Origin of the sequence: Allobosea thiooxidans (genome assembly GCF_900168195.1) — a bacterium.
Lineage (GTDB): Bacteria > Pseudomonadota > Alphaproteobacteria > Rhizobiales > Beijerinckiaceae > Allobosea > Allobosea thiooxidans.
In genome coordinates this window covers 448,227-496,245 of record NZ_FUYX01000003.1, presented here as the reverse complement: position 1 = coordinate 496,245, position 48,019 = coordinate 448,227, and the positions used below count along the sequence as shown (strand labels likewise).

The 48,019-nt window shown below is 67.4% G+C and carries 54 protein-coding genes (1 of these 54 running past the window's edge); 29 read left to right on the top strand and 25 right to left on the bottom strand.

The annotated features are described in order from the left end of the window. Nucleotides 1–28 precede the first annotated feature (28 nt). Nucleotides 29–805 carry an amino acid ABC transporter ATP-binding protein gene (locus B5Y19_RS08235; RefSeq protein WP_079591317.1) on the top strand — a complete coding sequence of 259 codons (777 nt, stop codon included), beginning with the start codon at nucleotides 29–31 and terminating at the stop codon, nucleotides 803–805. A 167-nt stretch (nucleotides 806–972) separates the two neighbouring features. Then, nucleotides 973–1,248, top strand: coding sequence for a hypothetical protein (locus B5Y19_RS08230; protein ID WP_055729978.1), 276 nt, complete (start codon nucleotides 973–975; stop codon nucleotides 1,246–1,248). A 90-nt stretch (nucleotides 1,249–1,338) separates the two neighbouring features. Here B5Y19_RS08230 and B5Y19_RS08225 read toward each other — a convergent pair whose 3' ends face one another. Then, complete coding sequence (locus B5Y19_RS08225; RefSeq protein ID WP_079591316.1) at nucleotides 1,339–2,499, bottom strand: glycerophosphodiester phosphodiesterase; 1,161 nt, start codon at nucleotides 2,497–2,499, stop codon at nucleotides 1,339–1,341. A 137-nt stretch (nucleotides 2,500–2,636) separates the two neighbouring features. Between B5Y19_RS08225 and B5Y19_RS08220 the strand changes: the two genes are divergently transcribed. After that, nucleotides 2,637–3,251, top strand: a complete 615-nt coding sequence (locus B5Y19_RS08220) for a nucleoside/nucleotide kinase family protein (protein WP_055729986.1) — start codon at nucleotides 2,637–2,639, stop codon at nucleotides 3,249–3,251. A gap of 38 nt (nucleotides 3,252–3,289) precedes the next feature. Here the strand turns inward: B5Y19_RS08220 and B5Y19_RS08215 are convergent, their stop codons facing one another. Then, nucleotides 3,290–3,478, bottom strand: a complete 189-nt coding sequence (locus B5Y19_RS08215) for a hypothetical protein (RefSeq protein ID WP_055729976.1) — start codon at nucleotides 3,476–3,478, stop codon at nucleotides 3,290–3,292. A 395-nt stretch (nucleotides 3,479–3,873) separates the two neighbouring features. Beyond that, complete coding sequence (locus B5Y19_RS26045; RefSeq protein WP_176168588.1) at nucleotides 3,874–4,014, bottom strand: hypothetical protein; 141 nt, start codon at nucleotides 4,012–4,014, stop codon at nucleotides 3,874–3,876. Between the two features lie 178 nt (nucleotides 4,015–4,192). Here B5Y19_RS26045 and B5Y19_RS08210 point away from each other — a divergent pair, with 178 nt between their 5' ends. The 6 genes from B5Y19_RS08210 (at nucleotide 4,193) to B5Y19_RS08190 (ending at nucleotide 9,291) form a co-directional block, all read left to right on the top strand. After that, nucleotides 4,193–5,491 carry an RsmB/NOP family class I SAM-dependent RNA methyltransferase gene (locus B5Y19_RS08210; protein ID WP_055729975.1) on the top strand — a complete coding sequence of 433 codons (1,299 nt, stop codon included), beginning with the start codon at nucleotides 4,193–4,195 and terminating at the stop codon, nucleotides 5,489–5,491. Between the two features lie 99 nt (nucleotides 5,492–5,590). Next, the gene (locus B5Y19_RS08205) at nucleotides 5,591–6,277 is read left to right on the top strand and encodes an alpha/beta hydrolase (RefSeq protein WP_055729974.1); all 687 of its coding nucleotides are present in this window, start codon (nucleotides 5,591–5,593) and stop codon (nucleotides 6,275–6,277) included. Between the two features lie 69 nt (nucleotides 6,278–6,346). After that, nucleotides 6,347–7,915, top strand: a complete 1,569-nt coding sequence (gene guaA / locus B5Y19_RS08200) for a glutamine-hydrolyzing GMP synthase (RefSeq protein ID WP_055729973.1) — start codon at nucleotides 6,347–6,349, stop codon at nucleotides 7,913–7,915. Between the two features lie 523 nt (nucleotides 7,916–8,438). Continuing rightward, a complete protein-coding gene (locus B5Y19_RS08195) occupies nucleotides 8,439–8,783 on the top strand; it encodes a hypothetical protein (protein ID WP_139384303.1) in 345 nt (114 codons plus the stop codon). Beyond that, nucleotides 8,780–9,061 carry an XkdD/Y8K6 family phage-associated protein gene (locus B5Y19_RS25630; protein WP_139384302.1) on the top strand — a complete coding sequence of 94 codons (282 nt, stop codon included), beginning with the start codon at nucleotides 8,780–8,782 and terminating at the stop codon, nucleotides 9,059–9,061. The genes B5Y19_RS08195 and B5Y19_RS25630 overlap by 4 nt, the downstream gene beginning before the upstream one ends. Before the next feature lie 2 nt (nucleotides 9,062–9,063). After that, entirely contained in the window at nucleotides 9,064–9,291 is a 228-nt protein-coding gene (locus B5Y19_RS08190) for a hypothetical protein (protein ID WP_079591315.1), read from the top strand. A gap of 649 nt (nucleotides 9,292–9,940) precedes the next feature. On the opposite strand, the gene B5Y19_RS08185 is transcribed toward B5Y19_RS08190, so the two are convergent. Continuing rightward, the gene (locus B5Y19_RS08185) at nucleotides 9,941–10,858 is read right to left on the bottom strand and encodes an arginase family protein (protein ID WP_055729972.1); all 918 of its coding nucleotides are present in this window, start codon (nucleotides 10,856–10,858) and stop codon (nucleotides 9,941–9,943) included. Between the two features lie 357 nt (nucleotides 10,859–11,215). On the opposite strand from B5Y19_RS08185, the gene B5Y19_RS08180 reads away from it, so the two are divergent. After that, the gene (locus B5Y19_RS08180; RefSeq protein ID WP_139384301.1) at nucleotides 11,216–11,515 is read left to right on the top strand and encodes a hypothetical protein; all 300 of its coding nucleotides are present in this window, start codon (nucleotides 11,216–11,218) and stop codon (nucleotides 11,513–11,515) included. A 47-nt stretch (nucleotides 11,516–11,562) separates the two neighbouring features. Here the strand turns inward: B5Y19_RS08180 and B5Y19_RS08175 are convergent, their stop codons facing one another. Next, nucleotides 11,563–12,153, bottom strand: a complete 591-nt coding sequence (locus B5Y19_RS08175) for a TetR/AcrR family transcriptional regulator (RefSeq protein ID WP_055729970.1) — start codon at nucleotides 12,151–12,153, stop codon at nucleotides 11,563–11,565. Between the two features lie 173 nt (nucleotides 12,154–12,326). On the opposite strand from B5Y19_RS08175, the gene B5Y19_RS08170 reads away from it, so the two are divergent. From B5Y19_RS08170 to B5Y19_RS08160, 3 genes are all read left to right on the top strand, one after another. Beyond that, nucleotides 12,327–13,277, top strand: a complete 951-nt coding sequence (locus tag B5Y19_RS08170) for an AraC family transcriptional regulator (RefSeq protein ID WP_055729969.1) — start codon at nucleotides 12,327–12,329, stop codon at nucleotides 13,275–13,277. 465 nt (nucleotides 13,278–13,742) lie between these two features. Further along, the gene (locus tag B5Y19_RS08165; protein WP_176168587.1) at nucleotides 13,743–18,386 is read left to right on the top strand and encodes an autotransporter domain-containing protein; all 4,644 of its coding nucleotides are present in this window, start codon (nucleotides 13,743–13,745) and stop codon (nucleotides 18,384–18,386) included. A gap of 109 nt (nucleotides 18,387–18,495) precedes the next feature. After that, on the top strand, nucleotides 18,496–19,038 hold the full coding sequence (locus tag B5Y19_RS08160) for an invasion associated locus B family protein (RefSeq protein WP_244555522.1): 543 nt from the start codon (nucleotides 18,496–18,498) through the stop codon (nucleotides 19,036–19,038). An 18-nt stretch (nucleotides 19,039–19,056) separates the two neighbouring features. On the opposite strand, the gene B5Y19_RS08155 is transcribed toward B5Y19_RS08160, so the two are convergent. After that, on the bottom strand, nucleotides 19,057–19,992 hold the full coding sequence (locus tag B5Y19_RS08155; RefSeq protein WP_055729968.1) for a LysR family transcriptional regulator: 936 nt from the start codon (nucleotides 19,990–19,992) through the stop codon (nucleotides 19,057–19,059). A gap of 129 nt (nucleotides 19,993–20,121) precedes the next feature. Between B5Y19_RS08155 and gstA the strand changes: the two genes are divergently transcribed. The 7 genes from gstA (at nucleotide 20,122) to B5Y19_RS08120 (ending at nucleotide 25,125) form a co-directional block, all read left to right on the top strand. Then, a complete protein-coding gene (gene gstA / locus B5Y19_RS08150) occupies nucleotides 20,122–20,748 on the top strand; it encodes a glutathione transferase GstA (RefSeq protein WP_055729967.1) in 627 nt (208 codons plus the stop codon). Between the two features lie 7 nt (nucleotides 20,749–20,755). After that, nucleotides 20,756–21,085, top strand: coding sequence for a DMT family transporter (locus B5Y19_RS08145; protein WP_055729966.1), 330 nt, complete (start codon nucleotides 20,756–20,758; stop codon nucleotides 21,083–21,085). Between the two features lie 107 nt (nucleotides 21,086–21,192). Beyond that, complete coding sequence (locus tag B5Y19_RS08140; protein WP_055729965.1) at nucleotides 21,193–21,753, top strand: 2'-5' RNA ligase family protein; 561 nt, start codon at nucleotides 21,193–21,195, stop codon at nucleotides 21,751–21,753. A 113-nt stretch (nucleotides 21,754–21,866) separates the two neighbouring features. Further along, nucleotides 21,867–22,574, top strand: coding sequence for a glutathione S-transferase N-terminal domain-containing protein (locus B5Y19_RS08135; RefSeq protein WP_055729964.1), 708 nt, complete (start codon nucleotides 21,867–21,869; stop codon nucleotides 22,572–22,574). 10 nt (nucleotides 22,575–22,584) lie between these two features. Beyond that, nucleotides 22,585–22,941, top strand: a complete 357-nt coding sequence (locus B5Y19_RS08130) for an ArsC family reductase (RefSeq protein WP_139384299.1) — start codon at nucleotides 22,585–22,587, stop codon at nucleotides 22,939–22,941. 241 nt (nucleotides 22,942–23,182) lie between these two features. Continuing rightward, nucleotides 23,183–24,346 carry a tRNA guanosine(34) transglycosylase Tgt gene (tgt, locus tag B5Y19_RS08125; RefSeq protein WP_079591311.1) on the top strand — a complete coding sequence of 388 codons (1,164 nt, stop codon included), beginning with the start codon at nucleotides 23,183–23,185 and terminating at the stop codon, nucleotides 24,344–24,346. Continuing rightward, nucleotides 24,343–25,125, top strand: a complete 783-nt coding sequence (locus tag B5Y19_RS08120) for a hypothetical protein (RefSeq protein ID WP_079591310.1) — start codon at nucleotides 24,343–24,345, stop codon at nucleotides 25,123–25,125. The genes tgt and B5Y19_RS08120 overlap by 4 nt, the downstream gene beginning before the upstream one ends. On the opposite strand, the gene B5Y19_RS08115 is transcribed toward B5Y19_RS08120, so the two are convergent. The 3 genes from B5Y19_RS08115 to B5Y19_RS08105 all read right to left on the bottom strand — a co-directional run bounded on the left by B5Y19_RS08115 (nucleotide 25,072) and on the right by B5Y19_RS08105 (nucleotide 27,849). After that, nucleotides 25,072–26,025 (bottom strand): DMT family transporter, encoded by a 954-nt coding sequence (locus B5Y19_RS08115; RefSeq protein WP_055729961.1) that lies wholly within the window; start codon nucleotides 26,023–26,025, stop codon nucleotides 25,072–25,074. The two genes, B5Y19_RS08120 and B5Y19_RS08115, sit on opposite strands and share 54 nt — an antisense overlap. A 92-nt stretch (nucleotides 26,026–26,117) precedes the next feature. Then, nucleotides 26,118–27,401 (bottom strand): phosphopyruvate hydratase, encoded by a 1,284-nt coding sequence (gene eno / locus B5Y19_RS08110; protein WP_055729960.1) that lies wholly within the window; start codon nucleotides 27,399–27,401, stop codon nucleotides 26,118–26,120. A gap of 187 nt (nucleotides 27,402–27,588) precedes the next feature. Further along, entirely contained in the window at nucleotides 27,589–27,849 is a 261-nt protein-coding gene (locus tag B5Y19_RS08105) for a hypothetical protein (RefSeq protein ID WP_055729959.1), read from the bottom strand. A 211-nt stretch (nucleotides 27,850–28,060) separates the two neighbouring features. On the opposite strand from B5Y19_RS08105, the gene queF reads away from it, so the two are divergent. Continuing rightward, nucleotides 28,061–28,516: a preQ(1) synthase gene (gene queF / locus B5Y19_RS08100; RefSeq protein ID WP_055729958.1), complete on the top strand. Its 456-nt coding sequence runs from the start codon at nucleotides 28,061–28,063 to the stop codon at nucleotides 28,514–28,516. On the opposite strand, the gene B5Y19_RS08095 is transcribed toward queF, so the two are convergent. Both B5Y19_RS08095 and kdsA read right to left on the bottom strand, forming a co-directional pair. Then, nucleotides 28,517–29,713, bottom strand: coding sequence for an MFS transporter (locus B5Y19_RS08095; RefSeq protein WP_055729957.1), 1,197 nt, complete (start codon nucleotides 29,711–29,713; stop codon nucleotides 28,517–28,519). It abuts the gene before it with no gap. Then, a complete protein-coding gene (kdsA, locus tag B5Y19_RS08090; protein ID WP_055729982.1) occupies nucleotides 29,706–30,575 on the bottom strand; it encodes a 3-deoxy-8-phosphooctulonate synthase in 870 nt (289 codons plus the stop codon). The genes B5Y19_RS08095 and kdsA overlap by 8 nt, the downstream gene beginning before the upstream one ends. A gap of 300 nt (nucleotides 30,576–30,875) precedes the next feature. Here kdsA and clpS point away from each other — a divergent pair, with 300 nt between their 5' ends. The 5 genes from clpS to B5Y19_RS08065 all read left to right on the top strand — a co-directional run bounded on the left by clpS (nucleotide 30,876) and on the right by B5Y19_RS08065 (nucleotide 35,421). Continuing rightward, nucleotides 30,876–31,217 carry an ATP-dependent Clp protease adapter ClpS gene (gene clpS, locus B5Y19_RS08085; RefSeq protein ID WP_079591309.1) on the top strand — a complete coding sequence of 114 codons (342 nt, stop codon included), beginning with the start codon at nucleotides 30,876–30,878 and terminating at the stop codon, nucleotides 31,215–31,217. Nucleotides 31,218–31,263: 46 nt separating this feature from the next. Continuing rightward, complete coding sequence (gene clpA / locus B5Y19_RS08080; RefSeq protein WP_055729955.1) at nucleotides 31,264–33,792, top strand: ATP-dependent Clp protease ATP-binding subunit ClpA; 2,529 nt, start codon at nucleotides 31,264–31,266, stop codon at nucleotides 33,790–33,792. 4 nt (nucleotides 33,793–33,796) lie between these two features. Further along, complete coding sequence (locus B5Y19_RS08075; RefSeq protein WP_139384298.1) at nucleotides 33,797–34,090, top strand: hypothetical protein; 294 nt, start codon at nucleotides 33,797–33,799, stop codon at nucleotides 34,088–34,090. A 249-nt stretch (nucleotides 34,091–34,339) separates the two neighbouring features. After that, the gene (locus B5Y19_RS08070; RefSeq protein ID WP_055729953.1) at nucleotides 34,340–35,062 is read left to right on the top strand and encodes an AzlC family ABC transporter permease; all 723 of its coding nucleotides are present in this window, start codon (nucleotides 34,340–34,342) and stop codon (nucleotides 35,060–35,062) included. Beyond that, on the top strand, nucleotides 35,059–35,421 hold the full coding sequence (locus B5Y19_RS08065) for an AzlD domain-containing protein (protein ID WP_055729952.1): 363 nt from the start codon (nucleotides 35,059–35,061) through the stop codon (nucleotides 35,419–35,421). Before B5Y19_RS08070 ends, B5Y19_RS08065 begins: the two co-directional genes overlap by 4 nt. 141 nt (nucleotides 35,422–35,562) lie before the next feature. Here the strand turns inward: B5Y19_RS08065 and B5Y19_RS08060 are convergent, their stop codons facing one another. From B5Y19_RS08060 to B5Y19_RS08025, 8 genes are all read right to left on the bottom strand, one after another. Further along, a complete protein-coding gene (locus tag B5Y19_RS08060) occupies nucleotides 35,563–36,453 on the bottom strand; it encodes a sigma-70 family RNA polymerase sigma factor (RefSeq protein ID WP_055729951.1) in 891 nt (296 codons plus the stop codon). Between the two features lie 21 nt (nucleotides 36,454–36,474). Continuing rightward, on the bottom strand, nucleotides 36,475–36,942 hold the full coding sequence (locus B5Y19_RS08055; protein WP_055729950.1) for a carboxymuconolactone decarboxylase family protein: 468 nt from the start codon (nucleotides 36,940–36,942) through the stop codon (nucleotides 36,475–36,477). Nucleotides 36,943–37,013: 71 nt separating this feature from the next. Continuing rightward, complete coding sequence (locus B5Y19_RS08050; protein WP_055729949.1) at nucleotides 37,014–37,484, bottom strand: carboxymuconolactone decarboxylase family protein; 471 nt, start codon at nucleotides 37,482–37,484, stop codon at nucleotides 37,014–37,016. Between the two features lie 61 nt (nucleotides 37,485–37,545). Further along, nucleotides 37,546–37,974, bottom strand: coding sequence for an HIT family protein (locus B5Y19_RS08045; protein WP_055729948.1), 429 nt, complete (start codon nucleotides 37,972–37,974; stop codon nucleotides 37,546–37,548). 59 nt (nucleotides 37,975–38,033) lie between these two features. Next, complete coding sequence (locus B5Y19_RS08040; RefSeq protein WP_244555521.1) at nucleotides 38,034–38,960, bottom strand: 2'-5' RNA ligase family protein; 927 nt, start codon at nucleotides 38,958–38,960, stop codon at nucleotides 38,034–38,036. Next, nucleotides 38,953–40,191: a GNAT family N-acetyltransferase gene (locus tag B5Y19_RS08035; RefSeq protein ID WP_079591308.1), complete on the bottom strand. Its 1,239-nt coding sequence runs from the start codon at nucleotides 40,189–40,191 to the stop codon at nucleotides 38,953–38,955. Before B5Y19_RS08035 ends, B5Y19_RS08040 begins: the two co-directional genes overlap by 8 nt. After that, nucleotides 40,188–40,967: a glycerophosphodiester phosphodiesterase family protein gene (locus tag B5Y19_RS08030; RefSeq protein ID WP_055729946.1), complete on the bottom strand. Its 780-nt coding sequence runs from the start codon at nucleotides 40,965–40,967 to the stop codon at nucleotides 40,188–40,190. The genes B5Y19_RS08035 and B5Y19_RS08030 overlap by 4 nt, the downstream gene beginning before the upstream one ends. Beyond that, on the bottom strand, nucleotides 40,967–41,440 hold the full coding sequence (locus tag B5Y19_RS08025) for a RidA family protein (RefSeq protein WP_079591307.1): 474 nt from the start codon (nucleotides 41,438–41,440) through the stop codon (nucleotides 40,967–40,969). The genes B5Y19_RS08030 and B5Y19_RS08025 overlap by 1 nt, the downstream gene beginning before the upstream one ends. A 195-nt stretch (nucleotides 41,441–41,635) precedes the next feature. Between B5Y19_RS08025 and B5Y19_RS08020 the strand changes: the two genes are divergently transcribed. Then, on the top strand, nucleotides 41,636–42,496 hold the full coding sequence (locus tag B5Y19_RS08020; RefSeq protein ID WP_079591306.1) for a cell envelope integrity EipB family protein: 861 nt from the start codon (nucleotides 41,636–41,638) through the stop codon (nucleotides 42,494–42,496). Here B5Y19_RS08020 and B5Y19_RS08015 read toward each other — a convergent pair. After that, the gene (locus B5Y19_RS08015; protein WP_079591305.1) at nucleotides 42,453–43,799 is read right to left on the bottom strand and encodes a DNA polymerase IV; all 1,347 of its coding nucleotides are present in this window, start codon (nucleotides 43,797–43,799) and stop codon (nucleotides 42,453–42,455) included. The genes B5Y19_RS08020 and B5Y19_RS08015 overlap by 44 nt on opposite strands. After that, complete coding sequence (locus tag B5Y19_RS26315; protein ID WP_055727445.1) at nucleotides 43,796–44,086, bottom strand: DUF3572 domain-containing protein; 291 nt, start codon at nucleotides 44,084–44,086, stop codon at nucleotides 43,796–43,798. Before B5Y19_RS26315 ends, B5Y19_RS08015 begins: the two co-directional genes overlap by 4 nt. 131 nt (nucleotides 44,087–44,217) lie before the next feature. On the opposite strand from B5Y19_RS26315, the gene B5Y19_RS08005 reads away from it, so the two are divergent. Both B5Y19_RS08005 and B5Y19_RS08000 read left to right on the top strand, forming a co-directional pair. After that, nucleotides 44,218–44,589 (top strand): response regulator, encoded by a 372-nt coding sequence (locus B5Y19_RS08005; RefSeq protein WP_055727542.1) that lies wholly within the window; start codon nucleotides 44,218–44,220, stop codon nucleotides 44,587–44,589. 18 nt (nucleotides 44,590–44,607) lie between these two features. Further along, nucleotides 44,608–45,984: a PleD family two-component system response regulator gene (locus B5Y19_RS08000; RefSeq protein ID WP_055727446.1), complete on the top strand. Its 1,377-nt coding sequence runs from the start codon at nucleotides 44,608–44,610 to the stop codon at nucleotides 45,982–45,984. 450 nt (nucleotides 45,985–46,434) lie between these two features. On the opposite strand, the gene B5Y19_RS26040 is transcribed toward B5Y19_RS08000, so the two are convergent. The 4 genes from B5Y19_RS26040 to B5Y19_RS07985 form a co-directional block, all read right to left on the bottom strand. Then, nucleotides 46,435–46,593, bottom strand: a complete 159-nt coding sequence (locus tag B5Y19_RS26040; protein WP_156367035.1) for a hypothetical protein — start codon at nucleotides 46,591–46,593, stop codon at nucleotides 46,435–46,437. Between the two features lie 246 nt (nucleotides 46,594–46,839). After that, the gene (rpmG, locus tag B5Y19_RS07995; RefSeq protein WP_038367996.1) at nucleotides 46,840–47,007 is read right to left on the bottom strand and encodes a 50S ribosomal protein L33; all 168 of its coding nucleotides are present in this window, start codon (nucleotides 47,005–47,007) and stop codon (nucleotides 46,840–46,842) included. A 164-nt stretch (nucleotides 47,008–47,171) separates the two neighbouring features. Further along, nucleotides 47,172–47,906, bottom strand: coding sequence for an NUDIX hydrolase (locus B5Y19_RS07990; RefSeq protein ID WP_055727447.1), 735 nt, complete (start codon nucleotides 47,904–47,906; stop codon nucleotides 47,172–47,174). After that, nucleotides 47,903–48,019: the 3' end of a DUF983 domain-containing protein gene (locus B5Y19_RS07985; protein WP_055727448.1), read on the bottom strand. 333 nt of this gene lie beyond the right edge of the window; the window shows 117 of its 450 coding nt (coding positions 334–450); the start codon falls outside the window, past its right edge; the stop codon is at nucleotides 47,903–47,905. The genes B5Y19_RS07990 and B5Y19_RS07985 overlap by 4 nt, the downstream gene beginning before the upstream one ends.

The window sequence follows — 48,019 nt, the reverse complement described above, 5'->3', positions numbered from 1 at the left end:
GACCATGGCAATGGCAGAAACGAAGATGATGGACACGCGGCCCGCGGCGCTGAAGCCGACCTCGCTGAACACGGCGACGGCGGTCGAGATGACGGGCGTCAACAAGTGGTATGGCGAGTTCCACGTGCTGCGCGACATCAACCTGAAGGTCAGCCGGGGCGAGAAGCTGGTGATCTGCGGTCCGTCTGGCTCGGGCAAGTCGACGATGATCCGCTGCATCAACCGTCTGGAGGAGCACCAGAAGGGCCAGATCGTCGTCGACGGGACGGAGCTGACGAACGACTTGAAGAAGATCGACGAGATCCGCCGCGACGTCGGCATGGTGTTCCAGCACTTCAACCTGTTCCCGCATCTGACGATCCTGGAGAACCTGACGCTGGCGCCGATCTGGGTGAAGAAGATGCCCAAGAAGGACGCCGAGGAGATCGCGATGCACTATCTCAAGCGCGTCAAGATCCCGGAGCAGGCGGCGAAGTATCCGGGCCAGCTTTCGGGCGGGCAGCAGCAGCGCGTGGCGATCGCGCGTTCGCTGTGCATGAGCCCGAAGATCATGCTGTTCGACGAGCCGACCTCGGCGCTCGACCCGGAGATGGTGAAGGAGGTGCTCGACACCATGGTGTCGCTGGCGGAGGAGGGCATGACCATGCTCTGCGTCACCCATGAGATGGGCTTCGCCCGCCAGGTCGCCGACCGGGTGATCTTCATGGACGCCGGCCAGATCGTCGAGATGAACACCCCGGACGAGTTCTTCAGGAACCCGCAGCACGAGCGCACCAAGCTCTTCCTCAGCCAGATCCTGCACTGACAAAGATCTGTTGGTGGACGAACAAGGGCGCGCCGGCCTCGCCGGCGCGCCCTTTCGTTTCAGGGGGGCTGCCGCAAGCATCGTCCAGGACGTTTCGGACGTAAAAGCGATGGCGGCCGGAACGTCTCCTTGCCCGATGCGTTGATGGCGGGAACGGAGGACACGTCATGAAACGCTTTGTTCCTGCCTTGATCGCCGCTCTACTGGCGAGTGGCGGAGCCTATGCCCAGTCCATCAATATCGGCCCCGGTGGCGTCAGCGTCGATCCGCGCTCGCCGCGCGAGCGGGCGATCGATCGCGAGATTCGCCAGGAGCGCTACGAGCGCATGCGCGAACGGGAGTGGCGGCGCGCGCGTTATCGCGACGACGATTGCCGCACCGTGATTTCCGAGAGGGAGACGCCGCGCGGCGTGGTGCGGCGCACGACGCGCGTCTGCGACTGATCCCCGCCGACCCGGCCGCAAGCCGCATCTGATCGAAGGAAAGCCCGCAGCGCCCGGCGCGGCGGGCTTTCGCTTGTCGGCCGGAGCCGTCTACTTGCCGTCGCGCGCTTTCACGGCCTGGTCGGGGAAGTCCGAGAACAGCCCGTCGAGGCCGAGCGCGAAGAACGCCTTGTACTCGGCTCCCGCATCGCCCTTGAAGTCCGAGGCCAGCCGCTTCGGCTCGCTGCGGAAGGTCCAGCTATGGACGAGGAGGCCGGCAGCATGGGCGTCCTTCACCACATTCGTCGGTGCGGTCAGCGTGCGGTCGCGCTCGTCGATGGTCCCGTCGCCGTTGAGGTCCTGCGGCTTGCCGTCGGCGCCGATCGTCTGCTTGGCGCCGATCAGATAGGGCTTCCACGGGCCGACGCCGTCGGCATAGGTCGCGATCTCCTTCAGCCCTTCAGCCGACAGCATGTCCTGGAAGGTCCGCTTGTCGCCGAGCACCGCGAAGTCGTAGGGCCGGTCGAAGGGCGCGGCGAGCGAGACCTTGCCGTCCTGGTCGACGCCGTCGCCGTCGACCAGCTGGACGAGGCGCAGCTGCGTCTTCGGGCGCAGATACTTCAGATTCGCGGTCTCGAAGCTCTGGATGAAGACCGGCGCGGTCTTCTCGGTCCAGCCGGCGGCCTTGAGCATGTCGAGGAGCTTGTCCTCGAAGGCGAGGCCGAGCGCGGCATGGTAGGTCGGGTGCTTGGTCTCGGGATAGATGCCGATGGTGCGGCCGGTGCGGGCGCTCTCCGACTTGGCGAGGTCGATCACCTCCTGGAAGGTCGGGATCTGGTACTTGCCGTTATGCGACTGGTCGCGGTCGGCGAAGGCCTGCTTGGCCTTGAGCGTCTTGATCTCGGCGGCGGTGAAGTCGTTGGCGAACCAGTCGGTGGTGTCGACGCCGTCGACCTTGCGCGTGGTCTTGCGGTTGGCGAATTCCGGCCGGCTGGCGACATCGGTGGTGCCGCTCAGCATCGGCTCGTGCCGCACGACCAGGACGCCGTCCTTGGTCGAGACGAGGTCGGGCTCGATGAAATCCGCGCCCTGCGCGATGGCCAGCTTGTAGCCCTCGATCGTGTGCTCGGGCAGATAGCCGCTGGCGCCGCGATGGGCGATGATCAGCGGCTTGCCGGCGCTGGCGGTGGATCCCTGCTGGGCGAGGGCCGCGAGCGGCTGGAAGGCCAGCGCGGCGAGAAGCGTCGTCGAGAGAAGGAGTTTCTTTGTCATGATCTGGCCCAGCTCACGGAAATGCGGGCGACCTTAAGAGGGCGGATATGACACGGCCATGAAGGCGGGCGCTTGGATTTGAGGGAGTATCCAGCCTCGTTGCAGACTGATCTGTTCGGCATGTAATGACGTGGGACATGTCTTCGCGTCTTCTGCAGATGGAGCACCTCGCTGAGCGCCTCGCCGGGTTGCCGGCCAGGGCGCTCGTTGCGATCGATGGCGTGGATGGGGCCGGGAAGAGCACGTTTCGCGACGCATTGGCACCGATGATGGAGCGCCGCGGAGCGTCGGTCGTTCGGGCAAGTGTCGACGGTTTCCACAATCCCCGTGCGATCCGCTATGCGCGCGGAAAGGCTGACCCCGGCGGCTTCTTCCAGGATTCCTATGATTACCGGGCTTTGCGGCAATATCTGCTTGAGCCATTTCGAAACGGCGCGACCAAGGTGCAGACGGCTCGTTTCGACCATCGGGCAGATTGCGAGGCGATCGCGAGCCAGCAGGTCGCTCCCTCGGCGATCTTGCTGATCGATGGAATTTTCCTCCATCGCGATGAGTTGTATGCCCTGTGGGACTTCAGTGTTTTTCTGAACGTCCCGTTCGAGGTCTCATATCGGAGGATGTCGCAGAGGGACGGATGCAGCGCAGACCCGCTCGCGATTGAAAACCGCCGCTACTATGAGGGCCAACGACTCTACCTCGGTTCTTGCCAGCCGCAGTTGAGGGCAACGGTTTCAATCGACAATTTCGATTAGCCTGTAAGCTCTTGGGACGCTTACCGCGAATGCCTTCGTCATCCGGAACGAGCCTGTCGATCCGGAACTTGCATGGTCTGGCCGGCGAGCCATTGCCAGCGACCCGACGAATGGCGGAATACCGCCAGGGATTTGAAGCGTCCGCTGACGATCTGTCCATTGAAGCGGAACGTGTCCGCAAGGGACATGGTGGCGACCGCCAAGCCGTCCAGTTGCTTGATCGCCAACGCGGATATCCATTGCTCCTCGAAACAGAGGGCACCCGATCGGCAATATAGCCAAGCTTGTCGAAAAGTTTGCCGCCGGCGTTCAGATAGGTGAACTCCGCGTCGATCAGGTCATCCAGGGCGCGATGGTCTCGACTGATGAGAGCCTCTGCCTTGGCCCCCAGGGCCTGACGGATATGCTCAGCGACGGTCGGCATCGGCACACTCCCGCTAGCGATGGCGAAGCTATCACCCCAACGCCGTCGATCCACGCGCTCATTGCCCGCTCAACCAAGGATGCTCCAAGAAAAAACCCGCCCCCGGCGAAGGCCGGCGCGGGTTCGCATGATCGCTGGAGCGGGCTGGATCGACCGGCCGCGGTGAAACCGCAGCCCGTCCCGCCCCGCTCAATCTCATCAGCGACGATTCTCCAGGGTCGTCTTGGCGTCTTTGCCCTTTGCAGGGGGCGGCGTGAAGTCCGGCTGCGGCTGGGTCGCGCAGGCGGCGAGGCCGAAGGCGACGAAGCTCAGGATGATCAGGCGGCTGGCGCTTTTCATGTGCGGGGACCCCGGTGGCTGCGACATGCTGTTGCATCGTCTTGCCGCTTGTGAAACGACCGCGTCAAGAGCGTGCCGCCGAAGCCATCCTGCCTCGGCGCCATGGTCGACCGGTTGAGACAGACCCATAATTGCGTTGCGGCGCCCGCCCGAGCGGTCTCGCCAGGATTGAAGAGACATGACCCCAGCCGCCCGGATCAGCGCCGCCATCGAGGTGCTGCAGGACATCATCGAGCGCCGCCGCCCGGCCGCGGATGCCCTGAAGGATTGGGGCCTGTCGCGGCGTTTCGCCGGTTCGAAGGATCGCGCCGCGATCGCCTCGCTCGTCTATGACGCGCTGCGTCGCAAGGCATCCTCCGGCTATGCGATGGCCTCCGAAGAGCCGCGCGGGCTGGTGCTCGGGATGCTGGCGGGCCTGCGTGCCCTGCCGCTGGACGAGATCGCCGCGCTGTTCTCCGGCGAGAATCATGCGCCGGCGCCGCTGACCGCCGACGAGACGGCGCTGCTCTCCGCCTTCTCCGACGAGGGCGCGCCGGACTGGGTGCGGGCGGACGTGCCCGAATGGCTCTGGCCTTCGTTCCAGGGCGGTTTCGGCGAGATGGCGATCGCGGAAGGGCAGGCGCTGGCTGCGCGCGCGCCGATCGACCTGCGCGTCAACCGGCTCAAGGCCGGGCGCGACGCCGTGCTCGCGGATCTCGCCCATCACCAGCCCGAGCCCGGCGCCTGGTCGCCCGATGCGCTGCGTTTCCAGCCTGGCCATGACGGGCGCGGCCCCTCGCTGCAGACCGAGCCCGGCTTCTTCGCCGGCGCCTTCGAGATCCAGGACGAGGGCTCGCAGCTGGTGACGCTGCTCGCCGGCGCCCGGCCGGGCCAGACCGTGATCGATCTCTGCGCCGGGGCAGGGGGCAAGACGCTGGCGCTCGCGGCGCTGATGGCGAACCGCGGCAGCCTCTACGCCACCGACCTCGACAGCCGGCGGCTGGCGCCGCTGCACGACCGGGTGGCGCGCTCGGGGGCGAGCATCGTCGAGGTTCGCATTCCGCGCTCGCGCGGCCACGAGCCGCTGGCCGATGTCGCCGGCCAGGCCGATCTCGTGCTGGTCGATGCGCCCTGCACCGGCTCCGGCACCTGGCGGCGCAACCCCGATGCCAAATGGCGCGTGCGCCCGGGCGCGCTCGCCGAGCGGATCAAGGACCAGGCCGAGGTGCTGGTGCGCGCCGCCAAGCTGGTGAAGCCGGGCGGGCGCATCGCCTATATCACCTGCTCGATGCTGCCGGAGGAGAATGACGAGGCGATCCGCGCCTTCCTCGGCCGGCAGGCCGGCTGCACGCCGGTGGCGCCGATCGACGTCCTGAAAGGCGCCGAGAGCGATTTCTCCCTGCTCGCCCGCTTCGCCACCGAATTCGGCCTGCAGCTCTCGCCGCGGCGTACCGGCACGGACGGCTTCTTTCTGGCCTGCCTGAAGCGCGGCGATTGAAGGCGCCGCGCGTCGACAGCCCGGATCATCTCTGCCAAGCTGCCCTTGGGGGATGTGTTCCGCCGGCATCGCAGGGCGGATGTGACGGGAGGTCGAAGCATGCCCGACAAACCTGCCATCGTTCTGGTTCACGGTTTTTGGGGCGGGGCCGCTCACTGGTCCAAGGTCATCCTGGAGCTGTCCCGGCGTGGCTATGCCGATCTCCATGCCGTCGAGAACCCGCTGACATCGCTGGCCGACGACGCCGAACGCACGCGCAAGATGGTGCGCCAGATCAGCGGATCGGTCGTGCTCGTCGGCCACTCCTATGGCGGTGCCGTCATCACCGAGATGGGCGACCTGCCGAACGTCAAGGCACTGGTCTACATCGCTGCCTTCGCTCCCGATGCTGGGGAAAGCCCCGGCGGCATCAGCCAGGCCAAACCACCACAGGCCTTCCCGAATATCGCGCCGGACAGCGACGGCTATCTCTGGATCAAGCCGGACAAGTTCCGGGAGAGCTTCTGCCAGGACCTGCCGGTAGAGGAGGCCCTGGTGATGGCGATCACGCAGAAGGCGCCGCTCGGCTCGACCTTCGGCGACAACGTGACCGCGCCGGCCTGGAGGAAGAAGCCGAGCTGGTACCAGATCTCGACGGCCGACCGGATGATTGCGCCCGAAAACCAGGTGATGATGGCGGAGCGCATGCGTCCGCAGAAGACCTTGAAGCTCGATGCCAGCCACGCCTCGCTGGCGTCGCGTCCGGTCGAAGTATCGGACCTGATCGAGGACGCCGCCAAGGCCTAGAGGCGTAACCGACATGCGTTCAGGCGCGGCCCCGTTGCGCGCGCCTGCGCGATCCATTAACGGGACGCGATGACGAGCGCTCAGCCCCATCACGACTCCATCCTCATCATCGATTTCGGCTCGCAGGTGACGCAGCTGATCGCGCGGCGCATCCGCGAGATCGGCGTCTATTGCGAGATCGCCCCGTTCCAGTCGGCGGGCGAGGCGTTCGCGCGCATGAAGCCGAAGGGCGTGATCTTCTCTGGCGGCCCGGCCTCGGTGCCGGACGAGGGCAGCCCCCGCGCGCCGGAAGCCGTCTTCACCGCCAATATTCCGCTGATGGGCATCTGCTATGGCCAGCAGACCATGGCGCATCAGCTCGGCGGCAAGGTCGAAGGCGGCCACGCCGCCGAGTTCGGCCGCGCCGATGTCGAGATCGTCGCCCCCTCCAGGCTGTTCGAGGGCGTCTGGGAGAAGGGGGGGCGCTACCCGGTCTGGATGAGCCATGGCGACCGTGTCACCGAGCTGCCGCAGGGCTTCTCGGTCAAGGCGACCTCGGAGAACGCCCCCTTCGCCGTGGCGAGCGACGAGACCAGGCGCTTCTACACCACGATGTTCCATCCCGAGGTGGTCCATACGCCTGATGGCGGCAAGCTGCTGCGCAACTTCGTCGTCGAGATCTGCGGCTGCAAGCCGGACTGGAGCATGTCGGCCTATCGCGCCGAGATGCAGAAGAAGATCCGCGAGCAGGTCGGTACCGGCCGCGTCATCTGCGGGTTGTCCGGCGGCGTCGACTCGGCCGTCGCGGCCGTGCTGATCCACGAGGCGATCGGCGACCAGCTCACCTGCGTCTTCGTCGACCATGGCCTGATGCGCCTGGGCGAAGCCGAGCAGGTCGTGACCCTGTTCAGGGATCACTACAACATCCCGCTCGTCCATGTTGACGCCGAAGAGCTTTTCCTCTCCGAGCTTGCCAAGTGCGGTTCCGATCCGGAGGCCAAGCGCAAGACCATCGGCCGGCTCTTCATCGACGTCTTCGATGCCGAGGCCGCCAAGCTCGGCGGCGCCGATTTCCTGGCCCAGGGCACGCTCTATCCGGACGTGATCGAGAGCGTCTCCTTCTCCGGCGGCCCCTCGGTGACGATCAAGAGCCACCACAATGTCGGCGGCCTGCCCGAGCGCATGAAGATGAAGCTCGTCGAGCCGCTGCGCGAGCTGTTCAAGGACGAAGTCCGCGTGCTCGGCCGCGAGCTCGGCCTGCCCGAGGCCTTCGTCGGCCGCCATCCCTTCCCGGGGCCTGGCCTCGCCATCCGCTGCCCCGGCGAGATCACCAAGGAGAAGCTCGACATCCTGCGCAAGGCGGATGCGATCTATCTCGACGAGATCCGCAAGGCCGGCCTCTACGACGTGATCTGGCAGGCCTTCGCCGTGCTGCTGCCGGTGCGCACCGTCGGCGTGATGGGCGACTACCGCACCTATGATCATGTCTGCGCGCTGCGCGCCGTGACCTCGGTCGATGGCATGACGGCGGATTTCTACCCCTTCGACATGAACTTCCTCGGCCGCGCCGCGACGAGAATCATTAATGAAGTCAAAGGCATCAACCGCGTCGTCTATGACGTGACGTCGAAGCCCCCCGGCACGATCGAGTGGGAGTGAGGGTTATTTTCCTATTCTTGTAAGAATAGATTCAGTAATCCAAAAGATGATATGGACTAAGCCCGCGTGATTGCGGGCTTTTTTATGCTTGAAGCGGAGTTTTGCGCGAGAAGTATTCGCCGCGCAGTGAGGCCAGTTCTTGGTGCTGCGCATGGTATGGCGCGCGATGCTTGCCCGAAGGTGCTTCGATGCCATATGGCATCGAAGTTCTCGATCATGGTACTGGCGCTAGTCAACTCGTTGCTGCGCCAGGAAAATTCGCATCGCCCCATTTCATGGTATCGGATATAGCGCCGATACCATGTCGCTCCGGCGTTACTGCAGCAATTTCAACGGCTTGGCTGCGGCCCAGCTCCGGCACCTTGTTTATGACGTGGCCGCGTCATCAATGAGTCGCCCAGGGTGGTGGCTCTCAAACCACACCACACAACTGGCAAAGTATGTGCTAAAGTAATGACACGCCATTACTTTGAAATCACGCCAGCGTCTGTGCGTATAGTTGTGACGATAGACAAGGAGATGTATGAACGACCGAGAACTGCTGGAGCTGGCTGCCAAGGCCTACGGTCCAGAGGTAGAGTGGGATGGTGACGGATGGGTCATCACATCGAAATTTAGAGGCCACCTCACCAACTATGAAGCTTGGAACCCTCTGGCCGACGACGGCGACGCGCTTCGGCTGGCAGCGAAGCTAGAGATGAACGTAGGTAATGGTATTCGTCGAAGCATCGAGGCTTGGACTGTGAGCGAAGACGACGGTGGAGTCTATCGAGGGGTCGAGCCCAAAGGTGATGATGTGTGCGCGGCCACCCGCCGCGCCATCGTCCGGGCTGCCGCTGCCGTCCAGCAGGCCAAGGAGGCAGCATGAGCGAAGCAAAGCACACGCCTGGGCCTTGGAGGGCTGAGCTTCAAACAACAAACTACCGAAGTGGAGCAAAAACTCTATGCATAACAAAGGATTGCGATACAGGAGTAGCGCAAACTATTGCGCAAATAGTTGGCATAGATGCACGACAAGCCAACGCCCGCCTGATAGCTGCCGCGCCTGAGCTGCTGGAGGCGCTTGAAGACATTTGCGACACGCTAGGAGAGTGCGGCATGACCGTTAAAGCACGAGCCGCCATCGCCAAGGCCACAGGGAGCTAAGCATGACCACCGACGACGTTCTCCGCGTCAGCTCCGACGACATCCTCTACCGACTGCAGAAGGAGGAGCAGGAGAGGGCAGAGGCTCTTCGGCGGTGGCGGGCGAATGCTCATGGTGGCGACGCCAGCGAGGACGACCACATCCACACGCTGGTCAGGGATGCCGCCCAGGAGATCGCGCGGCTCCGAATCGCGCTGAGCGAGTCAACTAGGCCCAAGCGTACTCCCTGAACATTTTGCAAGAGGCGCTTATTGCCTTGACGATCCACACGCTGTGGACAAGGGTGGATTGTCGCCTGCTGGCGGCACAAGTTCTCCGCCTTGGGAAGGGCGAAGAAAAAAAGAGGGAGCCCGAAGGCTCCCCAAGGCTCACTGAAGAATCCGGGGTTCTACCGTGCGCTCGGTAGGCCTCGGCAGTGTGCTCGGACAAACTCAACCCGTCCGAAACGAACCCGCAGATAGTCGCGCACGGCGACGGGCTGCGAGAGTGGGCAGAAGTGCTTCATGGCGTTTAGGTCCATGCCGGGATCGGGCCCGGGCCCTGGGGCGACATGCCCCGGGCGTGAGGGCATGCTGATCCAAGGCGCACTGCGTACTGCCGGGAATCGATTTACCGCTTCCGTATCGGCAATACCAGCACCGCCACCGGGGTTGTCCCCGGGATTCGTTCACCTATCGTTCCGCGCGGCGGCCGCTATCCCGCAAGAAAGACGACATTTCAGAGCGCTTTTTCGCTGCCTTTTTGGCGTTTCCGAACATGGCATTTCGCATGGTATTGCGAAAATCGAACCACTCTAACGCGCTGAAAACGCTGCTCTTTTTCGGCTCGTTGACAAGTGAGTGGGAGTAGGCGGGAGCCGCTTCCCGGGCCGCGAGCGCGTCAGGGCCGCGGCCACCGTCTTGCGCTCATCGCGAGGATGCCGGCGCCGAGCATCGCGAGCCTGCAGACCGTGCGCGTGCCGATGTCGCCCTGATCCCGTTCCGGGACGAACTCGACGATGTTGAAGCCGATGATCGGTGCCTTGGCGACGACGCCATGGACGAGATCGACGATGTCGCCATAGCCGAGCCCTCCCGGCGCGATCCCCAGGACGCCGGGCACCGCCGCGGGATCCAGCCCGTCGACGTCCAGGCAGATCACGACCGGCCTGTTCGGCGGAATCGCGTCCAGCGCGTGCGAGACGCCCTTGGCGCGCAAGGTCCGCATGTCGACCAGGCGGGCGCCGAAGGCGAGCGCATCCTCGACATCGGAAAGCCGGGCGCTGCCGATGCCGCGTGCACCGATCTGGACGATCGTCGCAATGCCGGGCATCTCTGAGGCCCGCCGCATCGTGCTCGAGAGGCCGTAGCGCTCGCCCTCGACCTCGTCGCGCCAGTCGATATGCGCGTCGATCTGCACCAGCGTGATGCCGCGGAGCTCGGCAAAGGCCTTGAGGGCCGGGATCTGGACGCTGTCGTCCCCGCCCAGCAGCAGCGGCCGCGCGCCGCGCGCCAGCAGGGTCCGGAACGCCGCCTCGATGCGGCTCCGGTTGGACGCAAGATCCCGCGCGTCGAAGGGCAGGTCGCCGCAATCGACCAGATCCGTATCCGCCTGGATCAGCGGTTCGCCGAGATCGAAATCGTAATGGCCCCGCCGCGGGGCGAGCCTCAGGCTTGCCGCACGGATCGCGGCAGGGGCCGACGCGCTGTGAGGAGCGCTCTTCGGGTAGGGAGTCGCACCGCCGATCCCGATGACGGCCACCGCATCCTCCGGAACCTCATCGAGAGAAGCTGCCCTGCAGTCGAGAAACGTCGTCATCGAGCACTACCTCGTCGAGCGGCCGGCCAGGGCGCATTCCACGGCGGCATTCGGCGGCCGAAGTTCGTTTGAGGCGCAGATCGTTCGCCGGCGCCCGAGACGGGAGGGCGGCAGCCGCATACCGAATCGGGCGTTCGTCGCGGCGGGCGAGCGTTGGGCTCAAGCGAATCGCGTCTTCCTCTTCCATGTCATCACAACCATCTGGCTTCTCCAATGCGCCCGGGACCGACGATTCAAGCCGAGGGCGGGCAATCCGGCCCCGCCGGACGCCGCCATGGCCGGAGCTTCCGCCGACGCCCCCTCGCAATCCGGGCGACCATCGCGCGCTTTGCGCTGGTCGGCCTTTCGGCGGCTTTCATGGCGAGCTGCCAGACGACGGAATCGGCCTTCGAAGGGCCGGACTATTCCGACGAAACCAGGCAGCTCGAGAGACAGCTCATGGCGGAAGCGACCGCGCTTGGCGCTGCCCAGGGGGCGGCCGGAATCGCCTCCTCCTTCGATCGGTCGGGCGTCTCCAGCCTGGTCACCATGGGGGCCGGCCGCGCCGCCCGCGACGCGATGCTGATCAGCGCCGAAAAGCGGCTTCGGGAGCAGCTCGCGAAGGACGAGGCCGCGTTCTATCGGCGCCACGGGATATCCGCCGACGAGCCGGACTAGGAAGCCGGCGCTCCACCGAGGGCGCCATGACTGAGCGCGGATGGCGCCTACGCCGGATTCCGGTCGCGGTTCGGGGCTGGCGCGAGCGACAGCAGCCAGACCTCCACGCTGTCCAGAAGGGGCTGCTTCGATTGCCGGACCCGCGCCATGATCCAGGCTCCTTCGACGAGCAGCAGCAGCCGGTCGGCATCGGTTTCCGCAAGGGCGACGTCGAAGCGGCGGGCGTGGCCCAGGATGCGGTCCCGCCAGAGGTCGAAGACCTCCTGCACGGCGCTGGCGTGGGCGCCGATCTTGGGCACCGTCGCCAGGGCAATGGAGGTGATCGGGCATCCCTCCCGGAAGCCCGACTGCTCGAAGCCGTCCGCCAGCACCTTTGCGAACATCCGCGGCCCGTCGGCGAAGCTTTTCGCCGCGGCGGACGAGCCCTCGATCAGCTTCGCCACTTCCGCGCCGGCATAGCGGATGGCGGCCTCGCCGAGCTCCTCCTTCCCGCCCGGGAAGTGGTAGTAGAACGAGCCTTTGGGAGCCTTGCTCGCTTCCAGGATCTCGGTCAGGCCGACGCCGTCATAGCCCCGCTGGCGAAAAAGAGCTGAGGCGACCCTGATGAGCCGACCGCGGGTATCGGATTGCGAGGACAAATTTGCTCCTTGTAGGGTGACCGGTCTAATGCTATCGGTAGTAGACCGATCGCCATAATTATAGGGTGTGGCACCAGGATGGCAATCGACTTCTGCCTTTCGCCTCATGGTCCGAGCCCTGTCGCACGGGGCCCGCGTCCGGGGGAAGACCGTTCATCGCGGAGCCGTCCTCCATGCAGCGCCTGACGACCGAAGACATCCCGCGTGGCGAGAGGATGGCCTTCGTGCATGATTTCATCGGCCGGCACATCGGCGGGCTGCAGTTCGCGCCGCGCGATCACGATCAGGTCCGGATCGACCTCGAGGCGCTGTTGCTGCCTGGCGGGCTGACCGTCGGCCGCGGTCGCTTCTCGCCGCTTCACGGGGCCCGTACGCGCGATCTGCTTCGCGACGGCCGCGAGCACTATCTCTTGACGATCCATCACGAGGACTACGAGGTCTCCGCCGACGGCCGGGCGCCGATCAAGGTGGCCGCCGGCGACGTCACGCTGATGAACGAGGCGGTCTGCTCCGAGTTCTGGTTCGGCCGGCCCATGTTCGTGGACGCTGTGGCGCTCGATCGTCGGTTGCTCGCCAAGCTGGCGCCCCGGCTCGGCACTGAAGCGGTGCATGTCCTCCCGGGGATGGGGGCCGACATGCGGCTGCTGACCTCCTATGTCGACGCGGTCCGCGCGAGCCCGCCGGAATCCGATAAGGCGCGCGACCTCGCATCCCGCCATATCTACGATCTCACCGCTCTGGTGCTGGATGGCATCGTTCGCGGCGGGGCCGAACGCAACGAGCGCAGCATCGGCGCGGCGCGCCTGAAGCTGGCGCAGAAGGATGTCCTCGAACGGCTGGCCGACCACGGGTTGCAGATCGACGCGGTCGCCAGGCGGCAGGGTGTGACCGCGCGCTACATCCAGCGCCTCTTCGAGAGCGAAGGCACGACCTTCTCCGATTTCGTTCGCGAGCGCCGGCTCGAGCTGGCATTCCAATATCTGCAGGACCGTGATCGGGCGTCCCGCACGATCACCGCCATCGCCTACGATGCCGGATTCTCCGATATCTCGTCGTTCAATCGAGCTTTCCGACGGCGATTCGGGGCGACCCCGTCCGAGGTCAGAGCAAACAATCTGATCTGATCAATACTTCAGCGATGTATTGAAGTAATAACCACGTGTGATCGAGCGATCGCGCGCGGATTTTGGCGTTATTCGTTCAGGTCTGTCGAGAAATTCTGGCGAATTGTTCGTGTGCCGCAAAGGTTGTTCATGTTCTGCCGAGACGAGCGGCCGACGCCGCCATAATTTCCCGGCCCTACGGTGCGGAATCCCTTCCGGCGCCGCGTGGATGTCGGGGGTGTCTTGAAACGAGCGGATTTTTGCGACGCGGCGGGGGGCAACGACCGGTCGCGTTGGCCCGCACCCGGCCGGCGCGGCCGGTGGGGCATCGCTGCCGCGCGGACTTGCGGCGGCAGGCCCGCCTTCGCCGACGCCACGCGGCCGGTCGCGCCGCAACTGAAGGCACTCCTCCTGAACTCATCCGGGTGAATGCCGGCCGTCGCGGGCGGCCGAAACAACGTTCCCCGACTCTTCAAAGGTCAGACGATGAAAACCTCACGTTCGCCGCGCTCCGAGCGCTCCTCCTCGCGCCTGAAAACCCGTCTGCTGTCCGCCACGGCTCTGGCCGCTGCGGGCGGGCTCCTGGCGCAGCCGGCGGCAGCTGGCGGCGTCTATCGATACGACGCCAGCATTCCGTACTCCGACAACGTGGTCGTCGACACCGTCATGACCACGATCTATGCGATCAACGGCGTGGAGGCCGCCTTCGCCGGCACCGTCACCTATCAGGCGGGCGGATCCGGCATCCTCCATATCGGCGATTTCCCGCAGCCGGACGGCACGATCTTGTTCGCGCCGACGAGCATCGTCTCTCAAATCGGCAACCCGGTCCTGCATCTGAACGGGGGGACGCTGAAGCTGGGAAACGCCATCGCCCGCAACTTCCTTGCGAACACCGCCGAGCTGGAGCTGACGGGGGGTACGCTCGATCTGAACGGCGGAAACCTCTCCGTTCAGCGGCTGTCCTCCCCTCACGGCAGCACCAGGATCACCAACAACGCGGCCGGCACCAACGCGATCCTGACCATCCAGGCGACGGGCAGCCGCGACGTCTCGAGCGCGATCGTCAACGGGGCGGGCGGCGCGGGTGGGCTGGGGGTGCACATCGAAGGCAGCGGGAGCGTGCGCCTCGCCGGCGACAACGGCTACACCAACGGCACGAGGCTCGTCAGCAGCAACCTTCAGCTCGCTCATTCCAACGCGCTCGGGACGGGCACGCTGGCGATCGAGGGGTTGGGGTCCAACATCGTATTCGGCAACGGAATCAATATCGGCAACGGCGTCGTGCTGCACGATGCGACGGTTGCCCTGGAGGTCGCTGCGACGCAGGCGGCCTCCTTGAACGGCCCCATCAGCGGCGATGGAGACATCTTCAAGGTCGGTGCCGGCGAGCTCGAGTTCCGGGGCGAGCACACAGCCGGCGGGCGCATCTTCGTCAATGCCGGCACGCTGACGACCTCCCCGTCCAATGGCGAGGGGTTCTCCGACACGGCATCCGTCATCATCAGCCAGAACGCGACGTTCCGCGTCATGGGACATGAGACGATCCGGGACGTTGCCGGCCTGGGCACTGTGCGCCTCGAAGACGAGTCGCAGCTGACGCTCGGCGGCGCATCCGATTCGACCTTCTCCGGGCTCGTCGTCGGCGAGGGAGTCCTGCGCAAGGAAGGCGAGGGGGCGTTGCGGCTCAACGGCCGCAACACCTATTCCGGCGATACCTTCCTGTCCCAGGGAGCGCTTGTCGCCGGCGTCACGGATGCGCTGGGCACTGGCCACATCCGGGTCGGAAACGACACGCGCCTCGTGCTGCGCGACGGCGTCCGGCTCAACAACGGCATCATGCTCGAGGGGCACGACGTCAATGTCCAGATCGGCGACGACGAGACCGGGACGCTGGGTGGCCGCATCTGGGAGCGTGCCCCGGCGGCCGGCGACCTAGGGCTTCGCAAGCTCGGCAACGGCACGCTGGTGCTGACCGCTGCGGATTCGGCTGTCGCTTTCGCCAATGTCGAAGGCGGTACGCTTCGGATCGACGGGCGTCTCGCGGCGCCGGTTTCGGTGTTCGCGGATGGCAAGCTCACCGGCACTGGCACGGTTCAGGGCGATGTCGTCGTCCAGGACGGCGGCATGCTGCAGGGGCGGTCGGGCGAGAAGCTTGCCGTAACCGGCAACCTGACCCTCAATCGCAGCTCCTATCTCGATGTGCGGCTGGGCGCCGCGAGCAACAGCGCCCTTTTCGACATCGGCGGCAATCTCACGCTCGACGGGCGCCTGACGATCGCCGACGCGGGCGGCTTCGGGCGCGGCGTCTATCGGCTCTTCGACTATGGCGGCACGCTGACGGACAACGGTCTGGATGTCACCGGCGCTCCCGGCGGCATCCCCCTCGACGAGATCTCGGTCCAGACCGCGATCGCCCGCCAGGTCAACATCGTCGTCGGTGCCGGTCCGGGCCCCGGGGAGATTCCGGAGGTCCAGTTCTGGGACGGCGCGGCGACGACTGCCAACGGGCGGATCGACGGCGGCAGCGGGACATGGGCCCCGGCGAGCACGAACTGGACGCGGACCAACGGCCAGGCAAACGACAGCTGGGGCGGTCGCTTCGCGGTTTTCCAGGGGCAGAGCGGTACGGTCACCGTCGACGGCGGCGGCCAGCCGGTCCTGGTCGGCGGCATGCAGTTCGCCTCGATGGGCTACCGGGTCGAGGGTGGTCCCCTCACGCTGCAGGGGGCGGATGGGCAGACCGTGATCCGTGTCGGCAATGGCAATGGCGCGAGCGCGAACATGGTGGCGACCATCGCCTCGGTGCTCGCCGGCGCCAGCCGCCTGGTGAAGTCGGACTTCGGCACGCTCATTCTCGAAGGGAGCAACAGCTATACGGGCGGCACGGAGATCCGCAGCGGGACGCTGCAGGTCTCGCGGGATGCCAATCTCGGCGCCGCTTCGGGCGGGCTGTTCCTGAACGGCGGCACGCTTGCGACCACCGCGAGCTTCGACATTGCGCGCGCGGTCGCCCTCACCGGCACCGGCCGCATCGCCGTCGCGGCCGATACCGAGCTCGGGTTCAGCGGGGTCGTCGCCGGCGGCGGCGACCTGATCAAGGCCGGCACCGGGACCTTGCGCCTGGGCAATGCCGCCAACGGCTACCGCAACACCCTCGTGGAGGCGGGCACCCTGATCGGCCAGGCCGGGTCGATCTCGGGCACCATCGGCAATGCCGGTACGGTCGTGTTCGAGCAGAATACCGATGCGAGCTTCGGCGGCGATATCGTCGGGCTCGGCGGCGCGCGCGGCACGATGGTCAAGCGCGGCGGTGGCGAGCTCACGCTGAACGGTCGCTCGGCGCTGGACTGGACGATCGAGGCGGGCGGCCTGGCGACGGCCGCGGAGCGCTTCGAGGGCAATGCCGCGATCGCCGCGAAAGCATCCTTGACCTTCAACCAGGCGGCCGATGCAGCCTATGCCGGCGTGCTGGCAGGGCAGGGACAGTTCCGGAAGACCGGCTCCGCCCTTCTGAAGCTGACCGGCGATTCCGGCGGCTTCGCCGGGGCGACGTCCGTCGAAGACGGCACGCTCGCCGTCGACGGCAAGCTCGGCGGCACGCTCGACATCGGCACGGCCGGACGCCTTCAGGGAACCGGCGCGCTGGCGGACACGACCGTTCGCGGCACGATCGCACCGGGCAACTCGATCGGCACGCTGCGCTTCGACGGCAATATCGTCTTCCAGCCGGGATCGATCTACGAAGTCGAGCTCTCCGCGACAGGTCAGGCCGACAAGGTCGAGGCGACCGGCACGGCGGCGGTCAATGGCGGCTCGGTCCGGGTGCTGGCCGGCATGGGCGATTACGCGCCCTCGACCCGATATACGATCCTCAGCGCGGCCGGCGGCCGCACCGGCGCCTTCGGTAGCGTGACCTCGAACCTCGCCTTCCTCGACCCCGTGCTGAGCTACGACATCAACAATGTCTACCTGACGATGACCCGCAACAGCACGGGCTTTGCGACCATCGGCGCGACGCGCAACCAGGTCGCGACCGGCGGCGGCGTCGAGAGCCTTCGCTATGGCAATCCGGTCTACAACGCCGTGCTGGGCCTTTCGCGGGATCAGGCCCGCCAGGCTTTCGACCAGCTTTCGGGAGAGGTCCATGTTTCGGCGCGCTCCGCCCTGGTCGAGGACAGCCGCTTCCTCCGCAGCGCCGTCAATGACCGCATCCGGGCGGCCTTCGGCGATGTCGGCGCGCCGGGCGAATCCGTCGTCACCTATGAAGGCGGCCAGCCCCGGGCGGTCTCGGCGCGCACGGATCGCCTGGCCGTCTGGGGGCAGGGCTTCGGAGCCTGGGGCGATACCGCCGGCGACGGCAACGCCGCACGCCTCGATCGTTCGACCGGCGGCTTCTTCATCGGCGCGGATGCTCCGGTCTTCGACGCCTGGCGTTTCGGCGCCGTGGCCGGCTACAGCCGCACCAGCTTCGACGTGAAAGGCCGCCATTCCTCGGGCTCGAGCGACAATTACCACCTCGGCCTGTATGGCGGCGCCAAATGGGGCAACCTCTCCCTCCGGACGGGTGCGGCCTATTCCTGGCACGACGTCTCGACCTCGCGGAGCGTGACGTTCCCCGGCTTCGGTGGGCATATGGCGGGGGGCTATGACGCCGCGACCGCGCAGCTCTTCGGCGAGCTCGGCTATGGCGTTGGCCTGGGCGCGGCCCGGTTCGAGCCCTTCCTCAACCTCGCCTATGTCAATGTCCACAGCGACGGCTTCACCGAGCAGGGCGGGGCGGCCGCCTTGCACGGCGCTTCGGCGAGCACGGGCGTGACCTTCGCGACTCTGGGCCTGCGCGCCGCCACGACCTTCGAACTGAAGGGCATCGCCGTGGCCGCCAAGGGGATGCTCGGCTGGCGGCATGCCTTCGCGGAGGTGACGCCGCTCACCGCGATGCGCTTCGCGACAGGGGGCGATGCCTTCGGCGTCGGCGGCGTGCCGGTGGCTCGCGATGCCGCGGTGGTGGAGGCCGGGCTCGACTTCGCCTTGTCGCCGGCTGCGACGCTCGGCATCATCTATGCCGGCCAGTTCGGCTCGGGTGTGACCGACCAGAGCTTCAAGGCCAATTTCAACGCCAGGTTCTGAGTGGTCGCCTTGTATCCGGCCTTGCGGCAGAGCAGGGATCTGCCCGATCCAACGCGCGGAAGGCGCATCGAGGATGATGATTCGAATAGTTTTCTCCGGCAGGTTCGCGATGTCGGCGCTTCTGGCCGCTGCCGGCATGGCGGCTTCGGCCGCGCCGGCCCGGGCACAGCCCGCAGTCCCGGCCGCCGGCAATGCGGCGTCGTCCAGCCTGCCGGGCGGTGCCTCGTCGCTCAACGAGACCTACAGGGACTGGCGTGTCGCCTGCGCGCAGCAGGGCGCGGCGAAGCGCTGCGTCCTGTCCCAGATCCAGGCGCAGCAGAACGGCCAGCGCCTGCTGGCGATCGAACTCAACGCCCCGGCCGGAAGCACGCTCTCGGGCACGCTCGTCCTGCCCTTCGGGCTCGCGCTCGATTCCGGCATCGCCTTCCAGGTCGACGAGAAGCCGGCGATGCAGCCCGTCCGCTTCCGCACCTGCATGCCGGGCGGCTGCCTGGTCTCCGTCAGCTTCGATGCCCCGACGCTCGTCATGCTGCGCACCGGCACCGCGCTCAAGGTCAAGGCGGTCGCCGATGGCGGGGCGGCGGCCCCGTTCTCGATTTCGCTGCAGGGTTTCGCGACGGCGCTCGACCGGGCGGCGGCGCTGTCGCGCTGAGCCCCGCACCGCGGCCGCCTATGACGGGTTCCGCACCGGCTGGCTCGCCGGCCGGTGGCCTTCGAACAGGTCGCGCTCCTGCGCCAGCGCGTCGCCGACGAGGTCGAAGAAGGCGCGCACGCGTGCAGTCGCCTTGAGATCCGCATGGGTGACGATCCAGAGCTCGCCGGCGAGGTCGGCAATGGGCTCCGGTATGGCGCGCACCACCTCGCCGTCGCCATCGCCGAGATAGCAGGGCAGGAGGGCCAGCCCCATGCCCGCCTTGGCCGCGACGAGCTGGTTGACCAGGCTGTTCGTCCGATAGGCGAAACTGCCGGGCGCTGCGACGCGCGCGAGCCAGTTGGCGGCGCCGATCCCGGAGGCCGTTTCCTCCCAGCCGATCAGGCCGTGCTCCTCCAGTTGCCTTGGTTCGTCGAGCGGGCCGCCGCGTGCCGCGAGATAGGCCGGCGTCGCATAGAGCGCCCAGGCGATGCCGGCGAGCTTGCGGCCCCAGAGATCGCCTTCGCGCGGGCGGATCGGCCGCAGCGCGATATCGGCCTCGCGGCGCGACAGGCTGAGCACGCGATTGTCGATGACGAGCTCGACCACGATGCCGGGATGCGCCTGCCGGAAGCGCGCGAGGTGCCTCGTCAGGTGGCTATAGGCCAGAGTCTCGGAGGAGGTGACGCGCAGCATCCCGCTCAGCCGGTGGTCGCGGCCGGTGAGGTCGCGGTCGAGCGCGTGCGCCTCCGCCTCCATTCGCTCCGCCGCGGCGGCCATCCGCGCACCGGCTTCGGTCGCCGTGTAGCCGCCGGCGGGCAAGCGCTCGAACAGGCGTACCGCGAGCCGGCTCTCCAGGGCCTTGAGCCGCCGGAAGGCGGTGGAATGGTCGATGCCGAGCTGCTGCGCTGCCGCCGTCAGGCTGCCGGCGCGCTGGACGGCGAGGATCAGGCGGAGCGCGTTCCAGTCTTCCATCGGTCCTGTCTAGCAGAGCTTTCGCTTGCGGTCATGCAAGCGCGGCTGGCGGAATGCCAACGGGCATTGCTTGATCGCAGCGCCTAGCTTGTCGTCATCCGCCCGTCGCGGCCTCTGAAAGGACGACCGATGAAACTCTACTACGCTCCTGCCACCTGCTCGCTCTCGCCGCATATCGTGGCGCGGGAAGCCGGTATCCCGCTCGAGATCGAGCGCGTCGACATCCGCAGGACGCCGCATCTCACCGAGACGGGCGTCGACTACGGCACGATCAACCCCAATGCCTATGTTCCGGCCCTGCGGCTCGATGACGGCGAGCTCCTCACCGAGGGCGTCGCCATCGTCCAGTATCTCGCCGATCTGAAGCCGGAGAGCGGCCTGGCTCCAGCCGCCGGCACACGCGAGCGCCTCGCGCTGCAGAGCTGGCTGAATTTCATCGCGACCGAGCTGCACAAGAGCTTCAGCCCCTGGCTGTTCCACCCCGAATATGGCGAGCAGGCTCAGGCCGTCGCGCGCGGCCGCATTGGCGAGCGGCTGACCTATGTCGAGGCGCATCTCGCCGCGGGAGGGCCCTTCCTGCTCGGTGCCGGTTTCACCGTCGCCGACGCCTACCTCTTCACCATCGCGAGCTGGGCCGCCTTCACCAAGGTCGATCTCTCCGGCTTTCCGCATCTGCGCGACTATCTCGCCCGGATCGCGGCCCGCCCCGCGGTGCGCGCGGCGATGCAGGCCGAGGGCCTGAAGCTGGCGGCATGAGGCTGCGATGAGCCAGGGAATGGCGTGGCTGCTGCTGGTCGTGTCGGGGCTGCTCGACGTCGCCTGGGCGGTCTCGATGAAATATGCCGAAGGCTATACGCGGCCGGGCTGGAGCCTGATCTCCCTGCTGCTGCTCGCCGCCTTCGTCTATCTGCTCGGCCGGGTGCTCGCAGTCCTGCCGGTCGGCAGCGCCTATGCGGTGTGGACCGGCATCGGCGCGGCCGGGACGGTGCTGCTCGGGGTCCTGCTCTTCGGCGAGAGCCTCAGCCCCGCCCGCATCGGCGGCGTCGTGCTGGTGGTGCTGGGCATCGTCCTGCTCAAGACCGCGCCGGCTTGACAGCGTGACCTCTCGCGCCGACGGCGCGGGAGGTCGATCTCGCTTTACAAATGTTCTTGATTTGTTCTATCGTTCCTCCTTCGACCATCCTTTCGAAGGAGGCGACCATGGAACGGAGTGTCTGGCTTCCCAAACGGGCGAATTACTTCTTCGCGCTTCTGCCCGATCCTGTTGCCGCGGCTTCCGCCGACCATATGGCCCGTTCATTGTGCTGTTGGCTGGGACTGTCCGGCAGCCCGCGCGGCATCGGCAAATATCACGTCACGCTCTGGGGTTGGCCTGCGTTCTGGGAACCCGATTCCCAGGAGATCGCCTTGATGCAGCGCGCGGGGCAACGCGTCAGTCAGGCTGCCTTCAGGCTGACCTTCAACGAGGTCGCGACCTTCGCCCAAGGGGCTGAGAAGCCCGCGCTCGTCGTCGCCGGTGGCGATGGCGTGGTCGGAGCCTGTCGCCTTCATGACGCTCTGGATGGGGACATGCGGGCAGTTGGCTATCGCGCGAGGGAGCCCCTGCGGCGCCCGCACCTGACGCTGCTCTACGATCGTTTCCGGACGAAGGCATTTCGCGTGCGCGAGCTGAGCTGGCGCGTGAACGATTTCGTCCTGATCCGCAGCGTTCCGCGCGAACGCTACGAAATCCTGGGTCGCTGGGCCCTGTCCGGCCCGTGATCATGCGCCGTCGCAAGCCGGGCTTGCGGGAATAGGGCGGGCGGGCCGTTGCTTTGGGCGCGCCCGGCTCTATCGTTCCGGCCGAAGCTCGCCCGATTCCGCCGGAGCACCCCATGGCCAACCTTTCCGCCTTTCCGATCACCAAGCGCTGGCCCGCCAGCCACCCCGACCGCATCCAGCTCTATTCGCTGCCGACGCCGAACGGCGTGAAGGTCTCGATCGCGCTGGAGGAGCTGGAACTGCCCTACGAGCCGCATGCGATCGACATCGGCAAGAACGAGACCTGGGGGCCGGAATTCCTCTCGCTCAACCCGAACGGCAAGATCCCGGCGATCATCGATCCGAACGGGCCGGGCGGAAAGCCGCTGGGCCTGTGGGAATCGGGCGCGATCCTGCTCTATCTCGCCGAGAAGACCGGCAAGCTGCTGCCGAAGGATCCCGCCGCGCGCTACGAGACGATCCAGTGGGTCTTCTTCCAGATGGCGGCGATCGGCCCGATGTTCGGCCAGCTCGGCTTCTTCCACAAATTCGCCGGCAGCCAATACGAGGACAAGCGCCCGCGCGACCGCTACGCCAATGAGAGCAAGCGCCTGCTCGGCGTGCTGGAAGACCGGTTGGTGAGCCGGACTTGGATCATGGGCGACGAATTCACCATCGCCGACATCGCGATCCTCGGCTGGGTGCGCAACCTCGTCGGCTTCTACGGCGCCGGCGAGCTCGTCGATTATGCGAGCCTGACGCATGTGCCGATCTGGCTGGAGCGCTGCCTGTCGCGCCCGGCCGTGCAGCGTGGCCTCGACATCCCGAAGCGCCCGGCCTGAGGACTGCGTCTTGGCGATCACGATCTACGGCATCAAGAACTGCGACACGATGAAGAAGGCGCGCGTCTGGCTCGAGGGCCACGGCGTTTCGCACGCCTTCCACGACTACAAGGCGAGCGGAATCGACAAGGCCTCGCTCGAGCGCTGGGTGAAGGAGCATGGCTGGGAGACGGTGCTGAACCGCGCCGGCACCACCTTCCGCGCCCTGCCGGACGCCGAGAAGCAGGGGCTCGACGCGGCCAAGGCCGTCGCGCTGATGCTGGCCCAGCCCTCGATGATCAAGCGCCCGGTGCTCGACCTCGGCAAGGGCAAGACGATCGTCGGTTTCAAGCCGGAGATCTACGAGGCGGCGGTCGCGGGGAAGTAGGGGGGCGGTCCGGACGGATAAGGGCGCGGGTCATCCCGGGCGCAGCGAAGCGGAGACCCGTGGGGCCATGCCTGGGCCCTTGCCGGAAAAGCTCCGGCATGGATCGCGGATCGGCGCGGCTTCGCCGCTTGTCCGGGATGACCAGTGCTTTTGGCCTGGCCGGGGTGTTCGAAGCGTCGCATGGCGCATCCCTTGCGCGCGCCTCTTCCCTAATGGCGCGCGCTGCTCTACCTCGCAGGCCATGACCGTACAGCCCCAGCTGTCGCAGCCCGAAACCGCCGCGACCACCGATTTCACCTTCCATGTCGCCGCCCGCGACGGCGCCGCGCGCACCGGCGCGATCAGCATGCCGCGCGGCGTCATCCGCACGCCCGCCTTCATGCCGGTCGGCACGGCCGCCACCGTGAAGGGCATGTATCCCGAGCAGGTCAGGGCGCTCGGCGCCGATGTCGTGCTCGGCAACACCTATCACCTGATGCTGCGGCCCGGCGCCGAGCGCGTCGCCCGGCTCGGCGGGCTGCACAAATTCATGAACTGGCCCCATCCGATCCTGACGGATTCGGGCGGTTTCCAAGTGATGTCGCTGTCGCAATTGCGGAAGCTGACCGAGGAGGGGGTCACCTTCCGCTCGCATATCGACGGCTCGAAGCATGTGCTCAGCCCCGAACGTTCGGTCGAGATACAGAACCTGCTCGGCTCCGACATCGTCATGCAGCTCGACGAATGCGTCGCGCTGCCCTGCGAGGACAAGGTCGCCGAGAAGGCGATGCGGCTGTCGCTGCGCTGGGCCGAGCGCTGCAAGACGGCTTTCGGCAATCATCCCGGCCGGGCGCTGTTCGGCATCGTCCAGGGCGGGGCGGTGCCGCATCTGCGCGTCGAGAGCGCGCGCGAACTCGCCGCGATGGACCTTAAGGGCTATGCCGTCGGCGGTCTCGCGGTCGGCGAGCCGCAGGAGATCATGCTGGCGATGATCGAGACGGTCGAGCCGCATCTGCCGCAGGAAAAGCCCCGCTACCTGATGGGCGTCGGCACGCCCGACGACATCATCCAGTCGGTCGCGCGCGGCATCGACATGTTCGACTGCGTGATGCCGACGCGCGCCGGCCGCCACGGCCAGATCTTCACGCGCTTCGGCCGGATGAACCTGAAGAACGCGAAATTCGCCGAGGATACGCGCCCGGTCGACGAGCAGTCCTCCTGCCCGGCGGCGAATGGCTGGTCGCGCGCCTATCTGCACCATCTCGTCAAGGCTGAGGAGATGCTCGGCAAGATGCTGCTGACCTGGGTGAACCTCGCCTATTACCAGGACCTGATGGCCGGCCTGCGCGCCGCCATCGCGCAGGGCCGCCTGGCCGATTTCATCGCCGAGACCAGGGAAGGCTGGGAGAGGGGCGAGCCGGCTTGATCGCAGGGCTTGCGCTGCTGCCGCTGAAGATGACGATTGCCGCTTCGGTGGTGGTCGGCTGCTCGTTGCTGGCCGAGCGCGCCGGGCCGCTCGTCGCAGCGATGATCGCGACGCTGCCGATCTCGCTCGGACCCGTGCTCGTCTTCCTGGCGCTCGACCACGACGCGGCCTTCCTGGCGGCGAGCGCTCTCGGCACGATGAACGCCAATGTCACCCATGCCGGCTTCATCCTGACCTATGTGCTCCTGGCGCAGCGCCATGCGACGCTGTCGGCCCTGATGGGCGGGCAGGCCGTGTGGATCGCCGTCCTGCTGGCGGTGCGCTCGCAGGATTTCTCGATCTGGCCGCTCGCCTGCCTGAACGTTCTCGCCTTCCTCGCCGTGCATGCGCTGGTTCGGCCCTATCTTGCGGCGCGGGCGCGCGGGCCCGTCAAGCTGTCGCGCTTTGCCATTCCGCTGCGCGCCGGATGCGTCGCGCTGCTGGTCGGCATCGTGACGGTCGCGAGCGAGCGCGTCGGCCCGACCTGGTCCGGCGTCCTGGCGGGCTTGCCCATCGTCCTGTCGAGCCTGATCGTCATCCTCCAGCCGCGCATCGGCGGGCCGGCGGCAGCGGTCATCGGCAGTGGCGCGCTCGGCCTGCTCGGCACGGGGCTCGGCCTCGTGGTCGTGCATCTGGCGGCGGTGCCACTCGGCTCATGGATTGCGCTGGCGCTCGGGCTCGTCGTCTCAGTCGGCTGGAACCTGCTCGTGATGCGGCTGTCGAGACGGCCGGCGCCATGAGGCGACGAACAGCCCGCCGATGATCAGCACGATCCCGGCGAGCTGGAGCGAGGAGGGGATCTCGCCGAGCACGGGGATCGCCAGCAGCGTTCCGGTGACCGGGATCAGTGGCGGGAAGCGGCCGACGACGGACGGCCCCAGCACATGCGCCGCCCAGCCCCAGACCCACAGGCCGACGATGACGTTGAGCACGCCCTGATTGAAGCCGTGCAGCGCCAGGACCCACCAGGGCGCGATGTCGAAGCCACGGAAATAGAACAGGAAATAGATCGGCAGATAGACGAGCGACAAAACCGAGACGATCGCCGTGGCGACGAGGCCGTCGACCCGCCAGAGCTGGATCAGCAGGGGGTAGAAGCCCCAGAGCAGCCCGACGCCGAGGAAACACAGATCGCCGCGCAGCGTGGCGGCGCTGGCCCCGGCGCTGCCGGCGATGCCGAGGCAGAGCAGGCCGCCGAGCACGCCGGCGACGCCGATCATGAGGCGGCCGGTCAGGGCGGCGCCGAACAGCACGACCGAGCCGATGATGCCGATCATCGTCACCGTGCCCGGCCCGATGGTGGCGCCATGCGCGGCGGGCGCCATCGTCAGGCCCGTCAGCATCAGATAGGTCATCGGGAAGCCGCTGGTCACGGCCAGCCAGAAGCCGCGATTCCAGCCCACCCCGCCGCAGGAACGCAGCCCCGGCCGCAGGAAGATCGGCAGGAGCAGCACGCCGGCGATGGCGAAACGCAGCGCCATCAGGTCGTGCTGTGTCAGCCCGTTCAGGACCGCGTGGCGGCTGATGACGAAATTGGAGCCGTAGATCAGCACGGCCAGCAGCATGCCCAGGGCCGCGAGGCGCCGCCGCCGGCGGGTTCGGGCATCCGTCTCGGGCAGGGCAGGGGCGCGTTGGTCCATCGCCCCTGTCTAGCGTCGGGCGCCCGGCCTCGTTACGGGCTGGTGCGCATGGCGCCCGCGCGTTGCAGTGCAGCACGCGGGCTGTTTCAGCCTCAGGCCAGCGCCTTCAGCGCAGAGCGGCCGGCATAGATCGCCTGGGCACCGAGCTCTTCCTCGATGCGCAGGAGCTGGTTGTACTTCGCCGTCCGGTCGGAGCGGGCGAGCGAGCCGGTCTTGATCTGCCCGCAATTGGTGGCGACGGCGAGGTCGGCGATGGTCGCATCCTCGGTCTCGCCCGAGCGGTGCGACATCACGGCGGTGTAGCCGGCGCGCTGCGCCATCTCGACGGCGGCGAGGGTCTCGGTCAGCGAGCCGATCTGGTTGACCTTGACCAGGATCGAGTTCGCCGTCTTCGCCTTGATGCCCTGCGACAGGCGGGTAACGTTGGTGACGAAGAGATCGTCGCCGACGAGCTGGCACTTCGAGCCGACGAGGTCGGTCAGCGCCTTCCAGCCCTCCCAATCGTCCTCGGCCATGCCGTCCTCGATCGAGACGATCGGGTAGCTGCCGACGAGCTTGGCGAGGTACTTCGCCTGCGCCTTGGGATCGCGCGTCTTGCGCTCGCCCGCATAGACATAGGAACCGTCCTTGAAGAACTCGGTCGCGGCGCAGTCGAGCGCCAGCGCGACATCCTCGCCCGGGCGGTAGCCGGCGGTCTCGATCGCCTGCATCACGAAGTCGAGCGCGGCCTCGGCCGACTTGATGTTGGGGGCGAAGCCGCCCTCGTCGCCGACATTGGTGTTGTGGCCGGCGTCATGCAGCTTCTTCTTCAGCGTGTGGAAGATCTCCGCGCCCATGCGCAGGCCTTCGGCGAAGGAGGCCGCGCCGACCGGCATGACCATGAATTCCTGGAAGTCGATCGGGTTGTCGGCATGGGCGCCGCCATTGACGATGTTCATCATCGGCACCGGCAGGACGCGGGCCGAGGTGCCGCCGACATAGCGGTAGAGCGGCAGGCCGGAAGCTTCCGCCGCGGCCTTGGCGACGGCGAGCGAGACGCCGAGGATGGCGTTGGCGCCGAGCTTCGACTTGTTGGGCGTGCCGTCGAGCTCGATCATGGTCTGGTCGATCGCGGTCTGGTCCTCGGCGTCCATGGCGACGATCGCCTCGGCGATCGCGACATTGACGGCCTCGACCGCCTTCAGCACGCCCTTGCCGAGATAGCGCGACTTGTCGCCGTCGCGCAGCTCGACGGCCTCATGCGCGCCGGTCGAGGCGCCGGAGGGAACGGCGGCGCGGCCCATCGAGCCGTCTTCCAGCACAACGTCGACCTCGACTGTCGGGTTGCCACGGGAATCGAGAATCTGGCGTCCGATGATGTCGATGATCGCGGTCATGGCTCACTCCGAAGGAGGCAGGGATGGGGCGCTTCTAGAACATCGGACGGGAAAGGGGAATCGCCTTGTCGGAAGGCGTGGCGCTCCGCCCGTGGAGGGGCTTCGGCGGCCGATCTCGCCGGCCGCGTCGCATGTCGAGCCTTCGATGACGGGTCTGGTGGCGGTGTTTTGGCGGCCTTCGCCGGCCTCAGGCCTGGCGGTCCGGCTCGGGCAGCCAGCCGTCCTGCTGCTGTGCCGTGTCGAGATAGCCGCCGAGCAGGAAACCGCCCTGCAGCGCGGAAAGGTAGCCGAACCAGACGGCGATGCTGAGGAGCCCGAGCTCGCCGCGGGCGAACCAGAGCGGGAAGGCGGCGAGCGTCACGCCGAGGCTGGCGAGAAGCAGCACCGGGTAGCGGTATGAGAGGCCGATCAGGATACCCGTCAGGAGCAGGATGCCGGCGATGATCATGGATTGCCCCGAGCCGCGGTGGCTTCCCGGCTCATCGCCGCCCGTGCAGCGAAGGAGCCGGCCGAAAGCCGATCGTTTCCCGGATAACGCGCCAGTCTTAATTTAGTTTTCACGAAAGCCGCGCGGGGCCACCGGGCGAACCCTCCGCCCCCGCGCTTCCCATCGCGGCGGGGGCGCTCTAGAAGCCGGGCAACATCAGGAGAACACGCTTATGGCCATCGATGCCTCGACCCTTCAGCTCGGGCAGAGCAGCGCCCTGCCGGCCTCGCCAGAGGAAGCCCGCCTCGACCGGGTGCCCAACCCGCATGCCGGCACGCGCTATCTGGCCCGCTTCACCTGCCCCGAATTCACCTCGATCTGCCCGGTCACCGGCCAGCCCGATTTCGGCATCCTCGTCATCGATTACCTGCCCGGGCAGTGGCTGGTGGAATCGAAGTCGCTGAAGCTTTATCTCGGCGCCTTCCGCAACCACGGCGCCTTCCATGAGGATTGCACCGTCTCGATCGGCATGACGCTGGTTGATCTGCTCGAGCCGGAATGGTTCCGCATCGGCGGCTACTGGTATCCGCGCGGCGGCATCCCGATCGATGTGTTCTGGCAGACCGGCGAACCGCCGAAGGGGCTGTGGCTGCCCGACCAGGGCGTGGCGCCCTATCGCGGGCGCTGATCAGCTGCGCGAGCCGAGCGGCGGCAGCAGCCGCGGCGTGACGAGGCCGAGCACGCCGATCCCGACGCCGAGCACGATGAGTGCGAGCTGCGTGCCGGCGAACTGGAGCAGCGTGCCGGTCATGAGCGGCCCGGTCGCGTGGCCCATGAAGAAGAAGCAGGCGAACAGGGCCATGGCCGATCCGCGCGCCGTCGGCGCCAGCTCCGTCGCCTGTGCCTGAAAGGTGCCGTGCAGCAGGAAGAAGCCGAAGCCGGTCATCAGGAAGATGCCGATCGCCGTCCACCACGGTCCCGGCAGCGCGAAGGCGAAATAGCCCAGCGCCATGGCGAGCCCGCCGAGCCGCATCATCTGGCGCGGCCCGATCCGTTCGACCAGCACCCGGGTCAGCGTTCCGTAGAGCAGCCCGCCGAGCCCCATCGCGCCGATCGCGAGGCCGGCCTCTGACGCTCCGACGCCGGAGCGTTCGTGCAGGATCGCCGCGACGAAGGGCGGGACACCGAAGACGAGCGCGCCTTCCAGCATGACGAGCAGATAGAGCAGCTTGCTGCGCGGATTGGCGAAGACGGCCCGGTAGCTGGCGATCGCGCCGGCGAGGCTGAGCCGGGCCCTGGCGGCATCCGGTCTGGGCTTCAGGGCGAGGCGGACGAGCAGCGCGGCCCCGCCCGCCAGCACGCTGGCGGCGCCGAGGACGGCGCGCCAGCCGATATGGTCGGCGAGGAGGCCGGAGAACGTCGCGCCCGCCATCTGGCCGACGATCATGATCACGAGGAAGCGGCCGAGCATGATCTGTCGCTCGGCCATCGGTGCGCGGTCGCCGATCGCCGCCATCGCGGCGGGGATGACGCCTCCGGCCATCACGCCGCCGGCGGCGCGCAGGGCGAGCAGGACCCAGAAGCTGGTGGCGAAGGCGGCCAGTGCCGAGAGCAGGCAGAGCGCAGCCAGGCAGGTCGCGATGCTGCGCAGCTTCCCGACGGAATCGGCGATCGGGCCGAGGAAGGGCTGGCCCAGCGCGTAGCAGCCGGAGAAGGCCGTTACCAGGAAGGCGATCTGATGGACGCTCTGGCCGAACTCATGCGCCAGCGTCGGGACCAGCGGATCGACCAGTCGCATCGTGAAGGTCGAGGCGAAGCCGCAGAGGCCGAGAACCGGGATCAGCAGGCGCAGGTCGTCGCCGGCGGCCTGCGCGGGCTCAGACATAGGCGATCGTCGGTGCCGGGCGGTGCTTGGCGAGTCGGTCGAAGCGTTGCAGTTCGGCGACGAGTTCCTGGAACTCGGAGAGCGGGACCATGTTCGGCCCGTCCGAAGGCGCGCGGTCGGGGTCGGGATGCGTCTCGATGAAGAGGCCGGCGACGCCCACCGCCACGGCGGCGCGCGACAGCACCGGCACGAATTCGCGCTGGCCGCCGGTCGAGGAGCCTTTGCCACCGGGCTGCTGCACCGAATGGGTGGCGTCGAAGATCACCGGAGCGCCGATCTCACCCATGATGGGCAGCGAGCGCATGTCGGTGACCAGCGTGTTGTAGCCGAAGGAGGCGCCGCGCTCGGTCAGCATGACGTTGGGGTTGCCGCTCTCCGTCACCTTGGCCGCGACGTTGACCATGTCCCAGGGCGCGAGGAACTGGCCCTTCTTGACGTTGACGACCCGGCCGGTCCGGGCCGCGGCGACGAGCAGGTCGGTCTGGCGGCAGAGGAAGGCCGGGATCTGCAGCACGTCGACCACCTCGGCGACGGGCGCGCACTGTGCGGCGTCGTGCACGTCGGTCAGCACGGGCAGGCCGGTGCGCTGGCGAATCTCGGCGAAGACCGGCAGGGCCGCCTGCAGCCCCATGCCGCGGGCGCCCTTGACGCTGGTGCGGTTGGCCTTGTCGAAAGACGTCTTGAAGACGAGGCCGATATCGAGCGCGGTCGCGATCTCCTTCAGCGCGATCGCGCATTCGAGCGCATGGTCGCGGCTTTCCATCTGGCAGGGGCCGGCGATGAGCGCGAGCGGCAGCGCATTGCCGAAGCGCACGGGCCGGGCGAGATCCTCGCCGATGGTGACGACGGCGTTGGGAGTCATGGCGGTTTCCTTGTCCAGCGGCCCGGGCGGCATATGTCCGGGGCAGGGCGGGCCGGTCAAGCCGTTGTGCGTCGTGGCTGGGCTGCGAAGAGTTGAGGGTGGCGCAGGGGAACGGGCTGGCGGAGCGGGAGCGAGGACTGTAAATTCGTAGGCGAAGCACTATCTCGGGTGGGAACGCAGGATCGATTGGGCCAGGTTTTGTCGGGTATGGCGCGGACGGGGACGATGCAGGCGGGCGAGGACACGGCAATGCGTGCTGGATTCGTGTCGCGTCCACGCGGTAGCGCGAAGCCTCTCGCCATGGCCGACAAGCCCAGACGGGCCGGGCCTCCCGGCGGTGGCGGGCGCGAGGGGGCCGGCACCGCGGTGCTGACCCGCACGCGGACGCGCAAGCCGAACCTCTATCGTGTCCTGCTGCTGAACGACGACTACACCCCCATGGAGTTCGTCGTTCATGTCCTGGAGCGGTTCTTCAACAAGGATCGCGCCGAAGCCACGCGGATCATGATGCATGTGCATCAGAACGGCGTCGGAGAATGCGGCGTCTTCACCTACGAGGTCGCCGAGACAAAGGTCACCCTCGTCATGGACCTCGCCCGGAAGCATATGCACCCGCTGCAATGCGTGATGGAGAAGAAGTAGCCTTGGGTCGGACCGAAAACTCCCGCAACAGATAGGAGCGCTCCCCTTGCCGAGCTTCTCGCGCAGCCTCGAACAGGCGCTTCACCGGGCTCTGGCTCTCGCCAATGAGCGCCGCCACGAATACGCCACCCTCGAGCATCTCCTGCTCGCCCTGGTCGACGACCAGGATGCGGCCGCGGTCATGCGCGCCTGCAGCGTCGATCTCGACCTGCTTCGCCGCAACCTCGTCGACTACATCGATTCGGAACTGACCAATCTCGTCACCGACGGTCGCGACGATTCCAAGCCGACGGCCGGCTTCCAGCGCGTGATCCAGCGCGCCGTCATCCATGTCCAGTCCTCCGGCCGCGAGGAGGTGACCGGTGCCAATGTGCTCGTCGCGATGTTCGCCGAGCGCGAGAGCCACGCCGCCTACTTCCTGCAGGAGCAGGACATGACCCGCTACGACGCGGTCAACTACATCAGCCACGGCATCGCCAAGCGCCCCGGCGCAGGCGAGAGCCGGCCGGTGCGCGGTGCCGAGGAGGAGGGCGAGCCCCAGCGCGAGCAGCGCTCCGACCCGGGCAATGCCGAGGACAAGGACAAGAAGAAAAAGGAAAGCGCGCTAGAGGCTTACTGCGTCAACCTGAATCGAAAGGCGAGGGATGGGCGCATCGATCCGCTGATCGGCCGCGAGCCCGAGGTCCAGCGCACGATCCAGATCCTCTGCCGCCGCCAGAAGAACAATCCGCTGCTGGTCGGCGACCCCGGCGTCGGCAAGACCGCCATCGCCGAGGGGCTGGCCTTGAAGATCACCCGCGGCGAGGTGCCCGAGGTGCTGAAGGACGCCACCGTCTTCTCGCTCGACATGGGCACGCTGCTCGCCGGCACCCGCTATCGCGGCGACTTCGAGGAGCGCCTCAAGCAGGTGATGAAGGAGATCGAGCAGCACCCCAAGGCGATCATGTTCATCGACGAGATCCACACGGTGATCGGCGCCGGTGCGACCTCCGGCGGCGCGATGGACGCCTCGAACCTGCTCAAGCCGGCGCTCGCCTCGGGCACGCTGCGCTGCATCGGCTCGACGACCTACAAGGAATACCGCCAGTATTTCGAGAAGGACCGGGCGCTGGTCCGCCGCTTCCAGAAGATCGACGTCAACGAGCCGTCGATCCCGGACACGATCGAGATCCTCAAGGGGCTGAAGCCCTATTTCGAGGAGTTCCACAAGCTCCGCTACACCAGCGACGCCATCAAGGCGGCGGTGGAACTCTCCGCCCGCTACATCCATGACCGCAAGCTGCCGGACAAGGCGATCGACGTGATCGACGAGACCGGCGCCTCGCAGATGCTGTTGCCGGAGGCCAAGCGCAAGAAGACGATCGGCGTCAAGGAGGTCGAGGCCGCGGTCTCGACCATGGCCCGCATCCCGGCCAAGACCGTCTCCAAGGACGACGCCGAGGTGCTGCGCAACCTCGAGACCACGCTGAAGCGTTCGGTCTACGGCCAGGAGAAGGCGATCGAGGCCCTGTCCTCCGCGATCAAGCTCGCCCGCGCCGGCCTGCGCGACGGCGAGAAGCCGATCGGCTGCTATCTCTTCGCCGGCCCGACCGGCGTCGGCAAGACCGAGGTGGCGCGCCAGCTCGCCTCCTCGCTCGGCGTCGAGCTGATCCGCTTCGACATGTCGGAATATATGGAGCGCCATACCGTCTCGCGGCTGATCGGCGCGCCTCCCGGCTATGTCGGCTTCGACCAGGGCGGCCTGCTGACCGACCAGATCGACCAGCATCCGCACAGCGTGCTGCTGCTCGACGAGATCGAGAAGGCCCATCCCGACCTGTTCAACATCCTCCTGCAGGTGATGGACCACGGCAAGCTGACCGACAACAACGGCAAGCAGGTCGATTTCCGGAACGTCATCCTGATCATGACGACCAATGCCGGCGCCGCCGACATGGCGCGGGCGGCCTATGGCTTCACCCGGACGAAGCGCGAGGGCGACGATACCGACGCGATCAACAAGCTGTTCGCGCCGGAATTCCGCAACCGGCTCGACTCGGTCATCTCCTTCGGGCACCTGCCCAAGACGGTGGTGGCGCGCGTGGTCGACAAGTTCGTGCTCCAGCTCGAGGCCCAGCTCGCCGACCGCAATGTCACCATCGAGCTCTCGGAAGAGGCGCGCGAATGGCTGGTCGAGAACGGTTATGACGAGACGATGGGCGCCCGTCCGATGGCGCGGCTGATCCAGCAGACGATCAAGACGCCGCTGGCCGACGAGGTCTTGTTCGGGCGCCTCAAGAACGGCGGCGCGGTCAAGGTCGTGGTCGTCCAGTCCGAAACCGGCATCAAGGTGCTCGGACTTGAATTCCCCGACGGGCCGGCTAAGCCGAAGCCGGAAAAGGATGTCGCTGCGGCGACGGCCAAGCGGGCGCCGAAGCCGCGTGCCAAGGCGGCCGCGGGCGGCAAGCCGGCGAAGGCCGCGCCGCGCAAGGGGCCCAAGGGAGGCACCGGACCGGATGATGGCCCGGACGAGCCCCCCAAGGCCTCCGGCCGCGCGGTCCGCACCGTTCCCAAGGTCCCGCTGACGAAGGCCTAGAAGCGTGTTGTTCAAACGGAAATCCGCAACCCTCGCCGCCGAGCCCGGCGAGGCGCTGCCCCAGGCCCAGGATCAGGCGCCCGCGCGCCCGCCCAAGGAGAAGCTGGGCTGGTTCGAGAAGCGTGACCGCCGCAGGCGCCGCCGCAAGGTCTTCGAGGAGGTGCTCGGCTGGATCCTGGTGCCCGCGATCATCTATCTGATCTATCTCTGCATCCAGGCCGTCGGCGGCATCCCCAAGGAGATCATCGACTTCGCCAACGAGATCATCACGATGGCGATGAAGGGCGGCAAGGGCTAAGCGGCAAGGTCGCGTTCGAGCGCCCCACGCGGTTTACGGAATCGCGGCGGCGCCTTTCCTGGCGGAGGGAGGCGCTTCCCCTGTCCGGGGCCCTTCTGTTCGTGGGCTCCGGCACGCCGCTCCTTGCATCAATCGCAGAGCGGGCCGGCTTGACGGCATCTATGCAAGCGTCGAGGGCATGACCGATAGAGGAGAAGGCTCCGATCCGGGGCCGTGACTCCTTCGAGCCCGTCCCGCAGCGATGACCCTATGAGCGTATCCGCAGACTGGAGCTGGCAGCGTGTCGCGCTGGCCGGCATGCGCGATGCGCTGCTGCTGCCCGCCTGGATCGTCGGTTTCGGGCTCATCGGCATCGGCTCGCTCGCCCGCGATGTCGGCTATCCGGTCGATGTCGCGGTGCTCTCGACGATCCTCGTCTGGGCCGGCCCCTCGCAGGTGCTGTTCTTCGCCTCGATCGCGGCCGGGGCCGCCTGGAGCGCGATCGCCATTGCGGTTGCCTTCGCCTCGCTGCGCTTCCTGCCGATGACCATGGCGATCCTGCCGCTGCTGCGCCGGCCGGGCCAGAGTGTCTGGCAACAGCTTTTCCTTGCACATTACGTCGCGGTTACCGCCTGGAGCGAGGGGCTTCGCCGGCTGCCCGGCATCGCCCCACATCAGCGGGTCGCCTATTTCCTCGGCTTCGCCAACACCTGCATGGCCGTCAGCTCGGTCGGCACCTTCACGGGCTACTATCTTCTCGGTGCGCTGCCGATTCCCTTCGCCGCCGGGTTGCTGTGCCTGACGCCGATCTTCTTCCTGATCTCGCTGATAGGGGGGCTGCGCCATCGCGGTGACGTGACCGCGCTGGCTCTCGGGCTCGTGCTGGCGCCGATCTGTGAGCGCTTCATCGGCGGCGGTTTCGATCTCATCGTCGCCGGGCTCGCGGCGGGCACCATCGCCTTTGCCGTCGGGCGGAAGCGGAAGCCGGCATGACCCAGCCGATCGCCCTGCTCGACGGGCCTCTCTGGCCCTATCTGGCCCTGATGCTCTTCGCGGTCCTGCCGACGGAGATCTGGCGCTGGCTCGCGGTCGGCTTCGCGCGCGGGCTGTCCAACGATTCGCCGCTGCTCGAATGGGTCAGGGCGGTCGCCACGGCGCTGCTGGCTGGCATCGTCGCCAAGCTGATGGTCTCGCCGCCGGGCGCGCTTGCCGCTGCGCCTGCCCTGGTGCGGGTCGCGGCGCTTGCCGCCGCGAGCGTCGTCATGCTGCTGGACCGGCGCCGGATGATGCTCGCCGTGCTGGTCGGTGAAGCGATCCTGATCGGCGGCGTCTGGCTGTTCGCGGCAGGCTAGAGGGGCTTTCGGGCGGTTCGCGCGGGGAGCCCAGCGACGAAGCAATCCAGGGGGACCGGACGAGGTGCTCGGCCAATCCCCCTGGATTGCTTCGCTTCGCTCGCAATGGCGGTGTCCGCGATCCGATCCGATGAGGTCTGCCTAGGCATCTGCCAGCTGCCGCCGGACATGGCCGAGCTTGTCGGGGTTGCGGACGATGTAGATCGCGGCGATGCGCCCATCGCGGATGTCGAAGGCCGTCGCCTGCGCGGTCTCGCCGCGCTCGAGGCTGACATAGCCGGGCAGGCCGTTGATCATCACGAAGGCGTAGCGTGTCGTCGCGCGCCCCTCCTGCTCGACATGGCGGGCGACGCCAGCGAAGAAGCGGCCGATCTTCTCGCTGCCGAGGATCGGGTTCAGCACCGAGTTCACCTTGCCGCCACCATCGGCGCGCAGCACGGCGTCATGGGCGAGCATGCTCTTCAGGACCGTGGGGTCGGTGCTGTGGGCGGCTTCGAAGAACGCCTGGGCGTAGCGCCGCGCCTCGTCGTGCGAGAGCGGGTGGCGTGGGCCGTCTTCCCGCGCATGGCGGCGCGCTCGCGAGACGAGCTGCCGGCAGGCGGCCTCGCTGCGCCCGAGCGTCTCGGCGATTTCGGCAAAGGGCAGGTCGAAGACGTCATGCAGCAGGAAGGCGGCCCGTTCCAGCGGCGACAGCCGTTCCAGCGCGAGCTGGAGCGCGTAGGGAACATCGATCGCTTCGTCGCCGCTGGGGGCGCCGCCGATCTCCTCGATCAGCGGTTCCGGAAGCCAGGCGCCGACATAGCTCTCCCGTCGCCGCCGCGCCGATTTCATCACGTCGAGGCACAGCCGCGTCACCACGCGCCCGAGCCAGGCGCGCGGGCTGGAGACAGCCTCCGGAGCGGAATCATGCCAGCGCAGCCAGGCGTCCTGCACCACATCCTCGGCGTCGCTGAGCGAGCCGAGCATGCGGTAGGCGAGGCGGATCAAATAGGACCGGTGCGTTTCGAAGCCGGCGGCCGTGGCGTCCGTCATGAAATCCCGTGCGTGCGGAAGCTAGGCGGCCTCGATCCTTGGAGCCCTGTCGTTCGGGTGATGCGAGCGGAAGCCGACCGCGATCCGGTTCCAGACATTGATCGTGCCGATCAGCAGCGAGAGCTTGACCATCTCCTCCCCGCTGAAATGGCGCAAGGCCTCTTCGTAATCGGCGTCGGGCGCATGGGTCTGCGGCAGCAGCGTCAGCGCCTCCGTCCAGGCCAATGCGGCGCGCTCGCGCGGGGTGTAGAGCTCGGATTCGCGCCAGGCGCTCAGCAGATAGAGCCGGGCCTCGCTCTCGCCGGCCTTGCGGGCGTCGGCCGAGTGCATGTGCAGGCAATAGGCGCAGCCATTGATCTGGGAGGCGCGCATCTTCACCAGCTCGATCAGGCTGTATTCGAGGCCGGAATCCTTGACCGCCGCTTCGAGCGCGATCATCGGCTTCATCATGTCGGGGGCGGTCGTATAGGGGTTGAGACGTTTGCTCATGGTGTTATCTCGCTGCGGAACGGTAGACCGGGCCGAGCGGGCAAGGCCGCTCGGCCCGAACAGGCATCGGCTCAGGCCGCGGCCTCGGTCTTGCGCGGCCGGTCGGCCGGGTGGCGCGAGCGGAAGCCGGCATTCAGCCTGTTCCAGGCATTGATGGCGGCGATGGACATCGAGAGGTCGACGCACTCCTTCTCGCTGAAATGAGCACGCAGCTCCGCGAAGGCCTCGTCGCTCGGGGCTCCCTCCGAGAGGCGGGTGAGCGCCTCGGTCCAGCCGAGCGCGGCGCGCTCCCGCGGGGTGTAGAGGTCGGATTCGCGCCAGGCGTCGAGCAGATAGAGCCGCGCCTCGCTCTCGCCGGCCTTGCGGGCATCCATCGAGTGCATGTGCAGGCAATAGGCGCAGGCGTTGATCTGCGAGGCTCGCATCTTCACCAGCTCGAGCAGGCTGTGCTCCAGCCCGCTCTCGTTGACATAGGCCTGCGTCTTCAGCAGCGCTTCGATCGCTGCGGGCGCCACCTGAAAAACATTGAGGCGTTGGCTCATGGTCTTCTCCATCGGTTGATGACGACAAGACGAGGCAGCCACGCCCCTTGTGACATGCCTCTCAGATTTTTTTCAGGGCCTCGCGAATCTTCTCGGCATTGCTGGCGAGCACCTCGTTCTTCTCCATCGCGCCGGTATGCGGGCGCAGCGCCACGCCGTCGAAGCGCGGCATGACATGGACATGGAGATGGAACACGACCTGGCCGCCGGCGGCTTCGTTGAACTGCTGGATGGTGAGCCCGTCGGCGGCGAAGGCGGCCTTGACGGCGCGCGAGAGCTTTTGCGTCGTCAGCGCGACTGCCTTCAGCGCCTCGGGCGAAGCGTCGAAAACGTTGCGGCAGGGGGCTTTCGGGATCACCAGCACATGTCCGTCGGCACGCGGCATGATGTCCATGATCGCAAGCGTCTCCGCGTCCTCGTAGACGGTATGGGAGGGCAGCTCGCCGCGCAGGATCTTGGCGAAGACGTTGGACGGGTCATAGGCGGTCATGGCGGTTCCGGATGGCTTGGAATGCGAAGCGCGCAACCTGTGGCCGGTCCGCGAAGGCGTCAAGGCCGTGGAAGCCGGGCGCCCCCGCGCGCGGTGCCCAGCGGCAATGTCGCCTCGACGCTGCCGTCGAGCACGAGGTCGTCACCTGCGGCCATCAGCTGCAGCTCCGTCGCGGTGAAGCGCAGCAGCGGTTCGTTCCACCAGCGCGCGACGATCTCGGCCAAGGCTGACGTCTCGGCGGCGTCGAGATCGTCGGTCAAGTTGTAGAGGCCGACGAGCCAGAGATCGCCGGGCGGGCGGCCGAAGGCCGCCTGCACCGCCTGCAGCATGTTGGTTCCGCCGTGTATCTCCGGATAGGCGGCGAGGTAGAGCCGCCCCCGGTTGACGTTGCCCGAGAACAGCCCGCGCAGCTCGACCGCGAAGGGCTCGATCTCGCCCAGCGCGTCGTGCGTCGCCTGCGCGATCGCCGGCGGCTCGTCGATGCCGAGCGAGCCGCAGATCGTCGCGTGCAGGCGGTCCCGGCGCCGCGGCAGGATCTCCCAGGCGATCTTGCGGGCGAAGGGCGAACTCCTGAGCTCGCCTTCCAGGGCCAGGAAGGCGGGGGACGCCCTGAGCGCCGCGTCCGCGACCGGCAGCACCAGCGAGAAGACGCGCGGATGCCGGCCCATCTCGTAGAACTTGCCGTCGCGCCGTGCGATCACGCGCGGGTGCTCGGGGGCGACCAGGGGCAGATGCGCCAGGCGGTAGCTGTCGTCGAGTTCGAGCGGCTGCGAGAAATCGGTCAGGCTGCGGCGATAGCCGAGCGCGCGGTCCTCGCAGAAGATCGGTGATTTCCCTGACCCCTCATCCTGAGGAGCCGCTCCGTCAGGAGCGGCGTCTCGAAGGATGTTCGTCGAGGCTCCGGAACCATCTGGACCATCCTTCGAGACGGCCCTGCGGGCCCCCTCAGGATGAGGGCTCGCGCCTTTGATGGCCTCGTCAGTCATCGGCGGTGTCCGTCTTGCGGAAGGGGCTTTCGGCAGCGAGCGCTTCGCGGGCCGCCGCGATCTGCGCGCGCTCCTGCGCGAGATAGGCGTCGACCGGACGGCGCAGGCCTGGATCGGCGATATGGTGCAGCGAGCGGGTGATGACCGGGCGATAGCCGCGCGCAAGCTTGTGCTCGCCCTGCGCGCCCGCCTCGACGCGGGCGAGGCCATGCGCGATCGCGTAGTCGATGGCCTGGTGGTAGCAGACCTCGAAATGCAGGAAGGGATGGTCCTCGATGCAGCCCCAGTTGCGGCCATAGAGGGTATTGGCGCCGCGGAAGTTGATGGCGCCGGCGATGTAGCGCCCGGCGCGTCTGGCCATCATCAGCACGATGCGCTCGCCCATCGCCGCGCCGACCTGCGAGAAGAAGGCGCGGTTGAGATAAGGCCGGCCCCATTTGCGCGAGCCGGTATCCTCATAGAACGCGAAGAAATCGTCCCAGACCGCCTCGGTCAGGTCGCGGCCCGAGAGCGCCTCGATGGTGATCCCGGCCGAGAGCGCCTCGCGCCGCTCGCGTTTCAGTGCCTTGCGCTTGCGCGAGGCGAGCGTGGCGAGGAAGTCGTCATAGCTGCCGAAGCCTTCGTTCCGCCAATGGAACTGCAGGTCGTTGCGCTCCAGATAGCCGGCCTGCTTCAACGCCGCGATGTCCGGTTCCTGCGCGAAGGTGACGTGGACGGAGGAGGATTGCGTCTGCGCGCGCAGCGCTTCCAGCGAGGCGATCAGCGCCGTTCGGGCCTCTTCCGCGCGCGGGCCGTCCGCGACCAGCAGGCGTGGGCCGGTGGCCGGGGTGAAGGGCGCGGCGACCTGGAGCTTTGGGTAGTAGCGCCCGCCGGCGCGCTCATAGGCATCCGCCCAGCCATGGTCGAAGACATATTCGCCCTGGCTGTGGCTCTTCAGGAAGCTCGGCGCGGCGGCGAGCAGCCGGCCTGCGCCATCCTCGACGAGGAGATAGGCCGGCGACCAGCCGCTGCGTCCGCCGATGCAGCGGCTTTCCTCCAGCGCCATCAGGAATTCATGGCCGACGAAGGGGTTGTCGCGGTCGATGGCGTCTTCGCTGTCCGCGATGCCGGGCGCCGAGACGGCATCCAGCAGGGCGTGGGGATTGGCGCAGGCGTTCCATGCGCCTGCGGAGACGGCCTTGAGGGAGGTCGCGACGCGAACGGTGAGATCGCCTCCCTCGGTTTCGCTCAAGGATGGAAGCCCTCGAACACCATCTGGTCGGCGAGCCTGGCCGCCCGCTGCCTTTCCTCCGGCGTACGCACGGTCCAGCTCATCAGCGGCAGGCCGAGCGCGTTGCGGCAGAGATAGGGCGCCGCGCTTTCGAGATCCGCCACCTTCCAGGACAGGAAATGCGGCTGGCTTTCGGTGAAGTGCAGCAGATTGGCGAGGGCATGCTTCCGCTCCGGCGAGAGGCGGTCGTAGTCGCCATAGTCATAGGCGTTCATCGCGACGATGCCGCGCGGAATCTCCGGCGCGAGCTCACGCAGGGCGGTCACGATCGCGGGATCGAAGGATTTGATCACGATCGGATGGCTCTTGTAGCCCGCGAGGACCTCGACCGTCCGGCGCGTCAGCGCGAGATCGCCGTCGAAGCGGCTCTTGATCTCGATGACGAGGGGAACGCGCCCGCCGATCAGGTCGAGGAAGGCCGGAAGCGTCAGGATCGGGTCGCTCGAACCGGTGAGCGTCAGCCGGCCGAGATCGGCGGCTGTCCGCGCGACGACGGGCCCGGTCTCGGCCGTCAGCCGGTCGAGCACGAAATCGTGGAAGACCACGGCCTGGCCGTCGGCGGTGAGCTGTACGTCGCATTCGATGCCGAAGCCGCCGGCGATGGCGGCCTTCGCTGCCGAGCCGCTGTTCTCGATCACGCCGGCGGCGAGATCGTGCAGGCCGCGATGGGCGATCGGCTTGGCGACCAGCCAGCCGAGTTCCGGCCGGGTGGTGTCCTTTGTGAGGCCGGCGCTCATCAGGCGATCTCGAACATGGCTTCGACCTCGACCGCCGCGTCGGCCGGCAGCTCGGCCACGCCCACGGTGGAGCGGGCATGACGGCCCTTGTCGCCGAGCACCTCGACCATCAGGTCGGAGGCGCCGTTTATGATCGCCGGCAGCGCCGCGAAATGCGGGGCGGCGTTGATGAAGCCGCCGAGGCGCACGCAGCGGACGATGCGGCCGAGATCACCGTCCAGCGCCGCCTTGGCCTGGGCCAGCACGTTGATGGCGCAGAGCCGCGCCGCCTCGAGCCCGGCCTCGTTGAAGATCTCGGCGCCGAGCTTGCCCTTGTGATGGTCGGAGAGCTTGCCGTCGAGGCCGAAGCAGATCTGCCCGGAGATGACCAGCAGGTTGCCGGTGATGACATAGGGCACGTAGTTGGCGATCGGCGCCGCCGGGGTCGGCAGCGTGATTCCGAGTTCGGCGAGGCGGGTTTCGACGGCGTTCATGGGCAGGGCTCCGCGCGCGAGGCAGGGTCTTTCGAGACCGCTCCTTCATGGCCGAAGCCCGGACGGCCCGCAAGCATCGCGCCATGCCGTCGCGGCAGGGCCGGTGCGGCGTCTGGAAGCGGGCGCATCGCCTTGTTTGCGCCATTGCCGCAATGCACCTAGATTTCCACCGAGGATGGAACGGAAAAGCGGCGCATGAACGACATAAGCTTGAGGCTCGCGGCCCCTGCGAGCCGGGTCGGTATCGCAACCCTGATGCTGGCGGCGGTTCCGGCCTGGGCGCAGCCCGCCGCGACGCAGCCGGCGCCCGAGCGGGTGGTGCTGGCGCCGCATCGCGCGGTCTACGACCTCGTCCTCGACAACGCCAAGCCCTCGGGCAACATCGAGACGGCCAAGGGCCGCATCGCCTTCGAGTTCACCGGCGATGCCTGCGAGGGCTATGCGCTCTCCTTCCGTCAGGTCACGCAGCTCGGCACCGAGGCCGGCCCGCGCCTGATCGATGCCCGCACGACCAGCTTCGAGGCCGGCGACGGGGCGAGCTACCGCTTCAAGACGGAAAGCTCCGCCGGCGGCGCCAAGCCGGACATGGTCGACGGCACGGCCCAGAAGAGCGGCAGTGGCTATGAGGTGAAGCTGAGCCAGCCCAAGGCCGAGACCCATCGCGACGGCAGCGACGCGCTTTTCCCGAACGCGCAGATGAAGGCGGTGATCCAGGCCGCGCGCGCCGGCAAGCACACGCTGAGCGTGCGGCTCTATGACGGCGCCAATTCCGGCAAGGAGGTCTACGACACGCTCTCGGTCATCGGGAAGCGCATCGAGGCCAAGCCGTCGGAGCAGCCGCTGCAGCGTCCCGAATTCGAGAAGATGGCCCGTTGGCCGGTGACGATCTCCTATTTCAAGGTCGGCTCGGGCGAAACCACGCCCTCCTACACCATTGCCTTCGAGCTCTACGAGAACGGCGTCACCGGCGCGGTCAAGCTCGACTATGGCAGCTTCGCGCTGCGCGGCACGCTCACGCGTCTGGATCTTCTTCCTCAGGAGCCTTGCGCGAAATAGCGCTCCCGGCCGGCCGCTGCGGCAGCCGCAAGCTGAGGCCCTTGCCGATGGCGGCATCGCCGTAGCGGGCGCGCAGCTTGTCGAGCGCGCCCTCCATCGCCTTAAGGCGCGGCGTCGCGGTGTCGGCGAGATCGCCGTGGTCGGCGTCGCCGGGCGGGCTGAAATCGCTCGTGCCGATGCCGATCAGCCGGTACTGCGCGCCGTTGCATTCGCGCTTCAGCAGGTCCCGGCCGGCGGTGAACAGCCTGGCCGCAAGCTGCGTCGGCTCGGGCAGGCGGGCGGCGCGGGTGATGATATGGAAGTCGGCGGTCTTCAGCTTCAGCGTGATCGTCCGCCCTGCCAGCTCCTGCGCCTTCAGCCGTTTCGAGGTCTTCTCGCAGAGCCGCCAGAGGATCGGCTCCAGCTCCTCGAAGCGCGCGAGGTCGACATCGAGCGTCGTCTCGCTGGAGACGCTCTTGGTTTCGCGTTCTGGCGTGACCTGCCGCGGGTCGATGCCGTTGGCGAGGTTCTTGAGGCGCGGGCCGTCCTTGCCGGCGAGGCGGAACAGCTTGTCGACCGGGGCCTCGCGCAAATCACCGATCAGCCTGAAGCCGCCCTCCGCCAGCTTCGCAACGCTCGCCGGCCCCATGCCGGGGATCAGGCCCAGGGGCTTGTCGGCCAGGAAGCCGACCGCCTCGGCCCGGCCGATGATGGAGAAGCCGCGCGGCTTGTCGAGGTCGGAGGCGACCTTGGCCAGGAACTTGGCATAGGACAGGCCGATCGAGACGGTGATGCCGAGCTCGGCCTCGACATGCCGGGCGAAGCGCGCCAGCGTCGCGGCGGGGCTGGCATGGTGCAGGCGCTCGGTGCCCGAGAGGTCGAGGAAGGCCTCGTCGATCGAGAGCGGCTCGACCAGCGGCGTTAGCTCCCGCATCATCCGCCGCACCTCGCGCCCGACTGCGACGTATTTCGCCATGTCCGGCTTGATGACCACCGCCTCGGGGCAAGCCTTCAGCGCCTTGAACATCGGCATGGCCGAGCGCACGCCATAGGTGCGGGCGATGTAGCAGCAGGTCGAGACGACGCCGCGCTTGCCGCCGCCGACGATCACCGGCTTGTCCTGCAGGCTCGGATCGTCGCGCTTCTCGATCGTCGCGTAGAAGGCGTCGCAATCGATATGGGCGAGGCTCAGCGTGTCGCGTTCGGTGTGGCGGATCAGCCGCGGCGAGCCGCAGGCCGGGCAGCGCCGCAGCGGGACGGCCGCATCATGGTCCGCCAGACAGTCGCGGCACAGGCTGCGCAGCGGGAACGGCCCCGCGCTCAAGCGAAGTCGTCCGGCTCCGGCCCGGCGAGCAGGCGGCGCGCCTCGCCGACGATTTCGGGATTTAGCCTTAAATTTCCGGCAAATTCGAGCAGGAGCGAATCGCTCGCCGCGATATGATCGAGCACGGCGGCGAGGAAGCCCGGCTCGCTGGCGGCGGCGCGCAGATTCTCCGGGCCGAGGCCGGTCGTGCTCAGAAAGAGCTCGATCCGCTCCGGTTCGGCGGCCAGGAAGCCGAGGGCGCGCAACGCCAGCGTTTCGGCGTCCTCTTGGTTCAGTCTCGGTGCCATGGCCTGGGAGTCGCGTATCCGGTTTGCGTTTCGTCAACTGCTCGCGTGCTACGACAATAATCGAACGACGCCGCCATTTTGGAAAGCCCGCTGCCTCCCGGCGGCTATCCCCGGCGCGAATGAAGGGCGGCCTGATGAAGACGGTTCTGATCGTCGAAGACAACGAGCTCAACATGAAGCTCTTCAACGATCTTCTCGAAGCGCATGGCTATGCGACCTTGAAGACGTCTGATGGCATCGAGGCCATCGAGCTGGCGCGGACGCACCATCCGGCCCTGATCCTGATGGACATCCAGCTGCCCGAGGTCTCGGGGCTGGAGGTCACCAAATGGATCAAGGAGGACGACGACCTCAAGGCCATACCGGTGGTGGCGGTCACTGCCTTCGCGATGAAGGGGGACGAGGAGCGGATTCGCGAGGGCGGCTGCGAGGCCTATCTCTCGAAGCCCATCTCGGTCGCGAAGTTCCTGGAGACCGTCCGGACCTATGCCGGCGCGGCCTGAGCCGCTGAAAGCGAAGCCATGACCGCCCGCGTCCTCGTCGTCGACGACATCGCCGCCAATCTGAAGCTGCTCGAGGCCAAGCTCTCGGCCGAGTATTTCAGCGTGATCACGGCTTTGAACGGCGTCGACGCGATCCGGATCTGCGAGCGCGGCGAGGCGGACATCGTCCTGCTCGACGTCATGATGCCCGGCATGAACGGCTTCGAGGTCTGCCGCAGGCTCAAGGAAACGCCGGCCACGGCCCATATCCCCGTCGTCATGGTCACGGCGCTCGACCAGCCGCGCGACCGGCTGCAAGGGCTCGATGCCGGGGCCGATGACTTCCTGACCAAGCCGCTCGACGACGCCGCGCTCTTCGCCCGCGTGCGCAATCTCACGCGGCTGAAGGCGATGACCGACGAGCTGCGCAGCCGCGCCATGGCGTCGGTCCGGCTCGGCATCGCCGACCCTCTGGCGGCGGCCGCCGCCGAAACCGGCCTGAACGGGCGCGTCCTGCTGGTCGAGGACCGGCCGGGCGTGGTCGAGCGTCTGCAGAACGCGCTCTGCGCCTTCCATGCCGTCGAGGTCGAGAGCGATGCCCAGCAGGCGGTGCTGCGCGCCGCCGAGACGGATTTCGACAGCGTCATCGTCAGCCTCGACCTTCAGGGGCAGGACGGCTTGCGCCTCTGCAGTCAGCTGCGCACGCTGGAGCGCACGCGCAATGTCTCCGTGCTGCTGATGGGGGAGGCGGAGGATCGCGCCCGCATCCTGCGCGGGCTCGACATCGGTGCGCACGACTTCCTGGTGCGCCCCATCGACCGCAACGAGCTGCTGGCGCGCGTGCGTACGCAGGTGCGGCGCAAGCGCTTCACCGAGCGGCTGCGTGACAGCGTCCAGTCATCCATGGAGATGGCGGTGATGGACCAGCTCACCGGGCTGCACAACCGCCGCTTCATGGACAATCGCCTGGCGATGATGTTCGACGAATCCGCCCTGCGCGCCCGCTCGCTCTCGCTCCTCCTCCTCGATGTCGATCACTTCAAGGCGGTCAATGACAGCTGGGGCCACGATGCCGGCGACGAGGTGCTGCGGGAGTTCGCCGACCGGGTCCGGGCCTGCACCCGCGGCATCGACCTGGTCGCCCGGCTCGGCGGCGAGGAGATCGTGGTGGTGCTGCCCGATACCGGCCGCGACGCCGCCTGTCGCGTCGCCGAGCGCATTCGCGAGCGGGTCGAGAGCGAGCCCTTCGCCATCTGCGGCAATACGCGCCAGATCAAGGTGACCGTCTCCGTCGGCGTCGCCAATCGTCGCGCCGGGGACGTTTCCTCGGCGGACATCATGAAGCGCGCCGACGACGCGCTCTACCGGGCCAAGGCCGAAGGCCGCAACCGCGTGATGGTCGCCAGCGCAGCCTAGCAGCCGGCCGAGGACGGTTCGCCGGCCGCTCGCATCCAAGAGATCTCGATCGGCCGACTTGGGGAGCTCCCCGGGGCAGGGCGCTGCGCCCACACGTCAAGCCACTTGGTGGCGTTTCTTCCCATGAAGGATCAAAGGAATACGCCAATATCCTGATGATATTGTTGAATGTGACCTAGAGTCACGAGTGCGTGTCTGCAGGCTTAAGATTATCAGGTAGGGTTAACGATCGATGAACATGCAGGTTTCGGTCGTATTTGATTGATTCGGACCCATCGAATTGTAAGGGTTTCCGCAACGCAGCGACCACCTCAAGGCCGCTCAGAGTTGCCCCTCGGAAGCTCAGGTCCGCCGCATCTCCTGGGAAGCCGAAGGGCTCGGCCGGTCGGTGACGGAATTCTGGCCTCCTCAGAACCGTCGCTGGCCGGCCACCTTTGCCCCCCAGCAGGCTCAGCGTCCGAGATAGCCAGCAATCGCCGCCGGCAGCCAGTAGCCGGCCGCGCCGAATATGGCGAGCAGGGCCAACAGGCCGAGGGCGGCGCCGATGCGCGTCGCAACGAAGCGCGAGGAATCGACTTCCACCAGGAGCTTGAGCAATCGTCGAAGCATCAATCTTCGCCTCGCTGCGGCGGCGTGCCGGGGAGGGGCGGTCGAGCCCGGCCATGACAGGCAGCATCTCGCCTGCCTCTGCCTGCCCGAGTCAATGGTGCGCCCGGCACCGGCGGCTTCTGGCGGCAATGGGTGACAATCGGATCACGATGGCCTCGAGGCGGTGCCGCATGCTTCGCCCTTGGCCCAACAAAAAACCGCCCGGTGAGGGGCGGTTTCTTCAATTCAAGAACCGAGGCGGGTGCCTCACTTGATCTTGGTTTCCTTGAACTCGACGTGCTTGCGCGCGACGGGGTCGTACTTCTTCTTCGACATCTTCTCGGTCATCGTGCGCGAGTTCTTCTTCGTCACGTAGAAGAAGCCGGTGTCGGCGGTCGAAAGCAGCTTGATCTTGATCGTCACGGCCTTGGCCATGGGTCTATCCTCGAACCATGCGGGCCGTTGGCCCTCGGAAAAGAAAATGGCCGGGCGAACCCGGCAAACCGTCGGCGTGGGACATGCCGCAAAGGGCCGGCGAAGTCAAGAAAGAATGACTGTTGGTCGCCGGCGCTGGCCGAAGCGGGCAGGAACGTGGCCTCTCAGAGCTCCTCGCGGACGAAGCTGCCGCGCTTCTCCCAGTAGAACGGCACCGGCAGATAGGGGGCGAAGCCGCCGGCGATGCGCGATTCGACCTCCTGCAGGATCACCTGTGTGATCGTCGGCAGGTCGAGCTGCTTCGCCTCCTCGAAATCGACCCAGACCAGATCGGTCAGCTCCGAATCGGGCCCGATGATCCCGTCGATCCGTTTCGCCATCGCCGAGGCGTCGACGGTGAAGAAGCGGGTGTCGAAGCGCTTCGGCCGGCGCGGCGGCGTGATCGCGCGCGCGACGAAGGTGACGGTGGAGAGGTCCGGAAACACGCCCAGCGCGGCGAAGTCGTGCCAGCTGCCTGCGGGAGCGTTCTCGGGCGCGCCGAACTCGGCCGAGCCGAAGAGCAGCCCCGTCTCCTCGAAGGTCTCGCGGATCGCGGCCAGCGCCAACGCGCGCGCCTTGCCCGCGCTCGGCCGCAGGCAGCGCTTGCCGAGCCGGTCCTCGCAGATCTGGGGCAGGGCGCCGGTCGCGGCCATGCGCCGGTCGCCATCGTCGATCCGCCCGCCGGGGAAGACGTATTTGCCCGGCATGAACTTGTGTCCGAGGTGGCGCTTGCCCATCAGCACCTTGGGCCGCGCGCCGTTGCGATCCAGGATCAGCATGGTGGCCGCATCCTTCGGCCGCAGATTGACCGTGGTGCGGACGCGTTCGGCCTGGGTCAGGGTGACGGTGTGATCGGTCATGGGCGTGGTCCGGGTGAGGGCGTGGGCTGGCGCTCCGGCCGGTCGGGCTGGCCGCCGAAGCCATGCATGCGCATGGCCCATTGCAGGCCGACGACCCCGCCCTTCACGGGCTG

Bases quoted from the DNA above. Each gene is read 5' to 3' on its own strand.
- B5Y19_RS08235 (WP_079591317.1), top strand. From the start codon at position 29: ATGGACACGCGGCCCGCGGCGCTGAAGCCGACCTCGCTGAACACGGCG.
- B5Y19_RS08230 (WP_055729978.1), top strand. From the start codon at position 973: ATGAAACGCTTTGTTCCTGCCTTGATCGCCGCTCTACTGGCGAGTGGC.
- B5Y19_RS08225 (WP_079591316.1), bottom strand. From the start codon at position 2,499: ATGACAAAGAAACTCCTTCTCTCGACGACGCTTCTCGCCGCGCTGGCC.
- B5Y19_RS08220 (WP_055729986.1), top strand. From the start codon at position 2,637: ATGTCTTCGCGTCTTCTGCAGATGGAGCACCTCGCTGAGCGCCTCGCC.
- B5Y19_RS26045 (WP_176168588.1), bottom strand. From the start codon at position 4,014: ATGAAAAGCGCCAGCCGCCTGATCATCCTGAGCTTCGTCGCCTTCGGC.
- B5Y19_RS08210 (WP_055729975.1), top strand. From the start codon at position 4,193: ATGACCCCAGCCGCCCGGATCAGCGCCGCCATCGAGGTGCTGCAGGAC.
- B5Y19_RS08205 (WP_055729974.1), top strand. From the start codon at position 5,591: ATGCCCGACAAACCTGCCATCGTTCTGGTTCACGGTTTTTGGGGCGGG.
- guaA (WP_055729973.1), top strand. From the start codon at position 6,347: ATGACGAGCGCTCAGCCCCATCACGACTCCATCCTCATCATCGATTTC.
- B5Y19_RS08195 (WP_139384303.1), top strand. From the start codon at position 8,439: ATGAACGACCGAGAACTGCTGGAGCTGGCTGCCAAGGCCTACGGTCCA.
- B5Y19_RS25630 (WP_139384302.1), top strand. From the start codon at position 8,780: ATGAGCGAAGCAAAGCACACGCCTGGGCCTTGGAGGGCTGAGCTTCAA.
- B5Y19_RS08190 (WP_079591315.1), top strand. From the start codon at position 9,064: ATGACCACCGACGACGTTCTCCGCGTCAGCTCCGACGACATCCTCTAC.
- B5Y19_RS08185 (WP_055729972.1), bottom strand. From the start codon at position 10,858: ATGACGACGTTTCTCGACTGCAGGGCAGCTTCTCTCGATGAGGTTCCG.
- B5Y19_RS08180 (WP_139384301.1), top strand. From the start codon at position 11,216: ATGGCGAGCTGCCAGACGACGGAATCGGCCTTCGAAGGGCCGGACTAT.
- B5Y19_RS08170 (WP_055729969.1), top strand. From the start codon at position 12,327: ATGCAGCGCCTGACGACCGAAGACATCCCGCGTGGCGAGAGGATGGCC.
- B5Y19_RS08165 (WP_176168587.1), top strand. From the start codon at position 13,743: ATGAAAACCTCACGTTCGCCGCGCTCCGAGCGCTCCTCCTCGCGCCTG.
- B5Y19_RS08160 (WP_244555522.1), top strand. From the start codon at position 18,496: ATGTCGGCGCTTCTGGCCGCTGCCGGCATGGCGGCTTCGGCCGCGCCG.
- B5Y19_RS08155 (WP_055729968.1), bottom strand. From the start codon at position 19,992: ATGGAAGACTGGAACGCGCTCCGCCTGATCCTCGCCGTCCAGCGCGCC.
- gstA (WP_055729967.1), top strand. From the start codon at position 20,122: ATGAAACTCTACTACGCTCCTGCCACCTGCTCGCTCTCGCCGCATATC.
- B5Y19_RS08145 (WP_055729966.1), top strand. From the start codon at position 20,756: ATGAGCCAGGGAATGGCGTGGCTGCTGCTGGTCGTGTCGGGGCTGCTC.
- B5Y19_RS08140 (WP_055729965.1), top strand. From the start codon at position 21,193: ATGGAACGGAGTGTCTGGCTTCCCAAACGGGCGAATTACTTCTTCGCG.
- B5Y19_RS08135 (WP_055729964.1), top strand. From the start codon at position 21,867: ATGGCCAACCTTTCCGCCTTTCCGATCACCAAGCGCTGGCCCGCCAGC.
- tgt (WP_079591311.1), top strand. From the start codon at position 23,183: ATGACCGTACAGCCCCAGCTGTCGCAGCCCGAAACCGCCGCGACCACC.
- B5Y19_RS08115 (WP_055729961.1), bottom strand. From the start codon at position 26,025: ATGGACCAACGCGCCCCTGCCCTGCCCGAGACGGATGCCCGAACCCGC.
- eno (WP_055729960.1), bottom strand. From the start codon at position 27,401: ATGACCGCGATCATCGACATCATCGGACGCCAGATTCTCGATTCCCGT.
- B5Y19_RS08105 (WP_055729959.1), bottom strand. From the start codon at position 27,849: ATGATCATCGCCGGCATCCTGCTCCTGACGGGTATCCTGATCGGCCTC.
- queF (WP_055729958.1), top strand. From the start codon at position 28,061: ATGGCCATCGATGCCTCGACCCTTCAGCTCGGGCAGAGCAGCGCCCTG.
- B5Y19_RS08095 (WP_055729957.1), bottom strand. From the start codon at position 29,713: ATGTCTGAGCCCGCGCAGGCCGCCGGCGACGACCTGCGCCTGCTGATC.
- kdsA (WP_055729982.1), bottom strand. From the start codon at position 30,575: ATGACTCCCAACGCCGTCGTCACCATCGGCGAGGATCTCGCCCGGCCC.
- clpS (WP_079591309.1), top strand. From the start codon at position 30,876: ATGGCCGACAAGCCCAGACGGGCCGGGCCTCCCGGCGGTGGCGGGCGC.
- B5Y19_RS08070 (WP_055729953.1), top strand. From the start codon at position 34,340: ATGAGCGTATCCGCAGACTGGAGCTGGCAGCGTGTCGCGCTGGCCGGC.
- B5Y19_RS08065 (WP_055729952.1), top strand. From the start codon at position 35,059: ATGACCCAGCCGATCGCCCTGCTCGACGGGCCTCTCTGGCCCTATCTG.
- B5Y19_RS08060 (WP_055729951.1), bottom strand. From the start codon at position 36,453: ATGACGGACGCCACGGCCGCCGGCTTCGAAACGCACCGGTCCTATTTG.
- B5Y19_RS08055 (WP_055729950.1), bottom strand. From the start codon at position 36,942: ATGAGCAAACGTCTCAACCCCTATACGACCGCCCCCGACATGATGAAG.
- B5Y19_RS08050 (WP_055729949.1), bottom strand. From the start codon at position 37,484: ATGAGCCAACGCCTCAATGTTTTTCAGGTGGCGCCCGCAGCGATCGAA.
- B5Y19_RS08045 (WP_055729948.1), bottom strand. From the start codon at position 37,974: ATGACCGCCTATGACCCGTCCAACGTCTTCGCCAAGATCCTGCGCGGC.
- B5Y19_RS08040 (WP_244555521.1), bottom strand. From the start codon at position 38,960: ATGACTGACGAGGCCATCAAAGGCGCGAGCCCTCATCCTGAGGGGGCC.
- B5Y19_RS08030 (WP_055729946.1), bottom strand. From the start codon at position 40,967: ATGAGCGCCGGCCTCACAAAGGACACCACCCGGCCGGAACTCGGCTGG.
- B5Y19_RS08025 (WP_079591307.1), bottom strand. From the start codon at position 41,440: ATGAACGCCGTCGAAACCCGCCTCGCCGAACTCGGAATCACGCTGCCG.
- B5Y19_RS08020 (WP_079591306.1), top strand. From the start codon at position 41,636: ATGAACGACATAAGCTTGAGGCTCGCGGCCCCTGCGAGCCGGGTCGGT.
- B5Y19_RS26315 (WP_055727445.1), bottom strand. From the start codon at position 44,086: ATGGCACCGAGACTGAACCAAGAGGACGCCGAAACGCTGGCGTTGCGC.
- B5Y19_RS08000 (WP_055727446.1), top strand. From the start codon at position 44,608: ATGACCGCCCGCGTCCTCGTCGTCGACGACATCGCCGCCAATCTGAAG.
- B5Y19_RS26040 (WP_156367035.1), bottom strand. From the start codon at position 46,593: ATGCTTCGACGATTGCTCAAGCTCCTGGTGGAAGTCGATTCCTCGCGC.
- rpmG (WP_038367996.1), bottom strand. From the start codon at position 47,007: ATGGCCAAGGCCGTGACGATCAAGATCAAGCTGCTTTCGACCGCCGAC.
- B5Y19_RS07990 (WP_055727447.1), bottom strand. From the start codon at position 47,906: ATGACCGATCACACCGTCACCCTGACCCAGGCCGAACGCGTCCGCACC.